This is a genomic window from Pseudomonas sp. UBA4617 (assembly GCF_002386445.1).
Taxonomy (GTDB): domain Bacteria; phylum Pseudomonadota; class Gammaproteobacteria; order Pseudomonadales; family Pseudomonadaceae; genus Aquipseudomonas.
The window spans coordinates 114332-165170 of the sequence record NZ_DGIR01000046.1 but is presented as its reverse complement, the minus strand read 5'-3'; the positions used below and the strand labels follow the sequence as shown (position 1 = coordinate 165170).

The following is a 50839-nucleotide window of genomic DNA, read 5'->3' as shown; positions in this document are numbered from 1 at the left end:
CGAAGAGGCCGGCACAGGCAAACCCACGCCAGCACACACTTACAAGACCCCTGACCTATCCTTGCCCCACAGTCTCGGATCATCGCCCCCCCGGAGCCCCCATGATCCGCGCCACCCACGGACCAGGCCGCGCCCTGCTCGCCACCCTCGCCCTCTGCCCGGCCCTCAGCCAGGCCGACGAACCCGGCTGGTCGCTGCTCAGCCGCAATTACTTCCTGCACAGCGACTTCCGCTCGCCATCCGGTAACGGCCAGAACTACCGCCAGGAATGGGCCCAGGGTTTCATCGGCGACATCCGTTCCGGCTTCACCGAGGGCACCCTCGGCGTCGGTATCGATGCCCACGGTTTTCTCGGCTTCAAGCTCGACGGCGGTCGCGGCCATGCCGGTACCGGCCTGCTGCCGCGCGACAGTGATGGCCGCGCCGAGTCCGGCTACTCCAGTGCCGGCGCTGCACTCAAGCTGCGCCTGGGCGACACCCAGGTGCGCTACGGCGAGATGACCGTGGAAACCCCGGTGTTCGATACCGCCGACAAACGCCTGCACCCGGAATACGCCACCGGCTGGTTGCTGGAGAACCGCAGCCTGCCCGACTGGCGCCTGCAGGCCGGGCGCTTCACCGCGTTCAACAACCAGGACAACAGCGCTACCCATGATGATTTCAGTGGCTACGGCGCCAGCACCGCCAACCGCGCCATCAGCCTGGCCGGCGCCACCTTCGCGCCCCCAGGCCCATTCGGCGCTGCGCTGTACGCCGGGCAGTTGCAGGACACCTGGCGCCAGGCCTACCTCAACCTGAACCTCGCCGAGGGCAACTGGCGCCTGGACGGTAACCTGTACAAGACCCGCGACACCGGCAACGCCAGCGCCGGGGCGATCGACACCCTCGCCTACAGCTTGCTGGCCAGGTACAGCTTCGGCGCCCAGGCGCTGAGCCTGGGCTACCAGAAGGTCAAAGGCGATACCCCGTTCGACTTCGTCGGTGGCGACTCCATCTACCTGGCCAACTCGATCAAGTACGCCGACTTCAACGGCCCCGGCGAGCGCTCCTGGCAACTGCGCCATGACCTCGATTTCGCCACCCTCGGCGTGCCCGGCCTGAGCCTGATGGGCCGCTACGTCAGCGGCCGCGGCATCGACGGCAGCCACGCCCCGGCGCGCGGCGCCTACGTAGGCCAATATGGCAAGGGCGGCAAGCACTGGGAGCGCGACATCGACCTGAAATACGTGGTGCAGTCGGGGGCCGCCAAAGACTTGAGCCTGTCGCTCTCGCATGTCAGCCACCGCGCCAACCAGGCCCAGGCCGGCGATGACATCGATCGCCTCTACCTGATCATCGAATACCCACTCAAAGGCAGCTTCTGACATGAGCACTTCCCCTTCAGGCGCCTGGAGCCCGTTGCGCAACACCACCTTCCGCATGCTGTGGATCGCCACCATTGCCTCGAACATCGGCACCTGGATGCACGAGGTGGGCGCCGGCTGGCTGATGACCACGCTGTCGGCCAGCCCGTTGCACGTGGCGCTGATCCAGGTGGCCGGCTCGCTGCCGATGTTCTTCCTGGCCCTGCCGGCCGGCGCCGCAGCAGATATCGTCGACAAGCGCCGCTACCTGTTGCTGGTGCAGCTGTGGATGTCCGGCGTGGCCGTGGTGCTGGCGGCCTTGACCTTGCTCGGGCTGATGAACGTCGCCTTGCTGCTGGTACTGACCCTGGCGCTGGGCATCGGTACGGCACTGATGATGCCGGCGTGGAGCGCGCTGACGCCAGAGCTGGTAGGCAAGCAGGACCTGGCCAACGCAGTGGCGCTTTCCAGTGTCGGCATCAACGTATCCCGCGCCATCGGCCCGGCATTGGCGGGGTTGGTAGTGAGCATGGTCGGCCCATGGTTGACCTTTGCCCTGAATGCCGTCTCGTTCGCCGGCGTGATCCTGGTGTTGTTGCTGTGGAAACGCGAGGTGAAGGAGCCACTGCTGCCGGCCGAGCGCTTCATTGGCGCCATGCGCACCGGGCTGCGCTTTGCCCGCAGCGCCAAGCCGTTGCAGGCGGTGATGCTGCGCGCGCTGGCGTTCTTTTTCTGCGCCAGTGCCGGTACTTCACTACTGCCGCTGATCGTGCGTGGCGAGATGCGCGGCAGCGCAGCAGATTTCGGCTTGCTGTTGGCGGCCATCGGTATTGGCGCCGTAGCTGGCGCCACCTTGCTGCCACGCCTGCGCGAACGCATCAGCCGCGACCGTCTGGTGATGCTGGCCAGCCTGCTGTATGCCCTGTTCCTCTTGGCCCTGGCGCTGGTGCGCGACTTCTATGCACTACTCCCGGCGATGCTGCTCAGCGGCGCGGCGTGGATCGCCGTGCTGTCCAACCTGCAAGTGGCGGCGCAGACCGCGGTGCCGGCCTGGGTGCGAGCGCGGGCGTTGTCGGTATACATCCTGATCTTCTTTGGCGCCATGGCCGCTGGCGGGCTGCTGTGGGGCACGCTGGCCAGTCATGCATCGATCACCCTGAGCCTGCTGCTGGCCGCAGGCGGGCTGGCATTCGGCACCTTGCTGACCTGCAGGGTGACGCTGCCGGAAACCGAAGCCGAAGAGCTGACACCGTCGCTGCACTGGCCGGTGCCGGTGCTGAGCGACGACCTGGACCAGGACCATGGGCCAGTGATGGTCACCGTCGAATACCACATCGAACCGCCAAAGGCCGCAGCTTTCCAGCGGGCAGCACGGGAGCTGGAGGCGATGCGCAAGCGTAATGGCGCATTGTCGTGGGGGTTGATGCGCGACAGTGCCGATCCAGCGTTGTGGCTGGAGTTCTTCTTCGAGGAGTCGTGGCTGGAGCATCTGCGCCATCACCATCGGGTGACACGGGGCGAACTGAAGATCGAGGCGCGGGTGCGGATGCTGCAGACCGTTGGAGTGGAAGTGAAGATCCGGCATCTGCTGGCAGGCGGTGAGCACAAAGCTCACCATTGACGCCGGCACCGAAGGAGTGAAGAAGGGGCCCGATTACCGGCCCCTTTTTCACATCTGCTCAGCTTAGAAAGCGAAGCACGAACAACCCAGCGCGCCCCAGAAACCCTGGAAGTCATTCACCGGCACATTGGAGTGGCGCGCCTTCTCATGGCTGTGCGCATGCACCCCGCAAGGCCCGACGCACTGGTGCGCCACTGCCGCCAGCGATGGCGTACCCACGCGCCAGTGGCCCGGCACCTTGGTCACCGGCGACCACTCCGGCAGCACCGGCACCTGTGGCGGGCCGAGCTTGTCGAATTCTGCCGCGGCGTACACCACCTTGCCGTCGACCACGGTCAGCACCGACTCGATGCCCTTGATCGCTTCTTCGTCGACGCTGAAGAAGTCCAGCGACAATGCCGCCAGGTCGGCCAGTTGGCCCACCTTGATCTGCCCCTTCTTGCCCTGCTCGCTGGAGAACCAGGCGCTGCCCTGGGTAAACAGCTGCAATGCGGTGTCGCGACTGAGGCCTTCAGGGTACAGCTCCATGCCTCCGACGGTCTTGCCGCTGACCAGCCAGTACAACGAGGTCCATGGGTTGTAGCTGGACACGCGGGTGGCGTCGGTACCGGCACCCACCGGAACGCCCATGTCGAGCATGCGCTTGATCGGCGGGGTCTGTTCGGCAGCCTTGGCGCCGTAGCGGTCGACGAAGTATTCACCCTGGAAGGCCATGCGGTCCTGGATGGCGATACCACCGCCCAGCGCACGCACGCGTTCGATGTTGTGCGGGGTGATGGTTTCGGCATGGTCGAAGAACCACGGCAGGCCATTGAACGGAATGTCGCGGTTGACCTTCTCGAACACGTCGAGCATGCGCGTGATCGATTCGTTGTAGGTGGCATGCAGGCGGAATGGCCAGCGCTGCTCGACTAGGTGGCGCACCACCGGCTCCAGCTCTTGCTCCATGGTCTGCGGCAGGTCCGGGCGCGGCTCGAGGAAGTCCTCGAAGTCGGCGGCAGAGAACACCAGCATCTCGCCGGCGCCGTTATGGCGCAGGAAGTCGGTGCCGCTGTGCAGCTTGACGCTGGAGGTCCATTTACGGAAGTCGTCCAGCTCTTCCTTGGGCTTCTGGGTGAACAGGTTGTAGGCGATGCGCACGGTCAACTGGTTGTTGTCGGCCAGTTGCTGAATCACCTGATAGTCGTCCGGGAAGTTCTGGTAGCCACCACCGGCATCGATGGCGCTGGTCAGGCCCAGGCGGTTGAGTTCGCGCATGAACTGGCGGGTAGAGTTGACCTGGTACTCCAGCGGCAACTTCGGCCCCTTGGCCAGGGTGGCGTAGAGAATCATAGCGTTGGGGCGGGCGATCAACATGCCGGTCGGGTTGCCGAACTTGTCACGCTGGATCTCGCCACCCGGCGGGTTGGGCGTGTCCTTGGTGTAGCCGACGGCCTTGAGCGCAGCGCGGTTGAGCAATGCGCGATCATACAGGTGCAGCAGGAACACCGGCGTGTCCGGCGCGGCCTGGTTGATTTCTTCCAGGGTGGGCATGCGTTTTTCGGCGAACTGGAATTCGTTCCAGCCACCGACCACGCGCACCCACTGCGGGGTGGGCGTGCGCGCGGCCTGGTCCTTGAGCATGCGCAGGGCGTCGGCTACCGACGGCACGCCCTCCCAGCGCAGCTCCAGGTTGTAGTTCAGGCCACCACGGATCAGGTGCAGGTGCGAGTCGTTCAGGCCCGGAATGACCGTGCGCTGCCTGAGGTCGATGATTTGCGTGGAGGCGCCCTTGTGGGCCATGGCCTCGGCGTCGTTGCCCACGGCGATGAAACGGCCATCCTTGATGGCGACGGCGGTCGCGGTGGGCTTTTCACGATCAACGGTGCGCAGTTTGCCGTTGAACAGAATCAGGTCGGCGGTCATGGAACCTCCTTGAGTGGATGCGTAAGCGGAACCGGTAAAAGGCAATGCGGACCAGAGCGCGCCGGCGGCACCGAGCACGGTGCTGGTGGCGAGGAACTGGCGACGGGTCTTGTCGTTGCGGTCCTGGGACATGGTCTTCTCCGTCTGGTGAGGGCGCCGGCAGGCGCAACTGCGAAGCATGCCGGTGAGTGCAGGGCCAGGGCTTGGATGGATGTGCGGTGGGTTTAGAAGGTTAGCCCTGTTCAAGCTTTGTGCTGCCTGGGCAAGCCCCCGAATGCTGCCCACAATTACTTCTGCAGGAACGCCAACAGGTCCTCGTTCAGCTGCTGTGCATGCGTCACGGCAAACCCGTGCGGCGCCCCGGCATACACTTTCAGTTCAGCCCCACGAATCAGCTCCGCCGCCTGCTTGCCGGTGGTTTCCAGCGGCACGATCTGGTCGTCGTCGCCATGGATTACCAGCGTCGGCACATCGACCTTGGCCATGTCGGGGCGGAAGTCGGTCTCGGAAAACGCCGTCACGCAGTCCAGGGTGCCCTTGATCGACGCCATCAGCGCGATGTTCAAGGTTTGGGTCTGCACGCCCTGGGACACCTGCTGCCCATGGTTCAGGCCATAGAACGGCGTGGCAAAATCGGCGATGAACTGCGCCCGGTCGGCACGCAGACCGGCGCGGATACCTTCGAACACCGACAGGTCGACACCCTGCGGGTTGTCGTCACGCTTGCCGAAGATTGGCGTCACTGCCCCCAGCAAGACCAGGCCGGCCACACGCTCGCTACCGTGACGGGCGATGTAGCGGCTGACATCGCCACCGCCCATCGAGAAGCCCACCAGGGTCACGTCGCGCAGGTCGAGGTGCTCGATCAGCTGGGCAATATCGTCGGCGAACGTGTCGTAGTCGTAGCCACTCCACGGCTGGCTCGAACGGCCGAAGCCACGGCGGTCGAAGGCGATGGTGCGGTAACCGCGACTGGCCAGGAACTCCATCTGCGAATCCCACATGTCGGCATCCAGTGGCCAGCCATGGCTGAACAGCACGGGCTTGCCACTGCCCCAGTCCTTGAAGTAGATCGAGGTGCCATCGCGGGTAACGAACGTGCTCATGTCGGTATCTCCTTGAAAATGTAGAGGTGAAGGCTTGCTCAGCCGCGCAACCAGTTGGCGCAGCGACGGGTGACCCAGGGCATGATGTAGAACACCACAGGCAGGATGACGAACAGGTTGGTGATCAGGTTGCCGATGATCGCGCCGCCCAATTGCGGAAAGCGCACGAACAGCGGCGCCAGCAGATGCGGAATGACCAGGGTCATCGGGCAGATCACCAGGTAGGTCAGCAGCGCCTGCTTCCAGCGCGGCGGTTGCGCTACGCGGGTGTTCGGCGGGGTGAACCAGAACTCCGGGTCGTCATGCACCTGGGTGTGGTCACCGCCTTCGAGCAACGGCAGCACCTCGTTGACCAGTGCCTGGCGTTCGGTCGAATTGACCCAGGCCTGCAGCAGGCTGGCGTCGGCGAAACGCACCACCGTGGTGAAGTGCAGCCCGCCGTCGTCGGGGCGGATGACGTTGACGTCCAGGTGCCCCGGCTGTCGCCGAGCAGTACTGACCGTGCGCTTGAGCCAGGCTTCGTAGGCGGCCAGCGACGCGGCGCGGACCTTGTGCTGGATGACCAGGGTCACCACGTTGCGGTTGTCTTGGAATGCGGTGTTCATCGGCGTTCCTTGGGATGAGCTTGCCCGCATCCACTGTGCAACGGCGGACGGGCGGAGGATTGGACGGGTGTGCTGCACTGGCCGGGCACCGACTGGCGGTGCCCGGAACCGTGGCTTATTTGTTGGCGTTGAACGCGTTGTAGCTGGTCATCAGGTTGCGGTAGTCGGGGATGTGGTTGGAGCACAGCGCCGCCAGGCCTTCGATGTCGTTGCGCCAGTCGCGGTGCAGCTCGCAGGCTACGCCGAACCAGGTCATCAGCTGCGCACCAGCCTGGCTCATGCGGTCGTGCGCGGCGTCGCGGGTCATGGCGTTGAAGGTGCCGGAAGCGTCGGTCACCACGAACACGTCGAACTCTTCTTCCAGCGCCGCCAGCGCCGGGAAGGCTACACAGACCTCGGTCACCACACCGGCGATGATCAGTTGCTTCTTGCCGGTGGCCTTCACCGCCTTGACGAAGTCTTCGTTGTCCCAGGCGTTGATCTGGCCTGGGCGGGCGATGTACGGGGCATCCGGGAACAGCGCTTTCAGCTCGGGTACCAGCGGGCCGTTGGGGCCTTGCTCGAAGCTGGTGGTGAGGATGGTCGGCAGGTTGAAGAACTTGGCCAGGTCGGCCAGGGCCAGGACATTGTTCTTGAACGCGTCCGGCTCGATGTCGCGCACCAGCGACAGCAGGCCAGCCTGGTGGTCGACCAGCAGGACTGCGGCGTCGTCTTTGTTCAGGCGGTTGTATTTGAAGTTGGTCATGGTCGTAGCTCCGAAGGTGTTGAAGTCAGTAAGTTGGGTGTTTCGCGTTGATGGGAGAAGATTAAAACCATCACCTTTGGAGCGGTAGACAGCGTTTTTTGGCTTTAGCGTTCTGTTTTATGAACGATACATTGGCTTGGGTTTGCTGCCTTCTTCGCGGCTAAACCCGCTTCCGCACCTACTGCACTGGCTTTGCTATTTGCGCGATCCCTATGCAAGACAGGTTTGCAGGCGCCCATTGCCTGCAACGACAACCTGCTCTATTACTACCCACAGCCCTCCCCTGACACCCGAGACCTCCATGCTGGCGTTCATCCAGTCATACCTGCTGCTGCTCGGCATTGCCTTGATCCTGCTCGACCTTGTGCTCTGGCAGCTCATTCCCCTCCAGCACCGGGCCTGGCGCATCGGTGCGCGGCTGGTGCTGTTCCTGCTGTTCAGCTCGGTACTGGTGGCCGCCGGCATGAGCCCACTGCAACCGCCCCCCTGGGCCGACGATGTTTCACGCAACCTGTTGGCCACGGTATTGGCCATCGGCTGGTGGCTGTTCGGCGCGCGCACGGTAACGGTGGTGTTCGGCCTGTTGCTGGTGGCCCGTGGCAGCCACGGCGGGCGCTTGCTGCAGGATGTGCTGGGGGCGTTGATCTTCCTGGCCGCCGTGGTCGCCGCGGCAGGTTATGTGCTGCAACTGCCGGTGAAGGGGCTGCTGGCCACCTCCGGGGTGATGGCCATCGTCATCGGCCTGGCACTGCAAAGTACGTTGGCCGACGTCTTCAGTGGCATCATCCTGAACACCACGCGGCCCTACCAGATTGGCGATTCGATCTCGATTGACGGCACTGAAGGCAAGGTGCTGGAAATCGACTGGCGGGCTACCCGCTTGCTCACTGGCAGCGGCAGCCTGGCGGTGATCCCCAACTCGGTGGCAGCCAAGGCGCGGCTGCTCAACCACAGCCGCCCGGCTGACGTACACGGCGTATCGATCAGCGTGGTGGTGCCGGCCAAGGTGCGCCCCAAGCGGGTGTTCGATGCACTGGAAAAGGCCTTGCAGGGCGTCAGCGCCATTCTTGCCACGCCAAGACCGAAGGTCGCGGTGAAGGCGTCGACGCTGGAATCAGTGGAGTACGAGGCCAGCGGCTTCGTAGCCGACGCAGGCGTCAAGGGTGATGCGCGCAACCAGCTGTTCGACCTGGCGCACCGGCACCTGGAGGCCAGCGGGGTGATGTGGAACGTAGACCTGGCCATGCCGCCGCGCAGCCGTCAGCGCGAGGTGCTGGACGAAGTACGAGTGTTCCGCTCGCTGACCGATGAAGAACGCGATGCCCTGAGCCAGCGCATGACAGCGGTGGAATATCTGGCGGACCAGGTCATCCTGGGCGTGGGCGAGCAATCCGAGCACTTGCTGGTGATAGGCAGCGGCGTCGTATCGGCGTCGATCCGCGATGGCGACAGGCTGGTGGAGGCCGGGCGCATGGGGCCCGGTGAGGTGCTGGGGATCGAGGGCATCATCGATGAGGACGACTCGTTTGCCGAGTTCCGTACGTTGACCAGTTGCGTCCTGTATCGCATCGACAAGGAACAGGTAAAAAACTGCCTGGTGCAACGTGGCGAGGTGCAGGCAGCGTTTGGCAAGTTGCAGCGGTTCAGGCGGCAGAGCCGGGAGTCGCTGTTGCTGCAGAAGCCGGCTTCGATCAAGAGAGGCGGCTTCCTGAGCTGGTTGCACAAGTAAGCCTGTGCCGCCGCGCTCCTGCAAACCCGGCGCAGAGCTTACAGCACAACCCTCAGGCATTGCCCCGCGTGGTACAGCGAGAACCCGGACTCGTAGAACGCAGTGCGCAGAGAAGGCGCACTCACCCCCTTCATTGGCGAGAACGGAATCGGCAGGCTGCCCACCTCACCCTTCAGCAGGAATTCGGCAAATGCCCGACCGATCACGGTCCCGGTGGTATTGCCGCGCCCGTTGTAACCGGTGACTGCCACCAGCCCCGGTGCCGGCTCGAACAGGCGCATCAGGTGGTCGGGAGTGAAGTCGATGCAGCCGGTCCAGTGCATCTCCCATTCGACCTTGCCCAGTTCGGGGTAGTAGTGGCTCTGGATCCGGTCGGCCCAGCTGCGTACGAACCAGGCCGGCTTGTTGTCGACCCGGCCGAGGCTGCCCAACAGCAGGCGGCCCTGGTCGTCGCGGCGGATGCTGCTGAGCACGGTGCGGGTGTCCCACGAGCCCTGCCCATGCGGCAGTACCTTGTCGGCGGCAGCGCCATGCAACGGCTTGGACGCCACCTGGTAGTAGTAACCACGGAAGAACTGCTTCTGCAGGTTGCTCCAGTCGCCTTCGGTATAGGCACCGGTGGAAATCACCACCTTGTCGGCGCGCACCGAGCCACGTGCGGTCTTCACTCGCCAGGCATCGCCATCACGCTCCAGGCCTTCGACCGAGGACTGCTGGAACAGCTTGCCGCCCAGGCGCGCCACCGCAGCGGCCAGGCCCTGGGTGTAGCCCATCGGGTTGATGGTGCCGGCGCGGCGGTCGAGCAGCGCGGCGGAAATCTTGTCGGTGCCGCAGTATTCCTGGCATTGGGCGCCGGTCAGCAGCTCCACATCGGCACCCCGGCGGCGCCATTGCTCGTGGCGAGCTTGGAGGTCGGCGATGCCGGTGGCGTTGTGCGCCATGTGCAAGGTGCCTTTGTGCTGCGCCTGGCAGTCGATGCCAAGGCGCTCGATCATGGCAAACACTTCAGCCGGAGCCTCACCCAGCACCTTGTTCAGGCGGCTGCCCTGCTGCACGCCGAGGGTGGCTTCGACATCGTCAGGGCGAATCCAGGTGCCGGCGTTGACCAGGCCGACGTTGCGCCCGGAGCCGCCATGGCCGATCTTCCAGGCCTCCAGCAGGATCACCGACTTGCCCTGCTCGAGCAGGTGGATGGCCGCCGACAGGCCAGTAATGCCACCACCGATCACACAGACATCGGCCTTGTGCTCACCGGCCAGGGCCTGGATGGCGACGCTCGGTTCTGTGACGAATTCCCACAAGCATTGTTGACGCAGTTCGGACATGGCCCGGCTCCAGCAATTTGTTCTTGTTTGGGGCCGCGTTAGGGCCCATTCGCGGGCAAGCCCGCTCCCCCAGGATGTACACAGGTTTCGAAATCTGTGGGGACCTGTGGGAGCGGGCTTGCCCGCGAACCGGGGGCCAAGCCCCCGGCCATGCAGCATCAACCCATCAGTCGAACACGATACCCTGTGCCAGCGGCAGCTCGCGCGAGTAATTCACGGTGTTGGTCTGCCGACGCATGTAGCCTTTCCAGGCGTCGGAACCGGACTCACGGCCACCGCCGGTTTCCTTCTCGCCACCGAACGCACCACCGATCTCGGCACCGCTGGTGCCGATGTTGACGTTGGCGATACCGCAGTCGCTGCCCGAAGCACTCTGGAAGCGCTCGGCTTCACGGATGTCGGTGGTGAAGATGCACGACGACAGGCCTTGTGGCACTTCGTTGTTCAGGCGCAGGGCCTCTTCGAAATCGTCGTAGGCGAGCACGTACAGGATCGGTGCGAAGGTCTCGTGGCGCACCACGTCGCTCTGCGCCGGCATTTCGGCAATGGCAGGCGACACGTAGTAGGCGTTCGGGTACTGGTCGGCCAGCTGGCGCTCGCCGCCAAACACCTGGCCGCCTTCGTCACGGGCCTTGGCCAGCGCACCTTGCATGGCATCGAACGACTGCTTGTCGATCAGCGGGCCCACCAGGTTGTCCTTGCGTGGGTCGCCGATGCGCACCTTGCCGTAGGCGGCTTTGACGCGGGCAACCACTTCATCCTTGATCGAGCGATGCACGATCAGGCGGCGCAAGGTGGTGCAACGCTGGCCAGCGGTACCGACAGCGGAGAACAGGATGCCGCGCACGGCCAGGTCCAGGTCGGCACTCGGGGCCAGGATCATGGCGTTGTTGCCGCCCAGTTCCAGGATGCTGCGGCCGAAGCGGGCAGCCACGCGCGGGCCTACTTCACGGCCCATGCGGGTGCTGCCAGTGGCGCTGACCAGCGGGACGCGCGCGTCGTCGACCAGGGCTTCGCCAGCTTCACGGCCGCCGATCACCAGCTGCGCCAGCCCGGCCGGGGCATCGCCGAAGGCTTTCAGGGCTTTCTCGAACAGTGCCTGGCAGGCCAGGGCGGTCAGCGGAGTCTTTTCCGACGGTTTCCACACCACAGCGTTACCGGCGACCAGGGCCAGGGCGGCGTTCCAGGCCCAGACTGCGACCGGGAAGTTGAACGCACTGATCACACCGACCACACCCAGCGGGTGCCAGGTTTCACGCATGTGGTGGCCGGGGCGCTCGGAGGCGATGGTCAGGCCGTACAACTGGCGCGACAGGCCAACAGCGAAATCGCAAATGTCGATCATTTCCTGCACTTCGCCCAGGCCTTCCTGGGTGATCTTGCCGGCTTCGATCGATACCAGCTCGCCGAGGTCAGCCTTGTGCTCACGCAGCACTTCGCCGAACAGCCGCACCAGTTCGCCACGGCGCGGGGCCGGTACGCTGCGCCAGGCTTCGAAGGCGCCTTGCGCCTGGTCGATGCAAGCGATGGTCTCGGCCTTGCCGAGCAATTTCACCGAGGCGATCTGGCTGCCGTCGATCGGCGTGTGAACAGGGTAGTCGCCCTGGGTGTAAGCCTCGGCGGCAACGCCAAGGCGCTCGAGCAATCCAGCAACCATTGTGCTTCTCCTACATCGGGTGATGGGGTGGAAAAATGATATGGATCAGTATTAATCCGATCACATAGCTACAACAAACGACCTTTATTCCGCATATCATTCCGTCAGGTAATGATTTGAGCCGCAGAGACCGCTATGTCCAAACGCCTGGTGCCGTCCATGACTGCCCTGCAGTGCTTTGAAGCTGCAGCCCGCCATTTGAGTTTTACCCGTGCCGCCGAAGAACTGCACCTGACCCAGAGCGCGGTCAGCAAGCAGGTGGCGCAGCTGGAAGACATGCTGCGCCACCACCTGTTCCTGCGCATCCGCCGCCGCCTGCAGCTGACACCAGCCGGCAGCCTGTACCTGGCCGAGGTCAACAAGATCCTCACCCAGGTCGACATGTCCAGCCGCTACGTACTCACCTACGGCGAGCAGACCGAGATATTGAAGGTAGCCACCCAGCCGAGTTTCGGCGTGCGCTGGCTGATTCCGCACCTCAAGGGTTTTGGCAAGCGCCACGGCAATATCCACCTCGACATCCGCAACGAGATGGAGCCGTTCGCCTTGCTGCAGGGTTCGGCGGACGTGGTGTTCTTCTATGGCCAGGGCACTTGGCCAGGGGCCACCTGCATGGCGCTGTTCGGTGAAGAGGTGGTACCGGTGTGCGCACCGGAGCTACTGGCTGGCCGCGAACTGGTCGATGCCGGGCAACTGGCCGAACTGGTGTTGCTGCAAAGCACCTCGCGACCAGAGGCGTGGCACGAGTGGTTCCTGGAGCTGGGCCTGGAAAGCGTCAGCGCCTACCATGGTCCGCGCTTCGATACCTTCTATATGGCCTTGAGTGCGGCGCAGTCCGGGTGCGGGGTGGCATTGGTGCCACGCTACCTGGCGGCGAAGGAACTGGCCGAGGGTAGCCTGGTGATGCCGTGGAACCATGCGATGCCCAGTGCCGGGGCGCATTACCTGGCGTATGCCGAGCATGCAGCGGAGGTACCCAAGGTCCGGGCATTGGTGGAGTGGATTCGCGAGCAGCTTGCGGATTGAGACTGCCAGGGGCGCTTGGCGGCCCTTAGATCGATCAAAAAAGGAATGACACACTCACTTTTTTTCGCTTGTAAGCCAAGTGCATTCCCCGCTTTCATGTAAGCGTCCGAACCCAACCAGGAAGCTAGCGATGCCCGCCCACGATTTCGTCAGCCCCGACAACATCCGCGCGCAGTTCTCCGCCGCCATGTCGCTCATGTACAAACAGGAAGTGCCCCTGTACGGCACGCTGCTGGAGCTGGTGAGCGAAATCAACCAGCAGGTCATGGCCCGGCAACCCGAAGTCGCCGAGGCCCTGCGCTGGACCGGCGAGATCGAACGGCTGGATCAGGAGCGCCACGGGGCCATCCGCGTCGGCACCGCGCAAGAGCTGGCAACCATTGCCCGCTTGTTCGCAGTGATGGGCATGCAGCCGGTTGGCTACTACGACCTGAGCTCCGCCGGGGTGCCGGTTCATTCCACCGCCTTCCGCGCGGTGCACGAACAGTCACTGCACGTCAGCCCGTTCCGCGTATTCACCTCGCTGCTGCGCCTGGAACTGATCGACAACCCGCAACTGCGCGCGCTGGCAGAGAGCATCCTGGCCAAACGCAAGATCTTCACTGACCGCGCCCTTGAACTGATTGCCCAGTGCGAACGTGACGGTGGCCTGAACGCGGCAGATGCCGAGGCATTCGTGCAGGAAGCGCTGCACACCTTCCGTTGGCACCATGACGCCACCGTCACTGCCGAGCAGTACCAGCAGCTGCACGACCAGCATCGCCTGATCGCCGACGTGGTGGCCTTCAAGGGCCCGCACATCAACCACCTGACCCCGCGCACGCTGGACATCGATGCGATCCAGGCCGGCATGCCGGCCAAGGGCATCCCGCCGAAGGCCGTGGTCGAGGGCCCGCCCACCCGCCGCCATCCGATCCTGCTGCGCCAGACCAGCTTCAAGGCCCTGCAGGAAAAGGTCGCCTTCAGCGACCAGCAGGGCAGCGAAGGCAGCCACACCGCGCGCTTCGGCGAAATCGAACAGCGCGGTGCGGCCCTGACGCCGAAAGGCCGCCAGCTGTACGACAAGCTGCTCGATGCCACTCGAGCCGCCCTGGGTGGCGTGCCGGCCGAGGCCAATGCCGAACGCTACATGGCGCTGCTGAAGGAGACCTTCGCCGAGTTCCCGGACGACCTGGCACAGATGCGCCAGCAGGGGCTGGCGTACTTCCGTTACTTCGCCACCGAGAAAGGCCTGGCCGCGCGTGACCAGGATGACCGCCCGAGCACTCTGGAAGGGCTGATCGAAGCCGGTCATGTGCACTACGAAGCGCTGGTTTACGAGGACTTCCTGCCGGTGAGTGCGGCAGGGATCTTCCAGTCCAACCTGGGTGACGATGCGCACGCCGAATACGGCAGCAATGCCAACCGCGCTGCGTTCGAAGCGGCGCTGGGCATGCAGGTGCAGGACGAGCTGGCCCTGTATGCGCTGAGCGAGCGACGGTCGCTGCAGGCCTGTGCGCAGGCGTTGAACCTGGGTTCGATGTAAGGTCTCAGATTGTCGGGGCGCTCTGCGCCCCTTGCGGTTTCAGCGGAAGCGGTCCACTTCCTGGCGCAACTGTGCCGCCAACCCTTCCAGTTCACGCGCGGTGAAGGCCAGCTCATTAGCCACTTCGCGTTGCTCGCCGTTGGCCTGGGCAATGCTCTGCAAGTTGCGACTGAGCAACGTCGCGGTGCTGCTCTGCTCCTGGGTCGCCGTGCTGATTACAGCAAACTGCTCACCGGCCGCACGGCTCTGCTCGTCGATACGCGCCAACGCCTGGGCCACCTTGTCGTTGCGTTCCAGGCCTTCCTGCATCAGCTGGTTGCCTTGCTCCAGCGTGGTGATGGCGTGGCCGGTCTGCTGCTGGATGCTGGTGATCATGCTGGAAATCTCGTCCGTGGCCTGACGGGTTCGTGCGGCCAGCCCCCGCACTTCGTCGGCCACCACGGCAAAGCCACGCCCCTGCTCGCCGGCACGGGCCGCCTCGATGGCAGCGTTCAAAGCCAGCAGGTTGGTCTGCTCGGCGATCGCGGTGATCACGCTGATGATGCCGCCAATTTCCTGTGAGCGAGCCCCCAGGCTGTCCATCACCGTGGCGGTACCGCCAAGCGCCTCGGCAATCTGCGTCAGCGAGCGCGACGCCTCGTCCATGGCATTGCGGCCGATGCGGGTCTGCTGGGCGTTGTCACGGGCCATGCGCTCGGTGCCGGCCATGTTGTCGGCGATGTTCATCGAGGTGGCGCTGAACTCTTCCACCGCGCCGGCCATGCTGGTGATTTCGCCGGACTGCTGGTCCATGCCCTCGCACGCGCCGGCCGACAGGCCGGCCAGCGAGCGTGCACGGGTACTGACCTGCTCGGAGGCGCCGCGGATATGCTCGACCATGGTCGCCAATGCTTCGCCCATCTTGTTGAAGCTGCGCGCCAGCTGGCCGATCTCGTCATCGCTGGTCACGCTCAGGCGTGCCCCCAGGTCTCCCGCCCCAAGCGCTTCTGCCTGGCGCACCAGGTCATCCAGCGGGCGCAGCTTGCGGCGCAACAGCCATAGCGTGGCGGCAACAGCCAGCAGCATCGCCAGCAGGCTGCCGACGGCCAGGCGCAGGCCAACGCTCCAGGTCACCTGGCGAATCTCTGCCATCGGCATGCTGGCGACCACGGTCCAGGGCCCTTCGGCGAAGGGGGCGGTGGCGCTGTACAACTGCTGATCGGCATTGGCCGGTGGTACCAGCCAGGCGCCCTTCTCGTCGCGCAAGGCCAACGAGCCGGTCTGGCCAATGCGGAAACGCGCCAAGTTGGCGAACTGGGCATTCTGCGCGTCGGTGTAGTCGAAGCCGACGAACAGCACGGCGATCACCCGGCCGCTGGCATCGGTCACCGGTACATAGCGGGTCATGTAGTTGCGCTCGAACAGCACGGCGCGGCCCACATACATCTGCCCGGCCAGCAGTCGCGCATAGGCCGGGTGCTGGCGATCGAGCAGGGTACCGATGGCACGGCTGCCGTCCTGCTTCTTCAGGTTGGTGCTGATGCGCACGAAATCGTCACCGCTGCGCACGAACAGCGTGGCGATGCCGGCGGTCATCTGCTGGAAATCATCGACCACCTGGAAGTCGTTGTTCAGCAGCTGGTTACCCAGGTACAGGGCAGGCGTGGCCTGGCCGGCGACCTGCACGGTCTCGCCTGCATGCAGCGACAGGCCCGAGGCGAAGCGCCGCTCGAACAGCCCGCTGAGGCGCTGGGTGTTGTCCTTGAGCGAGCCGTGGAAGGTGTCAAGCTGGTCGGCCAGCAAACGCGCCTCGCTGGCCAGGTGGGCCTGGCGGGTGGCGAGGTTGGCATCGTCCAGCGAGCGCAAGGCGAACAGGGTACTGCCGGAAATCACCAGCGCCAGCACGATGGCGAGGGCAACCCCCAGTTGCGAGGCGATTCGGGCACGCGGTTGAGACATGGTCAAGCTCCTGGCAAGAGGCCGGGATCGTCCTGATCACGTGGGCCACCCGCTTGTTGTCGTCGGGAAGCGCGCCCTCTTCCGGGACGCTGGTGCCACTTGATCGGCGTCGCCGGGGAATACTTGAGTGTCGGACCGGGATATTCGCAAACCTTTGCGCCTGGCATTCAAAGCGACGGCAGGATTTGCACATCGGGCAGATCCACCGCCGCCGCTTCCTCCTGCAGGAACCGGCTCAGGCGCCGCAAGCGCTCCCCACCCGGGCGGGTGCGCGGCCACACCATGTAATAGTCCATGCCGCTGGGAACGGCGGTCGGCCACGGCAGGCTCAGGCGCCCCTGCGCCACGTCCTCGGCGACCATCAGCAGGTCTCCCATGGAGATGCCGTAGCCACGCGCGGCCGCGATCATGCCGAGTTCCAGGGTATCGAATACCTGCCCGCCCTTGAGCGAAACCTGGTTAGCGAGCCCCATGCGCTCGAGCCAGGCACGCCAGTCGCGCTTGTCCGGCGTCGGGTGCAGCAGCTCGATGCCGGCCAGCCGGCGTTCGTCCCATGGGCCATCTGCGAGCAGGTCCGGCGCCCCTACCGGGATCAGCAGTTCGGCGAACAACCGGCGCACCTCCCAGTCCGGCGGGAACACGCCGTCGCTGAGCAGCACCGCACAGTCGAACGGTTCGTTGCTGAAGTCCACATGGTCAACGTCCATCCAGGCACTGGTCAGCTGAACTTCGTTGCCGGGTTGCAGGTGCCGGAAGCGGCTCAGCCGCGCCAGCAGCCAGCGCATGGTCAGGGTCGAAGGCGCCTTCATGCGCAGGATTCCGTCTTCGCCACGCAAGCTATCGCAGGCCCGCTCCAGTGCGGCGAAGCCTTCCCGCACGCCTGGCAGCAGCACCCGCGCTGCTTCGGTCAGTTGCAGGCTGCGGCCGTTGCGCATGAACAGGCGACAGGCGAAATGGTCTTCCAGTGTACGGATATGCCGGCTGACCGCACTCTGGGTGATCGACAACTCCTCACCGGCACGGGTGAACGAACTCAGCCGGGCGGCGGCTTCGAATGCGCGCAAGGCATACAACGGAGGGAGCTGACGTGACATGAGGCACCTGCCATGCGGGGAAACGGATCACCGGCAAGCATATATGCATGAGTCATACTCATGCCAACGATCGCTTTTATCCTTTTGTGCAAAGTTGACCAAAGCCCCAGAATCGCCCTTCGTTGATCGCCCCGAAAAAAGGATCGTCCCATGCATGTCGCGCCCACTACAGAACTGAAGGCTTTGTTGCGCCTGGCCGGGCCACTGATCGCCTCGCAACTGGCGCACATGCTGATGGTGCTCACCGACACCCTGATGATGGCGCGCATCAGCCCGCAGGCTTTGGCCGGCGGCGGCCTGGGTGCGGCGAGCTATTCGTTCGTCTCGATCTTCTGCCTGGGCGTGATCGCTGCAGTCGGCACGCTGGTGGCGATCCGCAAGGGTGCCAACGACATCGACGGCGCCACGCGCCTGGCGCAGAACGGCCTGTGGCTGGCCTGGGGCCTGGCGCTGTGCGCCGGTCTGGTGCTGTGGAACCTAGAGCCGGTGCTGTTGCTGTTCGGGCAAAAACCCGAAAACGTCGCTTCGGCCGCCGAATTCCTCACCCTGCTGCCGCTGGCCCTGCCCGGCTACCTGACCTTCATGGCCTTGCGCGGCTTCACCAGCGCCCTGGGCCGCTCGACCCCGGTGATGGTCATCAGCCTGGTGGGCACGGTGCTCAACTACCTGCTCAACGTGGCGCTGATCGAAGGCATGTTCGGCCTGCCCAAGCTGGGCCTGATGGGCATCGGCCTGGTCACCGCAGTAGTATCTATGGGCATGGCCATCGCCCTGGCGCTGTACATCCGCTGGCACCCGGCCTATGCCGCCTACCCGCTGCGCAAGGGCCTGTCGCGCCCGTCGCTGCCGGCCTTGCGCGAACTGTGGCGGCTGGGCTTGCCGATTGGTGGTACCTACATGGTGGAAGTCGGCCTGTTCGCCTTCGCCGCGCTGTGCATGGGCGTGCTGGGCAGTACCGAGCTGGCGGCGCACCAGATCGCCCTGCAGATCGTTTCCACGGCGTTCATGGTGCCGACCGGCTTGTCGTACGCGGTGACCATGCGGGTGGGGCTGTACTTCGGCGCCGGCAACCTGTTGGCGGCGCGCAGCGCCGGGCGGGTGGGCATCGGCTTCGGGGCGATGATCATGTTCGCCTTCGCCGCGTTGTTCTGGCTGCTGCCCGATGCGCTGGTGGGGCTGTTCATCGACTGCAACGACCCGGCTTTCGCCGCGATCTTCCAGCTGGCGGTGCAGCTGCTGGCGGTGGCGGCATGGTTCGAGCTGTTCGACGGCATGCAGACCATCGCCATGGGTTCGATCCGCGGGCTGAAGGACGCCAAGACCACCTTCCTGATCGGGCTGGTGTGCTATTGGCTGGTGGGGGCACCGAGCGCCTGGCTGTTCACCTTTACCCTGGGCGGTGGCGCGGTCGGGGTGTGGTGGGGGCTGGCGCTGGGGCTGGCGTGTGCGGCGGTGGCCCTGACCTTTGGCTTTGAGTGGCGGATGAAGCGGTTGCTGGGGAAGGCCGGGCTGGCTGACAGGTCTGCAGTGTCTATATGACCGTTGGGGCTGCTTTGCAGCCCATGCCTCGCGATGGAGGGCGAAGCCCTCCCCCAGGTTGTCACAGACTGACCAGCTTCGGCTTGCTGTAATCCAGCAAGAACTCCATCAACTCGCCCACCGGCAGCGGCTTGCTGACCAAAAACCCTTGCACCTGGTCACAACCGAACCCGCGCAACAAGGCCAGTTGCTCTTCACTCTCTACCCCCTCGGCAACCACCTCGAGGTTGAGGTTGTGCGCCAGGTTGATCATGGCGTGCACCAGCTTGCGGTTCTCCTCACGCATTTCCATTTCGGCCACAAAGCTGCGGTCCACCTTGAGCAAGGTGATCGGCAGGCTGTTGAGGTGTACGAACGAAGAGAACCCGGTGCCGAAGTCATCAAGCGAGAAACGAACGCCCAGGCGCCCCAGGGCATCCATGGTCTGGCGTACCAGCTCGTTGCGGCGCATCACTGCTGTTTCGGTCAGTTCGAATTCCAGCCAGCGGGCATCGACACCATGCTCGATAATCAGGCGGCTCAGGGTCGCCAGCAACTGGCTGTCCTGGAACTGCCGGAAACTCAGGTTGACCGCCATGTGCAGCGGCTCCAGCCCGCCCTCGCACAGCGCCTGCATGTCACGCAGGGCACGGGAAATGACCCAGTAGCCCAACGGTACGATCAGCCCGCTCTGCTCGGCCAGCGGCACGAACTCGCTGGGCGGCAACAGGCCACGCTCGGCGTGGCGCCAGCGCACCAGCGCCTCCAGGCCGACGATGCGCCCGTCGGCCAGGTTCAGTCGGGGCTGGTAGTGCAGCTCCAGCTCGTCACGGCGCAAGGCGCGACGCAGTTCGCTCTCCAAATCGGCAAGGCTGCGGGCATTGCGGTTGATGCGCTCGTTGAACACGTGGAAAGTACAGCCCTGGCTACCCTTGGCCTGGCGCATGGCAATGTGCGCATGCCACATCAGCGGGTCGGCCCCGCCCTGGACACGCGCATGGGCCAGGCCCAGGCTGCAACCCAGCAGCAGGCTTTCGCCGTCGATCCAGTACGGCTCGGCCAACGCTTCGACAATGCGCTCGGCAATCCACTCGGCGCGGTTGGCGTCACGGCGGGTGTCGATCAGCAGGGCAAATTCATCACTGCCCAGGCGGGCCAGCTGGTCGCCCGCCTCCAGCTGCTGCTTCAGGCGGGCCACCACTTGCAGGATCAGGCGGTCACCGCTCTGGTGGCCAAGCGCATCATTGACGTGGCGGAAGTTGTCCAGGTCCAGATGGCCCAGAGCAACGCCACGGCCTTCGTTCTCGGCCAGGCGCGCGGTGAGCAAGGCCTGGAAGCCCTGGCGGTTGGCGATGCCGGTCAATGGGTCCTGCTCGGCCAGGCGTTGCAAGGTGGCCACCAGCACGCCGCGCTCGCGGACATGGCGCAGCGAGCGGCGCAAGGTGTCGGCATTGAGTTGTTCGCGCACCAGCCAATCGCTGACGGCGCTGGGTGGCAGCTCGGGCTCGTGCTCGAGCAGCAGGATGGTCGGCAGGTCGCAACGCGCGGGTGCCGGCTGTAGCGCCGGGGTCGCGAGTACGACAGCCTGGCGGTCATGGCTGAACAGGCTGTCTACCGCCTCCCAGTTGGGCGCAGTCAGTAGCACTGCAGTACCGTCCAATGCCTGCACGCAGTCGCGCAGCAATACGGTCCATTCCGGCTCATCAGCCAACAGCAGCAAACGCAGAGGTTCGACAGGCGTGGACAAGCGGGCTCCTTAGGGCTTCACGGTGCAACGGAAGAGTTCGGGTATGCTACTGCACAAATGAGAATGATTTTTAAATTTGTGAGCGCAAAAGCTGTCGTAGCGTCCCGACGCATTTTGTCGTGCATCCTGCGCGAAACGGACTCAGCCGGCAAATACGTTTTTTTCAGTACCTTGCATTAGTCGCACTAATACCGGGGCTCCCACAAAAGTCTGACTCAGACGTCAGACGGTCGCGCCACAACGGCCCCATGCCTGATAGAATGCGCGGCTATTTTCTGGCGACCCCGGTTTCTAGCATGTCCCGACTCAATCCCCGGCAGCAGGAAGCCCGTGACTATGTCGGCGGCCCTCTCTTGGTGCTCGCCGGCGCAGGCTCGGGCAAGACCAGCGTGATCACGCGCAAGATTGCCCACCTCATCCAGAACTGCGGCATCCGTGCCCAGTACATCGTGGCGATGACCTTCACCAACAAGGCCGCCCGCGAGATGAAGGAACGGGTCGCCACCCTGCTGCGTCCGGGCGAAGGCCGTGGCCTGACGGTGTGCACCTTCCACAACCTTGGCCTGAACATCATCCGCAGGGAGCACGAACGCCTGGGTTACAAGCCAGGCTTCTCGATCTTCGACGAATCCGACATCAAGGCGTTGCTGTCGGACATCATGCAGAAGGAATACTCCGGCGACGACGGCATCGACGAGATCAAGAACATGATCGGTGCCTGGAAGAACGACCTGATCCTGCCGCCCGAGGCCCTGGAAAAAGCGCGCAACCCGCGCGAGCAGACCGCCGCCATTGTCTACACCCATTACCAGCGTACGCTCAAGGCGTTCAACGCGGTGGACTTCGACGACCTGATCCTGCTGCCGGTCAAGCTGTTCCAGGAGCACCCCGACGTACTGGAGCGCTGGCAGAACCGCGTGCGCTACCTGCTGGTGGACGAATACCAGGACACCAACGCCAGCCAGTACCTGCTGGTGAAGATGCTGATCGGCATGCGCAACCAGTTCACCGTGGTCGGCGACGACGACCAGTCGATCTATGCCTGGCGTGGCGCCCGGCCAGAAAACCTCATGCTGCTCAAGGAGGACTACCCCTCCCTGAAGGTGGTGATGCTGGAGCAGAACTACCGCTCCACCAGCCGCATCCTGCGCTGTGCCAACGTGCTGATCGCCAACAACCCGCACGCGTTCGAGAAGCAGTTGTGGAGCGAGATGGGTGTAGGCGACGAGATCCGCGTGATCCGCTGCAAGAACGAGGAAGCCGAGGCCGAACGCGTGGCCATGGAAATCCTCACCCTGCACCTGCGCACCAACCGCCCCTACAGCGACTTTGCCATCCTCTACCGGGGTAACTACCAGGCCAAGCTGATCGAGCTGAAGCTGCAGCATCACCAGGTGCCGTATCGCCTGTCGGGCGGCAACAGCTTCTTTGGCCGCCAGGAAGTCAAGGACCTGATGGCCTACCTGCGCCTGCTGGTGAATCCGGACGATGACAACGCCTACCTGCGGGTCATCAACGTACCACGCCGGGAAATCGGCTCCACCACCCTGGAAAAGCTCGGCAACTACGCTACCGAACGCGGCATCTCCATGTATGCCGCCAGCGAGGAGCTGGGCCTGGGCGAGCACCTGGACGCCCGCTACACCGAGCGTCTGCAGCGCTTCAAGCACTGGCTGGACGGGGTGCGCCAAAAGGTCGCCCTGGAAGACCCGATTGCCGCACTGCATGAGATGATCCGTGATATCGACTACGAGAACTGGATCCGCCAGCAGACCGCCAGCGACAAGGCTGCCGAGTTCCGTATCAGCAACGTCTGGTTCCTGGTCGAAGCGCTGAAGAACACCCTCGAGAAGGACGAAGAGGGTGACATGACCATCGAGGACGCCATCGGCAAGCTGGTGCTGCGCGACATGCTCGAGCGCCAGCAGGAAGAGGAAGAGAACGCCGAAGGCGTGCAAATGATGACTTTGCATGCTTCCAAGGGCCTGGAGTTCCCCTACGTGTTCATCATGGGCATGGAAGAGGAAATCCTCCCGCACCGTTCCAGTATCGAGGCCGACACCATCGAAGAGGAACGCCGCCTGGCCTATGTGGGCATCACTCGCGCGCGCCAGACCTTGGCCTTCACCTTCGCCGCCAAACGCAAGCAGTACGGTGAAATCATCGATTGCACGCCCAGCCGGTTCCTCGATGAACTGCCACCGGAAGACCTGGCCTGGGAGGGCCTGGACGACGCGCCGGTCGAGGTCAAGGCTGCACGCGGCAACAACGCCCTGGCCGATATCCGGGCGATGCTCAAACGCTGATCAACCATTACTCTTTACTATTGCCGCGTACAGCGGCCACCTTTGTTTCGAGGTAAACACAGTGGAAGCACTGCACCAGAAGATTCGCGAAGAAGGCATCGTGCTTTCCGATCAGGTTCTCAAAGTCGATGCGTTTCTCAACCACCAGATCGACCCAGCGCTGATGCAGCTGATCGGTGACGAGTTCGCCCGCCTGTTCGCCGACGCCGGCGTGACCAAGATCGTCACCATCGAGGCCTCAGGGATAGCCCCGGCGGTGATGACCGGCCTGAAGCTGGGCGTGCCGGTGATCTTCGCCCGCAAGCACCAGTCGCTGACCCTGACCGAAAACCTGCTGACCGCCTCGGTGTATTCCTTCACCAAGCAGACCGAGAACACCGTGGCCATTTCGCCACGCCACCTCAACAGCAGCGACCGGGTCCTGGTGATCGACGACTTCCTGGCCAACGGCAAGGCGTCGCAAGCACTGATCTCGATCATCAAGCAGGCCGGAGCGACCGTGGCCGGCCTGGGCATCGTCATCGAGAAGTCGTTCCAGGGCGGCCGTGCCGAGCTGGACAGCCAGGGCTACCGCGTTGAATCGCTGGCTCGGGTGAAGTCGCTGGAAGGTGGTGTAGTGACTTTCATCGAGTAATGCCCATCGGGGCCGCTGCGCGGCCCCGTGCTTCAGGTCGCCGCCAACCCTGCCAGCAGCAGCCGCACATACAGTTCGTCCTTCAGCCCCTGCGTCCGCTCCAGGCCCATGCGCGCCAGATGCCGCTCGTACCCTTCGGGCCCCGGCGCATCCAGTGCTGCCTTGCCCAGCTCCAGCACCTCGCTCAGCTTGAACTTGCTCTTCAACCAGTTCAGCGCGCGCAGCAGATCCCGCTCTTCAGCCGTAAAGTCCGTGCCCAGCGGATACTCCGGGAACAGCCGTGCATGCCGCGCCCTGGTCGCCTCCAGGCGCTGCGGCGTGTTGTCGGTAAAGCGTGCTTCCAGTTGAAAATCCCGGGCGAGCTTGCCGGCCTCCTTGGCCTGTTCGATCAGTCCCTGCTGGAACCGTGAATCACACACCGCCAGCAAACGGGCAATCACCTCGCTGTCGGTCTGCCCGCGCAAGTCGGCAATGCCATATTCGGTCACCACGATATCGCGCAGGTGCCGGGGTATGGTGCAGTGGCCATAGGTCCAGAACAGATTCGAGGTCACCTCTCCGCCTGCCTCGCGCCAGCTACGCAGCAGCAGGATCGAGCGCCCACCCTCCAGCGCATGCCCCTGGGCAACGAAGTTGTACTGGCCACCCACGCCGCTGAGTACGCGACCGTCTTCCAGCTGGTCGGCCACTCCGGCACCGAGCAAGGTCATGCCGAACACAGTATTGATGAAGCGCGCGTCGCGGCGCTGACGGCGCTTGAGTTGCTCCTGCCCGTACAGCTCGTTGATAAAGCTGATGCGGGTCATGGCAAACCGTGCGCGCTGTTCCAGCGTCATGTCGCGCAGGCGCTGGTAGAAGGCCTGAGGGCCGAGGAAGAAGCCGCCGTGCAGCACGCTGCCTTGCGCATCCGCCGCGCGCCGCAGCAGGCCCGCTTCAGCCAGCACCAGCAGGCCGTTGACGAACATCTCGCTACAGCCATACAGCCCCTCGGCGAAAGCACCCAGCCCGCCTTCGCGCTCGACCAGCGCTTGCCATGGACCTATATCCAGATCAGCGAGTACGGCACGGTACCCGCCGTTGTCGCCCTGGCGCGCCAGCAGGGCGGCGGCTACCGCGTCGCCCATGGCACCAATGCCGATCTGCAGGGTCCCGCCATCGCGTACCAGGCTGCTGGCGTACAGGCCAATGCAATGATCCTGGGTGCTGACCGGCATGTTCGGCGTGGAGAACAGGCGACGCTGTTCGGCTTCGTCGAGCAACAAGTCGAAGGCATCCATGGGCAGCTCGGCGTCGCCTGGCATGTACGGCAGCTCGGCATGCACCTGGCCGAGCATGAGGATGGTTTCACCTGCGGCACGGCGCCTGGCGATCATCGGCAGCAGGTCGAGGGTGATGTCGGGGTTGCAGGCCAGGCTCAGATGCACCGGCCGCTCCGGGGTAGCCGCCACCAGTTGCGCAATCAGGTTCAGGCCCTTGGCGTTGATATCGCGCGCGGCGTGGCTGTAGTTGCTGCTGATGTAGTCTTGCTGGGCTGCCTCGCTGTGCAGCAGGCTGCCGGGTTGCATGAAGAACTGTTCGACACGGATGTTCGGCGGCAGGCTGCCGTTACGCAGGTCGGCGAGGTAGCCGAGCTCTTCGTAGTCGGCGAAGACCCGCTCGACGAAGGGCTCGAGAAAGCGCCGCTGCAGCCCATCACCCAGTGGCGGCCGACCGAGGGACAGCGCGGTGTAGATGGTCAGTTGCCGTTCCGGCAGCTCACGGATGCGGGCATAGAGCGCGTTGACGAAGGCGTTGGGCTTGCCCAGGCCCAGCGGCAGGCCCATGTGGATATGAGCTGGCAGGCGCGCCAGGACCTGCTCGACAGCCTGGTCGATGGAGCAGAGGTGCATCGGGGCCTCCTGAGACATCCATGGGTTCAGGGGGTTGGACATGGGCCGGAAGTCGTTGGTTGCCGGTACAGGCACGATAAAAACAAAGCCCGCCAGAATCAGGCGGGCCTTGTGCAATTCAGCTGATACTCACAGCCCGGACATCTTCTTGATGGCTCCTTTGAGGTCATCATCCGAACAATCCGCGCAGGTGCCTTTCGGCGGCATGGCGTTGATACCGGTAATGGCCTTGGCCAGGATGCCGTCCAGGCCGCCCTGATGGTCGGCACGCTCTTTCCAGGCTGCAGTGTCGCCGATCTTCGGCGCGCCGAGCAGGCCAGAGCCATGGCAGGCGTTGCAGTGCTTGGCGATAATCTCGTCCGGTGTCTTGGCGCCCCCGCCACCTGCGGCAGCGGCCACTTCCATGCCCTTGCATTCCTGGCCCTGCACACACACCTGGCCAACCGGCTCCAGGCGCTTGGCGATGTCGTCATTGGTCGCAGCGGTTGCGCTCATTGCCCAGAGGGCGAATACGGCTGCTGGTACGGCCAGCATCTTCTTGATTTGGTTCACGCGAACACCCTCATGGTGGCTAATCACGCTCGCGGCCACGAATCGGCGAGCGCTGAAAAGTATAGCGGGAACCCGGACGCCGTGAAACGACCCTACACGGGAAAGGGGTATTGCCGAATCAATGCACTGCGCTGGATCAAAAGTTCGATGGGGTCGCCGCGCTGATCAACCGCGCCGGCCGGTCGAACGGGTTGCGGAAGCGGTGCGGGCGGGTGCTTTCGAAGTAGTAGCTGTCGCCTTCCTCGAGGATGAAGATTTCGTTGCCGACCACCAGCTCCAGGCGGCCTTCCAGCAGGATGCCGGTTTCCTCGCCATCGTGGGTGAGCATTTCGGCACCGGTGTCGGCACCTGGTGGGTACACCTCGGTGAGAAAAGCGATGGCACGGTTGGGGTGCGACTTGCCGACCAGCTTCATGGTCACTGCACCGTCCGAGATATCGATCAGCTCATGGGCCTTGTAGACGATCTGCGTGGGGCTTTCAGGTTCCAGCTCGACCGAGAAGAACTCGACCATGGACATGGGGATGCCACTCAACACCTTGCGCAGCGAGCTGATCGAAGGGCTCACGCTGTTCTTCTCGATCATCGAGATTGTGCTGTTGGTCACCCCGGCACGCTTGGCGAGCTCACGCTGGGACAGGCCCTTGAGCTTGCGGATGGCTTGCAGTCGTTCGCCGACGTCCAAAGCTGGAGCCTCCTGAAACGGTGGAAAAGGGGGTGGATGTGAACGATATCATGGCAATGCCGTTCAGTATTTACAACACACAGTCCCCTGACCTGTCCGCTTCAGCGTCTCATTCGCCGCAGTAGTCCCGCGGTACCCGCTTCAGGTTGCAGAAGATCTGGTAAGGAATGGTGCCAGCCTGGGCTGCCACCTCGCTGGCCAGCACATGCTTGCCCCAGAGTTCGACGGGGCTGCCGACGGTCGCTTCCGGTATGTCGGTCAGGTCGACGTTGAGCATGTCCATCGACACACGGCCGATCAGCTGCGTGCGCTTGCCGGCGACCAGCACCGGGGTGCCATTCGGTGCCTGGCGTGGGTAACCATCGGCATAACCCATGGCGACCACGCCCACGCGGGTCGGCCGCGGGCTGATGAACCTGGCGCCATAGCCCACCGGCTCGCCAGCCGGCAGCTCGCGCACGCTGATCACCCGCGATTGCAGGGTCATCACTGGCTGCAGGCGCTCGGCTTCGGCCTGGACCACTTCGAACGGCGTGGCCCCGTACAGCATCAGGCCCGGGCGTACCCAGTCACTGGGTGCCTGCGGCCAACCCAGCACACCGGGCGAGTTGCGCAGGCTGCATTCGGCGGCCAGGCCCTGGCGGGCGGCCTCGAATACGGCGATCTGCTGGGCGGTGGCGTCAGCATCCAGCTCGTCGGCACGGGCGAAGTGGCTCATCAGCACAATGCGCGCGACCTTGCCACTGGCCAGCAGACGCTGGTAGGCCTCGTGGTAGTCCTTGGGGTGCAGGCCGACACGGTGCATGCCGCTGTCGAGCTTGAGCCAGACGGTGAGCGGCTTGTGCAACTGGGTTTGCTCGATCGCTTCCAGCTGCCATAGCGAATGCACCACGCACCACAGGTTGTGCTCGGCGATCAGCGCCAGTTCGCTGGCCTCGAAAAAACCTTCCAGCAGCAGCACCGGCGCCTTGATACCGGCGGCGCGTAGCTCCAGCGCCTCCTCGATACAGGCCACGGCAAAGCCATCGGCTTCTGCTTCCAGGGCCAGCGCACAGCGCACGGCACCATGGCCGTAGGCATCGGCCTTGATCACGGCGAGAGCTTTGGCACCGGTCAGTTCACGGGCCAGACGGTAGTTGTGGCGCAGGGCCTGGAGGTCGATCAGGGCGCGGGCGGGACGCATGGCGGCTGCCTTATGGTTCACAGGTTAAAACGGTGTCGGGTTCTTCGTGGCCGAAGCCGCTCCTACAAGGGACACACTGTCCGGGGGCATGCGGCCCCCTGTGGGAGCGGCTTTAAGCCGCGAACAGGCCGGTACAGGCTGTTACTGCTGGTGGACCGGCGCAGTCTGCCCATGCTTGGCCACTTCCCGGCTGTTGCCATAGCGGAAGATGTCCAGGCCTTCGGCACTGATCTGCGGCTTCTTGCGCGCAATCAGGTCGGCCAGCAGGCGACCGGAGCCGCACGCCATGGTCCAGCCCAAGGTACCGTGGCCGGTGTTCAGGAACAGGTTGCGGAACGCCGTGGCACCGACGATCGGCGTACCGTCCGGCGTTGCCGGGCGCAGGCCGGTCCAGAAGCTGGCCTGGCTCAAGTCACCGCCGCGAGGATAAAGGTCGTTGACGATCATCTCCAGCGTTTCGCGCCGACGCGGGTTCAGTGACAGGTCAAAACCGGCAATTTCAGCCATGCCGCCAACACGGATACGGTTGTCGAACCGGGTAATCGCGACTTTGTAGGTCTCGTCGAGAATGGTCGATGTCGGGGCCATGTCGGCGTTGGTGATCGGCACGGTCAGCGAATAGCCCTTCAGTGGATACACCGGGGCCTTGATACCCAGCGGCTTGAGCATCTGCGGCGAGTAGCTGCCCAGCGCCAGCACGTAGCGGTCGGCGGTTTCCAGCTTACCGTCGATCCATACGCCATTGATGCGGTCGCCGGCGAAGTCCAGGCGCTGGATATCCTGGCCGAAGCGGAACTCCACGCCGAGCTTGGTAGCCATGTCGGCCAGCTTGGTGGTGAACAGCTGGCAGTCGCCGGTCTGGTCGTTGGGCAGGCGCAGGGCGCCGGCCAAAATGTCTTTCACGCCAGCCAGGGCCGGCTCGACACGAGCAATGCCGTCGCGGTCGAGCAACTCGTAAGGCACGCCGGACTGTTCGAGCACGGCAATGTCCTTGGCTGCGGCATCTACCTGGGCCTGGGTCCGGAACAGCTGGGTGGTGCCCAGGCTGCGGTTTTCATAGGCGATGCCGGTTTCGGCCCGCAGCTCGTCGAGGCAGTCACGGCTGTACTCGGACAGGCGCACCATGCGCTCCTTGTTCACCGCGTAACGGCTGGCTGTGCAGTTGCGCAACATCTGCGCCATCCACAGATACTGGTCGACGTCGCCGGTGAGCTTGATGGCCAATGGGGCGTGGCGCTCCAGCAGCCATTTGATGGCCTTCAGCGGCACGCCCGGTGCAGCCCAGGGCGAGGCATAGCCGGGCGAGATCTGGCCAGCGTTGGCAAAACTGGTTTCCATGGCCACCGCCGGTTGGCGGTCGACCACTGTCACTTCGAAACCTTGCCGGGCCAGGTAGTAGGCACTGGCGGTTCCGATCACACCGCTACCAAGTACCAGAACTCGCATCGTTTTATTCCTCGCACGCGGCGCACCGCAGTCTTTTGTTGAAATGGCATGGATGCGCGCAGTATAGAAATTTGAAGGCAGTGCAATTCACTATATAAAAGCCTATTATTGGCGAGAATTCTCGGCAAAATCGCCTTTCACGGAGGGGCATCCCCTATGCGAACCCAGCACCAGAGCAAGCGTGAGCTGGACAAGATCGACCGCAACATCCTGCGTATCCTGCAGAACGACGGGCGTATTTCCTTCACTGAACTGGGCGAGAAAGTCGGGCTGTCCACTACCCCTTGCACCGAGCGGGTTCGCCGCCTGGAGCGCGAGGGCATCATCATGGGCTACAACGCCCGCCTGAACCCGCAGCACCTCAAGGGCAGCCTGCTGGTGTTCGTGGAAATCAGCCTGGACTACAAGTCGGGGGATACCTTCGAGGAGTTCCGCCGTGCGGTGTTGAAACTGCCACACGTGCTGGAGTGTCACCTGGTTTCGGGCGATTTCGACTACCTGGTGAAGGCGCGCATTTCGGAAATGGCCTCGTACCGCAAGCTGCTTGGCGACATCCTGCTGAAGCTGCCGCACGTGCGCGAATCGAAGAGCTATATCGTAATGGAAGAGGTGAAGGAAAGCCTCTGCCTGCCGATCCCGGACTGAAGCTAGACCAACACCTGGCGGGTGGTGGCGATGAACTGATGGACCAGCTGCTCGGCGGCAGGGTCGATCATATGCTCCGGGCCACGGCCACGCGGGCAGGCCAGGCGCGGAGTGGTGCCGAACAACCGGCAGATCATTGGCCGCTCTTCGTAGACGGTGCAGCCATTGGGGCCCAGGTGCACGCAGTCCAGGCGCTCCAGGGCAGCGTCCTGCTCGGCCTGCGACTTGCGCGGCAGGCGGGCCATTTCTTCCGCCGAGGTGGTGACCGGGCCGCAGCAGTCATGGCATCCGGGTTCGCATTCGAATGAAGGGATGAGTTCGCGCAGGAAATGGATCTTGTGGCGGTTGCAGGACATGGCTGAATACAAAACAGGAACTTGGCCGGATTATAGGCTCACCGGGCCGCTCCTACACTGACGGCGTAAACCAGGCCAAGCGGTTGCCCCCCCCTGAGCCCCGGCTTATCCTCCCCCCCTTGCCCACCAGCTTCAGGACCGAGCCAATGATTCACAGCGCGCAGCACGCCGCCTCCTACTACACCGCCAGCAGCGCGCAACACCCTGACCACTCTTTCCTGCAAGGCGCACACAGCGCCGATGTGTGCATTGTCGGTGGTGGCTATTCGGGCCTGAACACCGCCATCGAACTGGCCGAGCGTGGCTTCTCGGTCATCCTGCTGGAAGCTCGCAAGCTTGGTTGGGGCGCCAGTGGACGCAATGGCGGGCAACTGATCCGCGGCGTCGGTCATGGCCTGGAGCAGTTCGTCCCGGTGATCGGTGAGGAAGGCGTACGCAGCATGAAGCTGATGGGCCTGGAGGCCGTGCAGATCGTTCGTGAGCGGATCGAGAAACATGCCATCGCCTGCGACCTGACCTGGGGCTACTGCGATCTGGCCAACAAACCTGCCGAGTTGCAGGGGTTTGCCGAAGACGCCGAAGAACTGCGCAGCCTGGGCTACGCCCATGAGCTACGCCTGGTCGGCAAGGACGATATCCACAGCGTGGTCGGCGCCGACTGCTATGCGGGCGGGCTGATCGACATGGGCTCCGGGCACCTGCACCCGCTCAACCTGGCTCTGGGTGAAGCGGCCGTGGCCAGCCGACTGGGCGTCAAGCTGTTCGAGCAGTCCGAGGTCACCCGCATCGATTATGGCCCTGAAGTGCAGGTACATACCGCCCAGGGCAGGGTGCGGGCCAAGACCTTGGTCCTGTGCTGCAATGCCTACCACAACAACCTCAACCGCGAACTGGGCGGCAAGGTACTGCCGGCTGGCAGCTACATCATCGCCACCGAACCGCTGGGTGAAGAGCGTGCCCGCACACTGTTGCCGCAGAACATGGCGGTGTGTGACCAAAGGGTAGCGTTGGACTATTACCGCCTGTCCGCCGACCACCGCCTGCTGTTCGGCGGCGCGTGCCATTATTCAGGGCGAGACCCCAAAGACATTGCCGCCTACATGCGGCCGAAGATGCTCAAGGTATTCCCGCAACTGGCCGATGTCCGCATCGATTACCAGTGGGGCGGCATGATCGGCATCGGAGCCAACCGCCTGCCGCAGGTCGGCCGCCTGGCCAGCCAGCCGAATGTCTATTACGCCCAGGCCTACTCCGGCCATGGGCTGAATGCCACCCACCTGGCTGCACGCCTGCTGGGCGAGGCCATCAGTGGCCAGGAGAGCGGGCGCTTCGAGCTGTTCGCCAAGGTGCCGCACATCACCTTCCCGGGCGGCCAGCACCTGCGCTCTCCATTGCTGGCGTTGGGGATGCTGTGGCATCGCCTGAAAGAGCTGATCTGAAACCCCGGAGCGGCACGCGCGACACCTGCCGATTAGTCTTTCCAGAAGGGTTTGCGCCCTTCTGTACGCGCCTGCTCCCAGCTCAGCCCGACGTCGCGCAACTCATCGTCAGTCAACTGCAGCAGCGCCCTGCGGGTATGCCAGCGATGCAGCATCAGCCCCCAACGCCCTAGCCCTTGCGGCGCGTTGAACACCTTGGCCTGCTGCCCGGCTTCCAGTTCCCTGGCCAACAGTTGCAAGCGCACATCGCTCATGCCCCCCATCGCTGCATCCTCCGTTCGATTGATACCGTGGAGAAAGCATGCGCGTTGCAGGCACCGGCAATACAGATCCAATACAGGCCTATTATTCCCATACAGAATTGGCCGCCTGCCAACTGAATGCTGTATTTTCAACGCAACTGTACCGGTCGCTATGCCAATGCAGCGCAGGAGTATGCCGTGACCCTCTACCTGAACCTCGCCGAGCTGCTCGGCGCCCGTATCGAGCAGGGCCTCTATCGTCCCGGCCAGCGCCTGCCGTCGGTGCGCGCCCTGAGCGTGGAGCACGGCGTCAGCCTGAGCACGGTGCAGCAGGCCTATCGCATGCTGGAGGACAGCGGCATGGTCTCGCCGCGGCCCAAGTCCGGCTACTTCGTCAGCAACCTTCGTCAGTTGCCCGCTCTTCCCGCCGTCAGCCGTCCGGCTCAGCGCCCGGTGGACATTTCGCAGTGGGAACAGGTGCTGGAACTGGTGCGCAGCACGCCGCGCCAGGATGTTGTCCAGCTCGGTCGCGGCATGCCCGACGTCGACAGCCCCACCCTCAAGCCACTGTTGCGCAGCCTCGCCCAGTTGAGCAGAAGGCAGGATATGCCGGGCCTGTACTACGACAACATCCACGGCAACCTCGCCCTGCGCGAACAGGTAGCGCGGCTGATGCTCGACTCTGGCTGCCGCCTGGGCCCGGCCGACCTGGTGGTGACCACTGGCTGCCATGAGGCGTTGTCGTGCAGCATCCGGGCAGTATGTGAACCCGGCGACATCGTCGCAGTCGACTCGCCGAGCTTCCATGGCGCCATGCAGACCCTCAAGGGCCTGGGCATGAAAGCCCTGGAAATTCCCACCGACCCGGTCACCGGCATCAGCCTGGAGGCGCTGGAGCTGGCCCTGGAGCAGTGGCCGATCAAGCTCATCCAGATCACCCCCAGCTGCAACAACCCGCTCGGCTACATCATGCCCGAAGCCCGCAAGAAGGCCCTGCTGAGCCTGGCCCAGCGCTACGACGTGGCCATTCTGGAGGACGATGTCTACGGCGACCTGGCCTATACCTACCCGCGCCCGCGCACCCTCAAGTCCTTCGACGACGATGGCCGCGTGCTGCTGTGCAGCTCGTTCTCCAAGACCCTGGCCCCCGGCCTGCGCATAGGCTGGGTGGCACCCGGGCGTTACCTGGAACGGGTGCTGCACATGAAATACATCAGCACCGGCAGTACCGCCAGCCAACCGCAACTGGCGATTGCCGACTTCATCGCTGCCGGGCACTACCAACCCCATGTGCGACGCATGCGCAGCCAGTACCAGCGTGGCCGCGACCTGATGAGCGACTGGGTGACCCGTTACTTCCCGGCGGGCACGCGGGTCAGCCGGCCCCAGGGCGGTTTCATGCTGTGGGTGGAGTTACCCGAACATTTCGACACGTTGCGGCTGAACCGCGCTTTACTGGAACAAGGCGTGCAGGTTGCCGTGGGCAGCATCTTCTCGGCCTCGGGCAAATTCCGCCACTGCCTGCGCATGAACTTCGCGGCGCGGCCGACACCGCAGGTCGAAGCTGCGGTGCGCAAGGTCGGCGAAACCGCCCTTCGTCTACTGGATGAAGAACACGCTGGCGCGTAACTTTGCGCCGCTTGCTACGGTCCAACCCTTTAAGCCTTCGTTGCACAGGACGATCCAACCTTGAGACTCCAGCGAGCCCTGCCAATGCTGCTGGTGCTATTGCTCGGCCTTGCCGGCTGTGCCAGCGTCGGCGCGCCCCGCGAAACCAGCCAGGCGCTGCCTGCCAGCGATTCGGCCTTCGGCCGTTCGATACAGCGCCAGGCCGCGCCCTACAGCGGCCGCTCGGGCTTTCGCCTGCTCCCCAACAGCAACGAGGCCTTCCGCGCCCGCGCCGAACTGATCCGCAATGCCCAGGCGAGCATTGACCTGCAGTATTACATCGTCCACGACGGCCTCAGCACCCGCGCACTGGTGCATGAGCTGCTGCGCGCGGCCGACCGGGGCGTGCGCATACGCATTCTGCTCGACGACACCACCAGCGACGGCCTTGACACCATCATGGGCACCCTCGATGCCCACCCGAACATCCACATCCGTGTGTTCAACCCGCTGCACCTGGGCCGTAGCACTGGCGTGACGCGCGCCGTGGGCCGCCTGTTCAACCTGTCGCGCCAGCACCGACGCATGCACAACAAACTGTTCCTGGTAGATAACAGCATGGCCATCGTCGGCGGGCGCAACCTGGGCGATGAGTATTTCGACGCCGAACCCAACCTCAATTTCACCGACATCGACCTGCTGGGGGTAGGCCCGATCGCCGAACAACTGGGGCACAGTTTCGACCAGTACTGGAACAGTGCCCTCAGCCGGCCGATCACCGACTTCCTCTGGCACGACCCGGATACCAGCGACCTGCGCGCCAGCCGCCAACGCCTGGAAGTATCGCTGGCCGAAGCCAGGACCCAACGCAAAGCCCTGTATGACCGCTTGATGGCCTACCAGTCACAGCCGCGCCTGGATGTGTGGCGCAATGAACTGATCTGGGCCCATGCCCAGGCACTCTGGGATGCGCCAAGCAAGGTACTGGCCGACGACGAACCGGACCCGCAACTGTTGCTGAGCCAGCAATTGGCGCCAGACCTGGCAAACGTGCACCGCGAACTTATCCTGATGTCGGCGTATTTCGTGCCGCGCGAGCCGGGCCTGCTGTACCTCACCGGTCGTGCCGACGCCGGCACTTCGGTGAAGCTGCTGACCAACTCGCTGGAAGCCACCGACGTGCCGGCGGTACATGGCGGCTATGCGCCCTACCGCCGGGCCTTGCTTGAGCACGGCGTGCAGCTCTACGAGCTGCGTCGGCAACCTGGTGACCCCAGCTCCGGGCGTTTGAGTTACCACGGCAGCTCGGATTCGAGCCTGCATACCAAGGCGATCGTGTTCGACCGCCGCAAGACCTTTATCGGCTCGTTCAACTTCGACCCACGCTCGGTGTTGTGGAATACCGAGGTCGGTGTGCTGGTGGACAGCCCGGAACTGGCCGAGTACACCCGTGAGCTGGCCCAGCAGGGTATGGCGCCTGCGTTGAGCTACCAGGTGAAGCTGGTGGGCGACAAACTGGTGTGGGCAACCGAGGACAATGGCCAGCAACACATGCTGACCTCCGAGCCGGGCGGGATATGGCGGCGGTTCAATGCCTGGATCAGCAAGGCGGTCGGGCTGGAGAAGATGTTGTGACCGGATGGGGCTGCAAAGCGGCCCCAATGCTTCAGGCAGATGCCGGCTCGAAAGCCCCACGCTGCCGGGTCAACACCACCAACCCGGCAGCCCCCAGCGCCATCAGCAACGGCAGCGCGTGGCCACTGAGCCACTGGCTTCCAGCCCCTGCAAGCAACGGCCCGAGCAGGCAGCCAATACCCCACAGTTGTGCCACATGGGCATTGGCCCGCACCAGTTCATCATCGCGGTAGCGCTCGCCGATCAACACCAGCGACAAGGTGAACAGGCCCCCGGCACTGGCCCCGAACAACACCCACAACGGCCAGATCAGCGGCGTTTGCAGCAGCAGCGGAATGACCAGGCTGGACACCAGCAAGGTCACCGCACAGCCAGTGAACAAGGCACGTCGCGACATACGGTCGGCCATTGCGCCAATAGGCAGCTGCAACACCGCATCGCCGACCACCACGGTACTGACCATGAACAGGGCAATTTCGGTACTGAAGCCCTGCTGCAGGCAGTACACCGGCAACAAGGTCAGGATCATTGCCTCGAACGAGGCGAACAGGGCGATGGCCCAGGCAATCACCGGCAAACGCCGGCAGAAGGTGAATAGGTCGCTGAAGGTGACATTGCAGGCTTCGGTGCTCGGTGCGCCGCCACGCCCCAGGAGAATCAGCGGTGCCACCAGTAGCAAGCCGGTAGCGGCCCAGAAGCCAAAGTCATCATCGGAGCCGAGAAAGCCGAGCACCAACGGCCCGGCCAGCTGGCTGAGAGCATAGCTGCTGCCATACAGCGCCACCAGGCGGCCACGCCACTGCTCGACCACCAACTGGTTGATCCAGCTCTCGCCGAGGATGAACACCACGGTCAGCGACATACCGATCAGCAGGCGCAGCAGCAGCCACAGCGGATAACTGGGCAGCAAGGCGACCAGGCCGATCGACAGCGCCCCGCCCCACAGGCACAGGCGCATGGCTGAAGGGACGCCGACCCAGCCGGCCAGGCGGCTGGCCAGGCTGGCGCCGACCAGTACACCCAGCGCCGGCATCGCGGCCATCACGCCAATGGCGAAGCTACCGTAGCCCCACGCCTCCAGGCGCAGGGATACCAGCGGCATGCTCACGCCGAGCGCCAGCCCGACGCTGAGCACTGATGCCAGTACGGCGAAGTAGGTCCCCCAACGCATTGCAGCCTCCCAGGCAGACATTCGAACAGCAGAAACGACGAAGCCGGGCAGCGTGAGCCAACCCGGCTATTGTTGGGGCTGCCGTGCAGACCATCGCCGGCAAGCCTGCTCCCGCCGGTACTGCACAAACCTGAAGGTAGCGCGGTCAAGTGGGAGCTGGCTTGCCGACGATCGGGCCGCAAAGCGGCCTCCTGGGGTTACAGCTTGATCCAGGTCGCCTTCAGCTCGGTGTACTTCTCCAGCGCGTGCAGCGACTTGTCACGGCCGTTACCCGACTGCTTGAAGCCACCGAACGGCGCGGTCATGTCGCCGCCATCGTACTGGTTGACCCAGACGCTGCCAGCGCGTACGGCACGAGCGGTCTTGTGCGCCTTGGAGATGTCCGAGGTCCAGATACCCGCCGCCAGGCCATACGGCGTGTCGTTGGCGATGGCCACGGCCTCTTCGGCGGTATCAAAGGCGATCACCGACAGTACCGGGCCGAAGATCTCTTCCTGGGCGATCTTCATGGCATTGGTCACGCCGTCGAAGATGGTCGGCTCGACATAGGTGCCGCCGGTCTCTTCCAGGGTGCGCTTGCCGCCAGCCAGCAGCTTGGCGCCGTCCTTGTGACCAGCCTCGATGTACGACAGCACGGTATTCATTTGCTGGGTATCGACCAGGGCACCGACAGTGGTCTGTGGGTCCAGCGGGTTGCCCGGCTTCCAGCCTTTCAGGGCCTCGACCACCATGGGCAGAAACTTGTCCTTGATCGAACGCTCGACCAGCAGACGCGAACCTGCGGTGCACACCTCACCTTGGTTGAAGGCGATGGCACTGGCTGCGGCCTCGGCAGCGGCTTGCAGGTCCGGGGCGTCGGCGAAGACGATGTTCGGGCTCTTGCCGCCCGCCTCCAGCCAGATGCGCTTCATGTTCGATTCGCCGGCATAGACCATCAGCTGCTTGGCGATCTTGGTCGAGCCGGTGAACACCAGGGTATCGACATCCATGTGCAGGGCCAGGGCCTTGCCCACGGTGTGGCCGTAGCCTGGAAGTACGTTCAGTACGCCAGCCGGAATACCGGCTTCGATGGCCAGTTGGGCGATACGGATGGCGGTCAGCGGCGATTTTTCGGACGGCTTGAGCACCACCGAGTTACCGGTGGCCAGGGCCGGGCCGAGTTTCCAGCAAGCCATCAGCAGGGGGAAGTTCCACGGTACGATGGCACCGACCACGCCCACTGGCTCGCGGGTGACCAGGCCAAGCTGGTCATGCGGAGTCGGGGCGACTTCGTCGTAGACCTTGTCGATGGCTTCGGCGGTCCAGTGGATGGCATTGGCAGCGCCCGGGATGTCGATGCTGGAGGAGTCGCCGATCGGCTTGCCCATGTCCAGGGTTTCCAGCAGCGCCAGTTCTTCGACGTTCTTGCGCAGCAGGTCGGCGAAGCGGATCAGCTTGGCCTTGCGCTTGGCCGGGGCCAGTTGCGACCACACGCCGGAGTTGAAGGTGGCACGGGCGTTTTCCACAGCGCGGTTGGCATCGGCCAGGTCGCAGCTGGCAACCTTGGCCAGGAAGCGTCCGTCGACCGGGCTCAGGCACTCGAAGGTTTCACCGGATGCGGCATCGGTGTATTCGCCGTTGATGAAGGCACGGCCTTCGATCTTCAGTTGCTGGGCACGCTGTTCCCAGTCCGCACGAGTCAGGGTGGTCATACGAAACTCCTCCTCTTGTTTAGGTGCAACGCCGCACTGAGGACTCGCTGGCGTTGTCAGAATTCTGGCCGGGCGACAAGCGCACACTGGCAGGCAATACCCTAAACCAGGCCGGGCAAACTATCAATATATTTGACACGGAGGCCTCAAAAGCCTACTGATGTGCATTTTATTAAACAACAACAGGAGCCGAACCATGAGCATTGCCAGCATCATCGACTTCGCCCAGGTCATCACCGAGGCCGAACGCTACCGCCCGGCGGCGGAAAAAATCCTCAAGGGCGAGCCGGACCAGGCGGTCTATAACCATTATTCCAGCCCGTGCGGGCAGTTTGCCGCCGGCGTATGGGAAGGCGAAGTGGGACAGTGGACAGTGAACTATACCGAGCATGAATACTGCGAGATCGTCCAGGGCGTGTCGGTGCTGCGCGACCAGGACGGCGCGGCCAAGACCCTGCGCGCCGGTGACCGGTTCGTGATCCCGGCTGGCTTCAAGGGCACCTGGGAGGTGCTGGAGCCTTGCCGCAAGATTTATGTCATGTTCGAGCAGAAGTAAGACCCTGGGGCTGCTTGCAGCCCGGGCTTCTGCAGGCATAAAAAAACCCGCCTCCTTTCGGAAGCGGGTTTTTTCAGGTCGCCGATCAATTACTTGATCTTGGCTTCCTTGTACACCACGTGCTTGCGAACAACCGGATCGTATTTCTTGATCTCGATTTTGTCCGGAGTGGTGCGCTTGTTCTTGTCGGTGGTGTAGAAGTGGCCAGTGCCAGCACTCGAAACCAGACGGATCAATTCACGCATGACGTTCTCCTTAGAACTTTTCGCCGCGAGCGCGCAGCTCGGCCAGCACTACGTCGATACCACGCTTGTCAATGACGCGCATGCCTTTGGCGGATACGCGCAGACGCACGAAACGCTTCTCGGACTCAACCCAGAAACGGTGGTGCTGCAGGTTCGGCAGGAAACGACGACGGGTTTTGTTGTTTGCGTGGGAAATGTTGTTCCCGGTTACTGGACCCTTACCAGTAACTTGACAGACTCTCGACATGACTCAGCCCTCTAAAACCACATGCCCAACCCGGCATGGGTTGGCCGCTTAATCTCTCAGTCTTTGGCGCCTGGGCGCCGTGATTCTGGAGGTCTTACCGACCGGATACGCTGACGCGACAGGCCGAGCCCCTAGAAAAGAGCGCTGCTTTATACCAGAAAGACTTGGCCACAACAACAGAAGATACATTTCCGGCGCCGGCCAAGCGCGCCGGGGCAGCATAGCGGCAGGCGCCGCCAGCCGTCGACCGCTCGTCGCCAGTTTTGTAAAAAAGGGTGTGGTCATTTTCCGACAGCCGCACTAGGGTAGGCCTTTTCCAGACTGCACTGGCAGATGGGCCACTGACAGCCAAGGAGCCACCATGCGTGCCGCCGCCCTTTCCTTATTGTTCAACTCCGTGTTCGCCGCCAGCGCCCTGTTCGCCGCCGGCGTTGCCCAGGCTGCACCGCTGAGCGTGTGCAGCGAGGCCAGCCCCGAAGGCTTCGACGTGGTGCAGTACAACTCGCTGACTACCACCAACGCCACTGCCGACGTGCTGATGAACCGGCTGGTGGAGTTCGATGCGCAGCAAGGCAAGGTGGTGCCAAGCCTGGCGGCCAGCTGGACGGTATCGGCCGACGGCCTGGTCTATGACTTCACCCTGCGCAACGACGTGAAGTTCCACACCACCGCCTACTTCAAGCCCAGCCGGGAGCTGAACGCCGACGATGTGTTGTTCAGCTTCCAGCGCATGCTCTACCCCGCGCACGCCTGGCACAAGACCGCAGCGGGTGGTTATCCGCATGCCCAATCGCTGCAGCTGGGCAGCCTGATCAAGGCAATCGAGGCACCGGCACCGAACACCGTACGCTTCACCCTCAACCACCCGGACGCCACGTTCCTTGCCACCCTGAGCATGGGCTTCGCCTCGATCTACTCCGCCGAATATGCCGACAAGCTGCTCAAGGCCGGCACACCAGAGAAGCTCAACAGCCAGCCGGTCGGCACCGGGCCATTCGTGTTCCAGCGCTTTCAGAAAGACGCCGTGGTGCGCTACCGCGCCAACCCTGACTATTTCGCCGGCAAGCCGACGGTCGACCCGCTGATCTTCGCCATTACCACGGACGCCAACGTCCGCCTGCAGAAGCTCAAGCGCGGCGAATGCCAGGTGGCCTTGTCGCCCAAGCCACTGGACATTGCCGAAGCCGGCACGGATGGCAACCTCAAGGTGGCGACTACCCCGGCCTTCATGACGGCCTTCGTCGCCATCAACAGCCAGCACCCGCCGCTGGACAAGCCGGAGGTGCGTCAGGCCATCAACCTGGCCTTCGACAAGCAGGCCTACCTCAAGGCCGTGTTCGAGGACTCCGCAGTGGCCGCCAATGGCCCCTACCCGCCCAACACCTGGAGCTACGCCAAGGACCTGCCCGGCTACCCGCTGGACCTGAAGAAAGCCAAGGCCCTGCTGACCAAGGCTGGCCTGGCGGAAGGCTTCAGCACCACGATCTGGACGCGCCCGTCGGGCAGCCTGCTCAACCCCAACCCCAGCCTCGGTGCGCAGATGCTGCAGGCAGACCTGGCCAAGGTTGGTATCAAGGCAGAAATCCGTGTGATCGAGTGGGGCGAGCTGATCCGCCGCGCCAAGGCCGGCGAACATGACTTGCTGTTCATGGGTTGGGCTGGTGACAACGGCGACCCGGACAACTTCCTCAGCCCGCAGTTTTCCTGCGCGGCGGTGCAGTCCGGGACCAATTTCGCCCGCTTCTGCGACAGCCGCCTGGACCAGCTGATCAGCGCCGGCCGCACCACCAATGACCAGAGCGTGCGCAGCCGGCTGTACCAGCAGGCGCAAACGTTGATTCAGCAACAGGCGCTGTGGGTGCCATTGGCGCACCCGACGGCAGCGACCTTGCTGCGCCGGGACGTCGAGGGGTACCAGGTGAGCCCGTTCGGGCGGCTGGATTTCAGCAAGGTGTCGGTCACCAGATAAGCTTGCACCGGCCCCTTCGCGGATAACCCCGCGACGGGGTCGGCGCTGGTAGCCACAAGACTACCAGCTTGCCTCAGGCCACAATCCACCCATGCTCGACCATCGAAAGCGGCTCACCGTCGCCAATGATGATGTGGTCCAGCACCCGCACATCGATCAACGCCAGCCCGCGCTTCAACGACAGGGTCAGATGCACATCGTCCTGGCTCGGCTCACTGTTGCCCGAAGGATGGTTATGGCAAAGGATCAATGCCGCCGCGTTATGCAGCAAGGCACGCCGTACCACCTCTCGCGGGTAGACACTGGCCCGGTCGATCGTGCCCCGGAACAGGATCTCGAACGCCAATGGCCTGTGCCTGGTATCGAGAAACAGGCAGCCGAACACCTCACTGGCCTCATGTCGCAGCATGGCTTTCAAATAGCGCCGCACCGTTTCCGGGCTGTCCATGGCAGACTCACGTTCGATCGAAGTTGCAAGGTGCCTGCGCCCGATCTCGAGCAACGCCTGCAACTGGCTGTACCTCACCGGGCCAAGTCCAAGCTCGCCCACGAAAGCCTCACGATCAGCCTCCAGCAATTGGCGCAAGCTACCGAACTTCACCAGCAACCCTCGCGACAGCTCCACGACATTGCGCCCGCGCACGCCCGAGCCGAGAAAGACAGCCAGCAACTCTGTATCTGTCAGGCTCCCCGCCCCGCGCTGCAACAATTTCTCCCTCGGCCGCTCTTCAGCCGGCCACTCCCTGATATTCATCCCGTCCCGTTACCCTTGCTGCGGCCGATTTCGGCCCTGTGTTAATCTATTTCGCCTCGTACATGCGACGTTCTGCCGCAGGCATTCCCAAACGTCGTCGCCCGCTCTCACTGGAAAAAGGCAAGCCTATGCAGCGGCTGTATCGCAAGCGCATCGTTCTCGGCGTAGGTGGCGGCATTGCCGCCTACAAAAGCGCCGAACTGATTCGCCGACTCCTGGAGCACGGCGCGCAGGTGCGCGTCGTCATGACCCGTGGTGGTGCAGAGTTCATCACCCCGCTGACCCTGCAGGCGCTGTCAGGCCACCCGGTGCACATGGACCTGCTCGACCCGGCGGCCGAAGCGGCCATGGGCCATATCGAACTGGCCAAGTGGGCCGACCTGGTACTCATCGCCCCGGCTACCGCCGACCTCATGGCGCGCATGGCCCAGGGCATGGCCGATGACCTGCTGACCACCCTGGTGCTGGCGACCGACGCCACCGTCGCCGTGGCGCCGGCCATGAACCAGGCCATGTGGCGCGACCCGGCCACCCAGGCCAACCTCGAGCTGCTCAAGAGCCGCGGCATTCAGGTATTCGGTCCGGCATCCGGCAGCCAGGCCTGTGGCGACGTGGGCCTGGGCCGCATGCTCGAAGCCACCGACCTGGCCTGGTGCGCCGCGGAAAGCTTCAAGCGCCAGGCATTGACCGGCAAACACGTGCTGATCACCGCCGGCCCGACCCAGGAAAACATCGACCCGGTGCGCTACATCACCAATCATAGCTCCGGCAAGATGGGCTTCGCCCTGGCCGAAGCGGCTGCGGAAGCCGGGGCCCGGGTCACCCTCGTCACCGGCCCGGTGCACCTGGCAACCCCCGACCGGGTCAGCCGCATCGACGTGGTCAGCGCGCGGGACATGCTCGCCGCCTGTGAAGCAGCCATGCCGTGCGACCTGTTCATCGCCTCGGCGGCGGTTGCGGACTACCGCCCTGAAGTCGTTGCCACACAAAAACTCAAGAAGGATCCTACGACCGGCGACGGCATGCTGCTGCAGATGGTGCGCAATCCCGATATCCTTGCCACCCTCGCCGGCCGTGCCGACCGCCCGTTCAGCGTCGGCTTCGCTGCCGAAACCGAACACTTGCTCGATTACGCTACGCGCAAGCTCAAGGACAAGAATCTCGACCTGATCGTCGCCAATGATGTGGCCAACCCCAGCATCGGCTTCAACAGCGAGGAAAACGCCTTGACCGTGATCGACCGCCAGCAGCACCAGACCCTCTTCGCGCAGACCAGCAAGGGCAAGATTGCCCGGCAACTGGTCGCCTTCATCGCCGAACGGCTCAATCAGGTTCAATAAGTTACATGCACGCTCTTCAAGCCAAGATCCTCGACCCACGCCTGGGCAGCGAATTTCCGCTGCCAACCTACGCCACCCCCGGCTCCGCCGGCCTCGACCTGCGCGCCCTGCTCAAGCAAGACACCGTCATCGAGCCAGGCCAGACCCTGCTGCTTCCTACCGGCCTGTCGATCTACATCGGCGACCCGGGCCTGGCGGCGGTGATCCTGCCGCGCTCGGGCCTGGGTCATAAGCACGGCATCGTGCTCGGCAACCTGGTCGGCCTGATCGACTCGGACTACCAGGGCGAGCTGATGGTGTCGTGCTGGAACCGTGGCGACACCCCATTCACCATAGCGGTGGGCGAACGTATCGCCCAACTGGTGCTGGTACCGGTGGTACAGGCCCATTTCGACATCGTCGAAGCGTTCGATGAAAGCCAGCGCGGTGCTGGCGGTTTCGGCCACTCTGGCAGCCACTGAGCCGACAGGTGACCGTTCAGGCCAAGGATGGCGAACTCTCTGGCAAAACCACCGTCCAAGCGTTCAGTTTGCGCCTGCCCAGTAAGCCTTTGACTAATGGAGCTTCCAGAGATGAACGACATGGCCCACCTGGTACCCGCCGCACTGCCAGACAGCATTTTCCGCGCGTATGACATCCGCGGCGTGGTCGGCAAGACCCTTCACGCCGAAACCGCCTACTGGATCGGCCGCGCCATCGGCGCACAGAGCCTGGCCCAGGGCGAACCGCAGGTTTCGGTCGGCCGCGACGGCCGCCTGTCCGGCCCGATGCTGGTCGAAGAGCTGATCAGGGGCCTGGCCGACGCCGGTTGCCACGTCAGTGATGTCGGCCTGGTGCCCACCCCGGCCCTGTATTACGCGGCCAATGTGCTGGCGGGCAAGTCCGGGGTGATGCTCACCGGCAGCCACAACCCGTCGGACTACAACGGTTTCAAGATCGTCATTGCTGGCGACACCCTGGCCAACGAACAGATCCAGGCCCTGCTGACGCGCCTGAAAACCAACAACCTGAGCCGCGCCGATGGCCGCGTGGAAAAAGTCGAGATCCTTGATCGTTACTTCAAGCAGATTGTCGATGACGTGAAGCTGGCGAAAAAGCTCAAGGTGGTGGTGGATTGCGGCAACGGTGCTGCTGGCGTGATCGCCCCGCAATTGATCGAGGCCCTGGGCTGCGAGGTGATCCCGCTGTTCTGCGAGGTCGACGGCAACTTCCCCAACCACCACCCGGACCCGGGCAAGCCGGAAAACCTCGAAGACCTGATCGCCAAGGTCAAGGAAACCGGCGCCGACATCGGCCTGGCCTTTGACGGTGACGGCGACCGTGTCGGCGTGGTGACCAACACCGGCAGCATCGTCTACCCCGATCGTCTGCTGATGCTGTTTGCCCAGGACGTGCTGTCGCGCAATCCCGGTGCCGAGATCATCTTCGACGTCAAATGCACCCGCCGCCTAACCCCGCTGATCGAACAGCACGGCGGCCGCGCACTGATGTGGAAAACCGGCCATTCGCTGATCAAGAAGAAGATGAAACAGACCGGCTCGCTGCTGGCAGGCGAGATGAGCGGTCACATCTTCATCAAGGAACGCTGGTACGGTTTCGATGACGGCATCTACAGCGCCGCGCGACTGCTGGAGATCCTCAGCAAGGCCGGGCAGAGTGCCGAAAACCTGTTCGCCGCCTTCCCGAACGATATTTCCACGCCGGAAATCAATATTGATGTGACCGACGAGGGTAAATTCAGCATCATTGATGCACTGCAACGCGACGCCGACTGGGGCGAAGCCAACCTGACCACCATCGACGGTGTGCGGGTGGATTACGCCCACGGCTGGGGCCTGGTTCGCGCCTCCAACACCACCCCGGTGCTGGTGCTGCGCTTCGAGGCCGACAGCGACGCCGAATTGCAACGTATCAAGGATGTTTTCCGTACCCAGTTGCTGCGGGTAGAGCCTGAGCTGCAACTGCCGTTCTGACCGACTATCTGTTCCTTACAGGAGCCCTGCATGACCCTCGATCGCGATGCCGCTTCCCATGTAGCCGAGGTTTTGTCCGAAGCACTGCCTTACATTCGCCGCTTTGTCGGCAAGACCCTGGTGATCAAGTACGGCGGCAACGCGATGGAGAGCGAGGAGCTCAAGACCGGCTTCGCCCGTGACATCGTGCTGATGAAGGCGGTAGGCATCAACCCGGTGGTGGTCCACGGTGGCGGCCCGCAGATCGGCGACCTGCTCAAGCGCCTGTCGATCGAAAGCCATTTCATCGACGGCATGCGTGTCACCGACGCGGCGACCATGGATGTGGTGGAAATGGTACTGGGTGGCCAGGTCAACAAGGACATCGTCAACCTGATCAACCGCCACGGCGGCAGCGCCATCGGCCTGACCGGCAAGGATGCGGAGCTGATCCGCGCCCGCAAGTTGACCGTCAGCCGCAAGACGCCAGAGATGACCACCCCGGAAATCATCGACATCGGTCATGTGGGTGAGGTGGTGAGTGTGAACACCGACCTGCTGAACATGCTGGTCAAGGGTGACTTCATCCCGGTGATCGCGCCAATCGGTGTGGGCGCCGACGGTGAGTCGTACAACATCAACGCCGACCTGGTGGCGGGCAAGGTGGCCGAGGCGCTGAAGGCCGAGAAGCTGATGCTGCTGACCAATATTGCTGGCCTGATGGACAAGCAGGGCCAGGTACTGACCGGCCTGACCACCGAGCAGGTCAACGAACTGATCGCCGACGGCACCATCTACGGTGGCATGCTGCCGAAGATAAAATGCGCGCTGGATGCGGTGCAGGGCGGCGTGAACAGCTCGCACATCATCGACGGTCGTGTGCCGAATGCGGTGCTGCTGGAGATCTTCACCGACAGCGGCGTGGGTACCCTGATCACTAACCGCAAGCCACGCTGACAGCCTGCAACGCCCTATCGCCGGCAAGCCGGCTCCCACCGCTATTGCACTGACCCCGGTTGGTGCAGAGCCTGGGAGCGGGCTTGCCGGCGATGCTTTTTGCCGCAAATACTGGCAAACTGCTGCCTCGCTACAACTTTGATCTTTTCTGGAGAAACTGCGTGAAATACGCATCACAAGGACTCGTGCTGGCAGCCGCCCTGGCTGTCGGGTCCCTCGCCGGCTGCGCCACCGAAACATCCACCGCTGTTGCCGTGCAACAGGTTGAAAGCGTCAGCCGCCCCTACAGCGGTGTGCGCGCACCGATCGCGGTCGGCAAGTTCGACAACCGTTCCAGCTACATGCGCGGCATCTTTTCCGATGGCGTCGACCGCCTCGGCGGCCAGGCCAAGACGATCCTCATCACCCACCTGCAGCAAACCAACCGCTTCAACGTACTCGATCGCGACAACATGGGCGAGATCCAGCAGGAAGCCGCAATCAAGGGCCAGGCCCAGCGCCTGAAAGGTGCCGACTTCGTGGTCACTGGCGACGTTACCGAGTTCGGCCGTAAAGAGGTTGGCGATCACCAGCTGTTCGGCATTCTCGGCCGCGGCAAGACCCAGATCGCCTACGCCAAGGTGGCGCTGAACATCGTCAACATCAGCACCTCGGAAGTCGTCTACTCCAGCCAGGGTGCCGGTGAATACGCCCTGTCCAACCGCGAGATCATCGGCTTTGGCGGCACCGCCAGCTATGACTCCACGCTCAACGGCAAGGTACTCGACCTGGCCATGCGCGAAGCCGTCAACAAGCTGGTGAACGCCGTCGAAAGCGGCCAGTGGAATCCGAAGGCCCAGTAACAGACTCTTCCAGGAAGGACTCCTACATGAGCATCACCCTCTCGGCCGTGCGCAGCTGCGCCGGCCTGGTGCTGGGCAGCATCCTGCTGGCCGGCTGCAACGCGCCCAAACCGCTGTACCAGTGGGAAAGCTACCAACCCCAGGTGTATGGCTACCTCAAAGGCGATTCGAAAGAGGAACAGGTCACCGCGCTGGAGCGCGACCTGGAAAAGATCAAGGCCAAGAACGGCGCCGTACCGCCCGGCTACCATGCGCAGCTGGGCCTGCTGTATTCCAGCCTCGGCAAGGATGACCAGATGATCCAGCAGTTCCGCACCGAAAAGGCGCTGTTCCCGGAATCGGCGACGTACATGGACTTCCTGATGAACAACGCGAGCAAGGGGGCCAAGCAATGATCAAGCGCCTGAGCCAACTGATCACCGCCGCTTGCGTGCTGGCCCTGTTCGCTGGCTGCGCCGAGCGCAAGACCATCGACTATTCGGCCTACAAGCAGAGCCGGCCGAAGTCGATCCTGATTCTCCCGCCACTGAACGAGTCGCCGGATGTGAAGGCGACCTACAGCATGTTGTCGCAGGTCACCTACCCGCTGGCCGAGGCAGGCTACTACGTGATGCCCGTGGCGCTGGTGGACGAGACTTTCCGCCAGAACGGCCTGACCACGCCGGCCGACATCCACCAGCTGCCAATGCCCAAACTGCGTGAGATCTTCGGCGCCGATGCCGCGCTGTATGTGACCGTATCGGACTACGGTACCCGTTACATGGTGCTGAGCAGTGCAACTATCGTCACGGCCAATGCCAAGCTGGTCGACCTGAAGACCGGCACCACGTTGTGGACTGGCAGCGCCACGGCTTCCAGCCAGGAGAATCAGCAGAACCAGGGTGGCCTGGTCGGCATGTTGATCGTTGCGGCAGTCAACCAGATCGTCAGCAGCGTGCAGGAAGATGCCGGCTACCCCATCGCCGGCATGACCAGCGCACGCCTGCTGACGCCACATCCGAACGGCGGCATTCTCTACGGGCCGCGTTCGCCCAAGTACGGCACTGACTGACTGCTGCCTGTGCCGGTTCCTCGTGGGCATGCTCGCGCATAACCCGCACAGATGACACAAAAAAGGCGACCTACACGCGAAGGTCGCCTTTTTCATTTCCAGGCCAGGATCAGATCCCGTATTGCGCCCGGTAGGCCTCGACAGCTGGCAGGTGCTGCTTCAGCTGCGGGTCATCGGCGAGGAATTCCAGCACCTGGGTCAGCGAAACGATGCTGACGACCGGGATACCGAAATCACGCTCCACTTCCTGGATCGCCGACAGTTCGCCATTGCCGCGTTCTTCACGATTCAACGCAATCAACACGCCGGCGGCCTTGGCCTGCTGGGCGTTGATGATCTGCATGACTTCACGGATAGCCGTACCGGCAGTGATCACGTCGTCGATGATCAGCACTTCACCGGCCAACGGCGCGCCAACCAGGCTGCCGCCTTCGCCGTGGTCCTTGGCTTCCTTGCGGTTGAAGCACCATGGCACGTCGAGCTGGTGCTGCTCGGCCAGGGCTACAGCAGTCGCCGCCGCCAGCGGGATACCCTTGTAGGCCGGGCCGAACAGCACGTCGAACGGGATCTTGCTGTCGACGATGGCCGCCGCATAGCAACGGCCCAGCTGAGCCAAGGCAGAACCGCTGTTGAACAGGCCGGCATTGAAGAAATACGGGCTGGTACGCCCCGATTTCAGGGTGAACTCACCGAAACGCAGTACCCCGCGATCGATGGCAAAACGGATGAAGTCGCGCTGATACGGCTGCATGGATAGTCCCGGACACCACGGATTTAGCTAAATGGGTTGAGCTCGGGTATCATACACGCACGAGATTTTTGGGGCCATTTATGCGGATCATCAGTGTGAACGTAAATGGCATTCAGGCTGCGGCCGAGCGTGGTTTGCTCAGCTGGCTGCAAGCCCAGAATGCCGACGTCATCTGCCTTCAGGATACCCGCGCCTCGGCCTTTGAACTCGATGACCCAGCTTTCCAGCTCGATGGCTATTTCCTTTATGCCTGCGACGCGGAGGTGCCTGCCCAAGGTGGTGTGGCCCTGTATTCGCGCATGCAGCCCAAGGCAGTCATCACCGGCCTGGGCTTCGAGACAGCCGACCGCTACGGGCGTTACCTGCAAGCAGATTTCGACAAAGTCAGTATTGCCAGCCTGCTGCTGCCTTCAGGCATGAACGGCGACGAGGACTTGAACCAGAAGTTCAAGTTGATGGACGACTTCGCCAAGTACCTGGACAAGCAGCGTCGCAAGCGTCGTGAATATATCTACTGCGGCTCGTTCTACGTGGCGCAGCAGAAGCTCGACATCAAGAACTGGCGTGACAGCCAGCAATCGCCGGGCTTCCTGGCACCGGAACGCGCCTGGATGGATGCGATCACCGGCGAGATGGGTTACGTCGATGCCCTGCGCGAAGTCAGCCGTGAAGGCGACCAGTACAGCTGGTGGCCAGACAACGAGCAGGCCGAGATGCTCAACCTGGGCTACCGGTTCGACTACCAGATCCTCACGCCGGGCCTGCGCCGCTTCGTGCGCAACGCCCGCCTGCCGCGTCAGCCGCGCTTCTCCCAGCATGCGCCGCTGATTGTCGACTATGACTGGACGTTGACCATCTAAAAGCCGATTGGGGCCGCATTGCGGCCCCAATTGCTATTTGATCGGTCGCCAGATCATTGGGTAGCGATACGGCTTGCCTTCATTGGCCCGCACCGCCGCAATGATGATCAGCACCAGCACCGCGACCATCAGCATGGCGAACAGCATCAGCCCAATGAACACGAACATCAGCAGGAAGCAGATGAACCCGGCAATGGTCACGCTGATCTGGAAGTTCAGCGCCTCCTTGCCCTGGGCATCGATGAATGGGTCTTGCTCGCGCTTGAGGTGCCACAGCACCAGCGGGCCCAGCAGGTGCCCGAGCGGCACCACCAGGCCCAGCAGCGCAGAAAGGTGACAGAACATCGCCCATTGCCGGACCTCGGCATTGGGCGGGGTGATCGACACGTTGGAATCGCTCATGCCCCGCACCTCCCTGGCTGGATTCAGTCGGCCAGTGCGGCCTGTTGCAGCTCGAAGACTTCCGCCATGCCCTTCTGTGCAAGGGCCAGCATGGCATTGAAGTCTTCGGGCTGGAATGGCGCACCTTCAGCGGTGCCCTGCACTTCGATGAAACCACCGGCGCTGGTCATCACCACGTTCAGGTCGGTTTCGGCGGCAGAGTCTTCCAGGTAGTCCAGGTCGAGCACGGCTTCGCCCTGGTACATGCCCACCGATACGGCGGCGATCATGTGCTTCAGCGGGTTACCGGCCTTCAGGCCGCCGCGCTTCTTGATCACTGCCAGCGCATCGCACAGGGCGACCATGGCACCGGTGATGGATGCAGTGCGGGTACCGCCATCGGCCTGAATCACGTCGCAGTCGATGTACAGGGTGATGTCGCCGAGCTTGCTCATGTCCAGCGCGGCGCGCAGCGAACGGCCGATCAGGCGCTGGATTTCCAGGGTGCGGCCACCCTGCTTGCCACGGCTGGCTTCGCGCTGGTTACGCTCCCCGGTGGAACGCGGCA

General features: G+C 63.6%; 45 protein-coding genes and 2 pseudogenes (1 of these 47 only partly in view). 22 read left to right on the top strand and 25 right to left on the bottom strand.

Features of this window, described 5'->3' with window-relative positions; all coding sequences use genetic code 11:
- Positions 1-101: 101 nt before the first annotated feature.
- Positions 102-1364 (top strand): OprD family porin, encoded by a 1263-nt coding sequence (locus B4L76_RS20895; protein WP_296235035.1) that lies wholly within the window; start codon positions 102-104, stop codon positions 1362-1364.
- 1 nt (position 1365) lies between these two features.
- A complete protein-coding gene (locus tag B4L76_RS20890) occupies positions 1366-2964 on the top strand; it encodes an MFS transporter (RefSeq protein ID WP_296235034.1) in 1599 nt (532 codons plus the stop codon).
- Between the two features lie 63 nt (positions 2965-3027).
- Here B4L76_RS20890 and B4L76_RS20885 read toward each other — a convergent pair whose 3' ends face one another.
- The 4 genes from B4L76_RS20885 to ycaC form a co-directional block, all read right to left on the bottom strand.
- Entirely contained in the window at positions 3028-4869 is a 1842-nt protein-coding gene (locus B4L76_RS20885; protein ID WP_296235038.1) for an amidohydrolase, read from the bottom strand.
- Between the two features lie 287 nt (positions 4870-5156).
- Complete coding sequence (locus B4L76_RS20880) at positions 5157-5975, bottom strand: alpha/beta fold hydrolase (protein WP_296235033.1); 819 nt, start codon at positions 5973-5975, stop codon at positions 5157-5159.
- Between the two features lie 38 nt (positions 5976-6013).
- Positions 6014-6580 (bottom strand): antibiotic biosynthesis monooxygenase, encoded by a 567-nt coding sequence (locus B4L76_RS20875; RefSeq protein ID WP_296235032.1) that lies wholly within the window; start codon positions 6578-6580, stop codon positions 6014-6016.
- 115 nt (positions 6581-6695) lie between these two features.
- Positions 6696-7325, bottom strand: a complete 630-nt coding sequence (gene ycaC, locus B4L76_RS20870) for an isochorismate family cysteine hydrolase YcaC (RefSeq protein ID WP_110639869.1) — start codon at positions 7323-7325, stop codon at positions 6696-6698.
- A gap of 301 nt (positions 7326-7626) precedes the next feature.
- On the opposite strand from ycaC, the gene B4L76_RS20865 reads away from it, so the two are divergent.
- On the top strand, positions 7627-9054 hold the full coding sequence (locus B4L76_RS20865; protein WP_296235031.1) for a mechanosensitive ion channel family protein: 1428 nt from the start codon (positions 7627-7629) through the stop codon (positions 9052-9054).
- A gap of 38 nt (positions 9055-9092) precedes the next feature.
- Here the strand turns inward: B4L76_RS20865 and B4L76_RS20860 are convergent, their stop codons facing one another.
- Entirely contained in the window at positions 9093-10379 is a 1287-nt protein-coding gene (locus B4L76_RS20860) for an NAD(P)/FAD-dependent oxidoreductase (RefSeq protein WP_296235030.1), read from the bottom strand.
- A 166-nt stretch (positions 10380-10545) separates the two neighbouring features.
- Positions 10546-12036, bottom strand: coding sequence for an aldehyde dehydrogenase family protein (locus B4L76_RS20855; protein ID WP_296235029.1), 1491 nt, complete (start codon positions 12034-12036; stop codon positions 10546-10548).
- 135 nt (positions 12037-12171) lie between these two features.
- Between B4L76_RS20855 and B4L76_RS20850 the strand changes: the two genes are divergently transcribed.
- Both B4L76_RS20850 and hglS read left to right on the top strand, forming a co-directional pair.
- Positions 12172-13062 (top strand): LysR family transcriptional regulator, encoded by an 891-nt coding sequence (locus B4L76_RS20850; protein ID WP_296235028.1) that lies wholly within the window; start codon positions 12172-12174, stop codon positions 13060-13062.
- A 130-nt stretch (positions 13063-13192) separates the two neighbouring features.
- Positions 13193-14587, top strand: coding sequence for a 2-oxoadipate dioxygenase/decarboxylase HglS (hglS, locus tag B4L76_RS20845; protein ID WP_296235027.1), 1395 nt, complete (start codon positions 13193-13195; stop codon positions 14585-14587).
- A gap of 39 nt (positions 14588-14626) precedes the next feature.
- Here the strand turns inward: hglS and B4L76_RS24450 are convergent, their stop codons facing one another.
- From B4L76_RS24450 to B4L76_RS20835, 3 genes and pseudogenes are all read right to left on the bottom strand, one after another.
- Positions 14627-15349: a methyl-accepting chemotaxis protein gene (locus B4L76_RS24450; protein ID WP_414707249.1), complete on the bottom strand. Its 723-nt coding sequence runs from the start codon at positions 15347-15349 to the stop codon at positions 14627-14629.
- 135 nt (positions 15350-15484) lie between these two features.
- A pseudogene (locus B4L76_RS24445) lies at positions 15485-16525 on the bottom strand (Cache 3/Cache 2 fusion domain-containing protein); the annotation flags it as partial.
- A 167-nt stretch (positions 16526-16692) separates the two neighbouring features.
- Positions 16693-17619 (bottom strand): LysR substrate-binding domain-containing protein, encoded by a 927-nt coding sequence (locus B4L76_RS20835; RefSeq protein WP_296235025.1) that lies wholly within the window; start codon positions 17617-17619, stop codon positions 16693-16695.
- A 150-nt stretch (positions 17620-17769) separates the two neighbouring features.
- On the opposite strand from B4L76_RS20835, the gene B4L76_RS20830 reads away from it, so the two are divergent.
- The gene (locus B4L76_RS20830; protein WP_296235024.1) at positions 17770-19158 is read left to right on the top strand and encodes a NorM family multidrug efflux MATE transporter; all 1389 of its coding nucleotides are present in this window, start codon (positions 17770-17772) and stop codon (positions 19156-19158) included.
- Between the two features lie 61 nt (positions 19159-19219).
- Here B4L76_RS20830 and B4L76_RS20825 read toward each other — a convergent pair whose 3' ends face one another.
- Positions 19220-20884 carry a putative bifunctional diguanylate cyclase/phosphodiesterase gene (locus B4L76_RS20825; protein ID WP_296235023.1) on the bottom strand — a complete coding sequence of 555 codons (1665 nt, stop codon included), beginning with the start codon at positions 20882-20884 and terminating at the stop codon, positions 19220-19222.
- A 296-nt stretch (positions 20885-21180) separates the two neighbouring features.
- Between B4L76_RS20825 and rep the strand changes: the two genes are divergently transcribed.
- Both rep and B4L76_RS20815 read left to right on the top strand, forming a co-directional pair.
- Positions 21181-23190: a DNA helicase Rep gene (rep, locus tag B4L76_RS20820; protein WP_296235022.1), complete on the top strand. Its 2010-nt coding sequence runs from the start codon at positions 21181-21183 to the stop codon at positions 23188-23190.
- A gap of 61 nt (positions 23191-23251) precedes the next feature.
- Positions 23252-23824, top strand: coding sequence for a xanthine phosphoribosyltransferase (locus tag B4L76_RS20815; protein WP_009683322.1), 573 nt, complete (start codon positions 23252-23254; stop codon positions 23822-23824).
- A 32-nt stretch (positions 23825-23856) separates the two neighbouring features.
- Here the strand turns inward: B4L76_RS20815 and B4L76_RS20810 are convergent, their stop codons facing one another.
- The 5 genes from B4L76_RS20810 to dadA all read right to left on the bottom strand — a co-directional run bounded on the left by B4L76_RS20810 (position 23857) and on the right by dadA (position 29579).
- Positions 23857-25713 carry an acetyl-CoA hydrolase/transferase C-terminal domain-containing protein gene (locus B4L76_RS20810; protein ID WP_296235021.1) on the bottom strand — a complete coding sequence of 619 codons (1857 nt, stop codon included), beginning with the start codon at positions 25711-25713 and terminating at the stop codon, positions 23857-23859.
- Between the two features lie 129 nt (positions 25714-25842).
- Complete coding sequence (locus B4L76_RS20805; RefSeq protein WP_038408395.1) at positions 25843-26247, bottom strand: c-type cytochrome; 405 nt, start codon at positions 26245-26247, stop codon at positions 25843-25845.
- A 154-nt stretch (positions 26248-26401) separates the two neighbouring features.
- A complete protein-coding gene (locus B4L76_RS20800) occupies positions 26402-26950 on the bottom strand; it encodes a cupin domain-containing protein (RefSeq protein ID WP_013974777.1) in 549 nt (182 codons plus the stop codon).
- A gap of 109 nt (positions 26951-27059) precedes the next feature.
- Positions 27060-28133 carry an alanine racemase gene (alr, locus tag B4L76_RS20795; RefSeq protein WP_296235020.1) on the bottom strand — a complete coding sequence of 358 codons (1074 nt, stop codon included), beginning with the start codon at positions 28131-28133 and terminating at the stop codon, positions 27060-27062.
- Positions 28134-28274: 141 nt separating this feature from the next.
- Complete coding sequence (gene dadA / locus B4L76_RS20790) at positions 28275-29579, bottom strand: D-amino acid dehydrogenase (protein ID WP_296235019.1); 1305 nt, start codon at positions 29577-29579, stop codon at positions 28275-28277.
- Between the two features lie 156 nt (positions 29580-29735).
- Here dadA and dadR point away from each other — a divergent pair, with 156 nt between their 5' ends.
- Entirely contained in the window at positions 29736-30224 is a 489-nt protein-coding gene (dadR, locus tag B4L76_RS20785) for a transcriptional regulator DadR (protein ID WP_003258963.1), read from the top strand.
- Positions 30225-30226: 2 nt separating this feature from the next.
- Here dadR and B4L76_RS20780 read toward each other — a convergent pair whose 3' ends face one another.
- Entirely contained in the window at positions 30227-30580 is a 354-nt protein-coding gene (locus tag B4L76_RS20780; protein ID WP_296235018.1) for a YkgJ family cysteine cluster protein, read from the bottom strand.
- 146 nt (positions 30581-30726) lie between these two features.
- Between B4L76_RS20780 and B4L76_RS20775 the strand changes: the two genes are divergently transcribed.
- Positions 30727-32019 carry an NAD(P)/FAD-dependent oxidoreductase gene (locus tag B4L76_RS20775; RefSeq protein ID WP_296235017.1) on the top strand — a complete coding sequence of 431 codons (1293 nt, stop codon included), beginning with the start codon at positions 30727-30729 and terminating at the stop codon, positions 32017-32019.
- A 32-nt stretch (positions 32020-32051) separates the two neighbouring features.
- Here the strand turns inward: B4L76_RS20775 and B4L76_RS20770 are convergent, their stop codons facing one another.
- Positions 32052-32282, bottom strand: a complete 231-nt coding sequence (locus B4L76_RS20770; RefSeq protein WP_296235016.1) for a DUF1127 domain-containing protein — start codon at positions 32280-32282, stop codon at positions 32052-32054.
- 177 nt (positions 32283-32459) lie between these two features.
- Between B4L76_RS20770 and B4L76_RS20765 the strand changes: the two genes are divergently transcribed.
- Together B4L76_RS20765 and B4L76_RS20760 are read left to right on the top strand one after the other, a co-directional pair.
- Positions 32460-33890: a PLP-dependent aminotransferase family protein gene (locus B4L76_RS20765; RefSeq protein ID WP_296235015.1), complete on the top strand. Its 1431-nt coding sequence runs from the start codon at positions 32460-32462 to the stop codon at positions 33888-33890.
- A gap of 60 nt (positions 33891-33950) precedes the next feature.
- Positions 33951-35504: a phospholipase D family protein gene (locus tag B4L76_RS20760; protein WP_296235014.1), complete on the top strand. Its 1554-nt coding sequence runs from the start codon at positions 33951-33953 to the stop codon at positions 35502-35504.
- A 31-nt stretch (positions 35505-35535) separates the two neighbouring features.
- Here the strand turns inward: B4L76_RS20760 and B4L76_RS20755 are convergent, their stop codons facing one another.
- Together B4L76_RS20755 and B4L76_RS20750 are read right to left on the bottom strand one after the other, a co-directional pair.
- Positions 35536-36675, bottom strand: coding sequence for an MFS transporter (locus B4L76_RS20755; protein WP_296235013.1), 1140 nt, complete (start codon positions 36673-36675; stop codon positions 35536-35538).
- 197 nt (positions 36676-36872) lie between these two features.
- On the bottom strand, positions 36873-38366 hold the full coding sequence (locus B4L76_RS20750) for an aldehyde dehydrogenase (protein ID WP_186671873.1): 1494 nt from the start codon (positions 38364-38366) through the stop codon (positions 36873-36875).
- Between the two features lie 196 nt (positions 38367-38562).
- Here B4L76_RS20750 and B4L76_RS20745 point away from each other — a divergent pair, with 196 nt between their 5' ends.
- Positions 38563-38922, top strand: a complete 360-nt coding sequence (locus B4L76_RS20745) for a cupin domain-containing protein (protein ID WP_296235012.1) — start codon at positions 38563-38565, stop codon at positions 38920-38922.
- Positions 38923-39011: 89 nt separating this feature from the next.
- On the opposite strand, the gene rpmG is transcribed toward B4L76_RS20745, so the two are convergent.
- Both rpmG and rpmB read right to left on the bottom strand, forming a co-directional pair.
- Positions 39012-39167, bottom strand: coding sequence for a 50S ribosomal protein L33 (rpmG, locus tag B4L76_RS20740; protein WP_003253507.1), 156 nt, complete (start codon positions 39165-39167; stop codon positions 39012-39014).
- 10 nt (positions 39168-39177) lie between these two features.
- Entirely contained in the window at positions 39178-39414 is a 237-nt protein-coding gene (gene rpmB / locus B4L76_RS20735; protein WP_003258972.1) for a 50S ribosomal protein L28, read from the bottom strand.
- A gap of 361 nt (positions 39415-39775) precedes the next feature.
- Between rpmB and B4L76_RS20730 the strand changes: the two genes are divergently transcribed.
- Entirely contained in the window at positions 39776-41383 is a 1608-nt protein-coding gene (locus tag B4L76_RS20730; protein ID WP_296235011.1) for an ABC transporter substrate-binding protein, read from the top strand.
- A gap of 73 nt (positions 41384-41456) precedes the next feature.
- Here the strand turns inward: B4L76_RS20730 and radC are convergent, their stop codons facing one another.
- Positions 41457-42137 carry a RadC family protein gene (gene radC, locus B4L76_RS20725; RefSeq protein WP_296235010.1) on the bottom strand — a complete coding sequence of 227 codons (681 nt, stop codon included), beginning with the start codon at positions 42135-42137 and terminating at the stop codon, positions 41457-41459.
- A gap of 128 nt (positions 42138-42265) precedes the next feature.
- Between radC and coaBC the strand changes: the two genes are divergently transcribed.
- The 7 genes and pseudogenes from coaBC to B4L76_RS20690 all read left to right on the top strand — a co-directional run bounded on the left by coaBC (position 42266) and on the right by B4L76_RS20690 (position 48279).
- A complete protein-coding gene (coaBC, locus tag B4L76_RS20720) occupies positions 42266-43477 on the top strand; it encodes a bifunctional phosphopantothenoylcysteine decarboxylase/phosphopantothenate--cysteine ligase CoaBC (RefSeq protein WP_225779756.1) in 1212 nt (403 codons plus the stop codon).
- 5 nt (positions 43478-43482) lie between these two features.
- Positions 43483-43938: a dUTP diphosphatase gene (gene dut, locus B4L76_RS20715; RefSeq protein ID WP_296235009.1), complete on the top strand. Its 456-nt coding sequence runs from the start codon at positions 43483-43485 to the stop codon at positions 43936-43938.
- Positions 43939-44082: 144 nt separating this feature from the next.
- Positions 44083-45450 (top strand): annotated as a pseudogene (locus B4L76_RS20710) (phosphomannomutase/phosphoglucomutase); the annotation flags it as partial.
- A gap of 30 nt (positions 45451-45480) precedes the next feature.
- Positions 45481-46386, top strand: a complete 906-nt coding sequence (gene argB, locus B4L76_RS20705) for an acetylglutamate kinase (RefSeq protein ID WP_170033798.1) — start codon at positions 45481-45483, stop codon at positions 46384-46386.
- 161 nt (positions 46387-46547) lie between these two features.
- The gene (locus B4L76_RS20700) at positions 46548-47228 is read left to right on the top strand and encodes a CsgG/HfaB family protein (protein WP_296235008.1); all 681 of its coding nucleotides are present in this window, start codon (positions 46548-46550) and stop codon (positions 47226-47228) included.
- A gap of 26 nt (positions 47229-47254) precedes the next feature.
- Positions 47255-47623 carry a DUF4810 domain-containing protein gene (locus B4L76_RS20695; protein ID WP_296235007.1) on the top strand — a complete coding sequence of 123 codons (369 nt, stop codon included), beginning with the start codon at positions 47255-47257 and terminating at the stop codon, positions 47621-47623.
- Entirely contained in the window at positions 47620-48279 is a 660-nt protein-coding gene (locus tag B4L76_RS20690; protein ID WP_296235006.1) for a DUF799 domain-containing protein, read from the top strand. Before B4L76_RS20695 ends, B4L76_RS20690 begins: the two co-directional genes overlap by 4 nt.
- Before the next feature lie 109 nt (positions 48280-48388).
- Here B4L76_RS20690 and pyrE read toward each other — a convergent pair whose 3' ends face one another.
- The gene (gene pyrE / locus B4L76_RS20685; RefSeq protein WP_170033799.1) at positions 48389-49030 is read right to left on the bottom strand and encodes an orotate phosphoribosyltransferase; all 642 of its coding nucleotides are present in this window, start codon (positions 49028-49030) and stop codon (positions 48389-48391) included.
- A gap of 80 nt (positions 49031-49110) precedes the next feature.
- Here pyrE and B4L76_RS20680 point away from each other — a divergent pair, with 80 nt between their 5' ends.
- The gene (locus tag B4L76_RS20680; RefSeq protein WP_003253401.1) at positions 49111-49890 is read left to right on the top strand and encodes an exodeoxyribonuclease III; all 780 of its coding nucleotides are present in this window, start codon (positions 49111-49113) and stop codon (positions 49888-49890) included.
- 33 nt (positions 49891-49923) lie between these two features.
- Here the strand turns inward: B4L76_RS20680 and B4L76_RS20675 are convergent, their stop codons facing one another.
- Entirely contained in the window at positions 49924-50292 is a 369-nt protein-coding gene (locus B4L76_RS20675) for a DUF4870 domain-containing protein (RefSeq protein WP_296235005.1), read from the bottom strand.
- A gap of 23 nt (positions 50293-50315) precedes the next feature.
- Positions 50316-50839, bottom strand: the 3' portion of a protein-coding gene (rph, locus tag B4L76_RS20670) for a ribonuclease PH (RefSeq protein ID WP_296235004.1). The gene runs 199 nt beyond the window's last position; only the last 524 of its 723 coding nucleotides appear in the window; the start codon falls outside the window, past its right edge — the gene reads right to left on this strand; it ends in the stop codon at positions 50316-50318.

Bases quoted from the DNA above. Each gene is read 5' to 3' on its own strand.
- B4L76_RS20675 (WP_296235005.1), bottom strand. From the start codon at position 50,292: ATGAGCGATTCCAACGTGTCGATCACCCCGCCCAATGCCGAGGTCCGG.
- B4L76_RS20890 (WP_296235034.1), top strand. From the start codon at position 1,366: ATGAGCACTTCCCCTTCAGGCGCCTGGAGCCCGTTGCGCAACACCACC.
- B4L76_RS20830 (WP_296235024.1), top strand. From the start codon at position 17,770: ATGCATGTCGCGCCCACTACAGAACTGAAGGCTTTGTTGCGCCTGGCC.
- pyrE (WP_170033799.1), bottom strand. From the start codon at position 49,030: ATGCAGCCGTATCAGCGCGACTTCATCCGTTTTGCCATCGATCGCGGG.
- rep (WP_296235022.1), top strand. From the start codon at position 21,181: ATGTCCCGACTCAATCCCCGGCAGCAGGAAGCCCGTGACTATGTCGGC.
- B4L76_RS24450 (WP_414707249.1), bottom strand. From the start codon at position 15,349: ATGGCCGGCGCGGTGGAAGAGTTCAGCGCCACCTCGATGAACATCGCC.
- B4L76_RS20865 (WP_296235031.1), top strand. From the start codon at position 7,627: ATGCTGGCGTTCATCCAGTCATACCTGCTGCTGCTCGGCATTGCCTTG.
- B4L76_RS20885 (WP_296235038.1), bottom strand. From the start codon at position 4,869: ATGACCGCCGACCTGATTCTGTTCAACGGCAAACTGCGCACCGTTGAT.
- B4L76_RS20775 (WP_296235017.1), top strand. From the start codon at position 30,727: ATGATTCACAGCGCGCAGCACGCCGCCTCCTACTACACCGCCAGCAGC.
- rpmG (WP_003253507.1), bottom strand. From the start codon at position 39,167: ATGCGTGAATTGATCCGTCTGGTTTCGAGTGCTGGCACTGGCCACTTC.
- ycaC (WP_110639869.1), bottom strand. From the start codon at position 7,325: ATGACCAACTTCAAATACAACCGCCTGAACAAAGACGACGCCGCAGTC.
- B4L76_RS20860 (WP_296235030.1), bottom strand. From the start codon at position 10,379: ATGTCCGAACTGCGTCAACAATGCTTGTGGGAATTCGTCACAGAACCG.
- hglS (WP_296235027.1), top strand. From the start codon at position 13,193: ATGCCCGCCCACGATTTCGTCAGCCCCGACAACATCCGCGCGCAGTTC.
- alr (WP_296235020.1), bottom strand. From the start codon at position 28,133: ATGCGTCCCGCCCGCGCCCTGATCGACCTCCAGGCCCTGCGCCACAAC.
- B4L76_RS20770 (WP_296235016.1), bottom strand. From the start codon at position 32,282: ATGGGGGGCATGAGCGATGTGCGCTTGCAACTGTTGGCCAGGGAACTG.
- B4L76_RS20880 (WP_296235033.1), bottom strand. From the start codon at position 5,975: ATGAGCACGTTCGTTACCCGCGATGGCACCTCGATCTACTTCAAGGAC.
- dadR (WP_003258963.1), top strand. From the start codon at position 29,736: ATGCGAACCCAGCACCAGAGCAAGCGTGAGCTGGACAAGATCGACCGC.
- B4L76_RS20805 (WP_038408395.1), bottom strand. From the start codon at position 26,247: ATGCTGGCCGTACCAGCAGCCGTATTCGCCCTCTGGGCAATGAGCGCA.
- radC (WP_296235010.1), bottom strand. From the start codon at position 42,137: ATGAATATCAGGGAGTGGCCGGCTGAAGAGCGGCCGAGGGAGAAATTG.
- B4L76_RS20730 (WP_296235011.1), top strand. From the start codon at position 39,776: ATGCGTGCCGCCGCCCTTTCCTTATTGTTCAACTCCGTGTTCGCCGCC.
- argB (WP_170033798.1), top strand. From the start codon at position 45,481: ATGACCCTCGATCGCGATGCCGCTTCCCATGTAGCCGAGGTTTTGTCC.
- B4L76_RS20690 (WP_296235006.1), top strand. From the start codon at position 47,620: ATGATCAAGCGCCTGAGCCAACTGATCACCGCCGCTTGCGTGCTGGCC.
- B4L76_RS20810 (WP_296235021.1), bottom strand. From the start codon at position 25,713: ATGCACCTCTGCTCCATCGACCAGGCTGTCGAGCAGGTCCTGGCGCGC.
- B4L76_RS20750 (WP_186671873.1), bottom strand. From the start codon at position 38,366: ATGACCACCCTGACTCGTGCGGACTGGGAACAGCGTGCCCAGCAACTG.
- B4L76_RS20835 (WP_296235025.1), bottom strand. From the start codon at position 17,619: ATGTCACGTCAGCTCCCTCCGTTGTATGCCTTGCGCGCATTCGAAGCC.
- B4L76_RS20780 (WP_296235018.1), bottom strand. From the start codon at position 30,580: ATGTCCTGCAACCGCCACAAGATCCATTTCCTGCGCGAACTCATCCCT.
- rpmB (WP_003258972.1), bottom strand. From the start codon at position 39,414: ATGTCGAGAGTCTGTCAAGTTACTGGTAAGGGTCCAGTAACCGGGAAC.
- dut (WP_296235009.1), top strand. From the start codon at position 43,483: ATGCACGCTCTTCAAGCCAAGATCCTCGACCCACGCCTGGGCAGCGAA.
- B4L76_RS20855 (WP_296235029.1), bottom strand. From the start codon at position 12,036: ATGGTTGCTGGATTGCTCGAGCGCCTTGGCGTTGCCGCCGAGGCTTAC.
- coaBC (WP_225779756.1), top strand. From the start codon at position 42,266: ATGCAGCGGCTGTATCGCAAGCGCATCGTTCTCGGCGTAGGTGGCGGC.
- B4L76_RS20895 (WP_296235035.1), top strand. From the start codon at position 102: ATGATCCGCGCCACCCACGGACCAGGCCGCGCCCTGCTCGCCACCCTC.
- B4L76_RS20695 (WP_296235007.1), top strand. From the start codon at position 47,255: ATGAGCATCACCCTCTCGGCCGTGCGCAGCTGCGCCGGCCTGGTGCTG.
- B4L76_RS20875 (WP_296235032.1), bottom strand. From the start codon at position 6,580: ATGAACACCGCATTCCAAGACAACCGCAACGTGGTGACCCTGGTCATC.
- B4L76_RS20745 (WP_296235012.1), top strand. From the start codon at position 38,563: ATGAGCATTGCCAGCATCATCGACTTCGCCCAGGTCATCACCGAGGCC.
- B4L76_RS20755 (WP_296235013.1), bottom strand. From the start codon at position 36,675: ATGCGTTGGGGGACCTACTTCGCCGTACTGGCATCAGTGCTCAGCGTC.
- B4L76_RS20680 (WP_003253401.1), top strand. From the start codon at position 49,111: ATGCGGATCATCAGTGTGAACGTAAATGGCATTCAGGCTGCGGCCGAG.
- dadA (WP_296235019.1), bottom strand. From the start codon at position 29,579: ATGCGAGTTCTGGTACTTGGTAGCGGTGTGATCGGAACCGCCAGTGCC.
- B4L76_RS20850 (WP_296235028.1), top strand. From the start codon at position 12,172: ATGTCCAAACGCCTGGTGCCGTCCATGACTGCCCTGCAGTGCTTTGAA.